This window comes from uncultured Merdimonas sp., assembly GCF_963929015.1.
In the GTDB taxonomy this organism is placed as follows: Bacteria; Bacillota; Clostridia; order Lachnospirales; family Lachnospiraceae; genus Merdimonas.
This window is the reverse complement of the sequence record NZ_CAWVHE010000001.1, coordinates 1-57,671: the sequence shown is the minus strand read 5'-3', so window position 1 is coordinate 57,671 and position 57,671 is coordinate 1. Positions and strand designations below refer to the sequence as shown.

At 49.7% G+C, this 57,671-nt stretch carries 42 protein-coding genes, 6 pseudogenes and 2 riboswitches (1 of these 50 running past the window's edge); of the genes and pseudogenes, 41 read left to right on the top strand and 7 right to left on the bottom strand.

Translation table 11 applies throughout. The features are described 5' to 3' along the window. Positions 1-73 carry the 3' portion of an anaerobic ribonucleoside-triphosphate reductase activating protein gene (locus tag ABGT54_RS00240; RefSeq protein ID WP_346662312.1) on the top strand. It extends 620 nt beyond the left edge of the window, so only the last 73 of its 693 coding nucleotides appear in the window; its start codon lies beyond the left edge, outside the window; the stop codon is at positions 71-73. Positions 74-276: 203 nt separating this feature from the next. Next, the gene (locus ABGT54_RS00235) at positions 277-2,658 is read left to right on the top strand and encodes a ribonucleoside triphosphate reductase (RefSeq protein WP_346662311.1); all 2,382 of its coding nucleotides are present in this window, start codon (positions 277-279) and stop codon (positions 2,656-2,658) included. Between the two features lie 79 nt (positions 2,659-2,737). On the opposite strand, the gene ABGT54_RS00230 is transcribed toward ABGT54_RS00235, so the two are convergent. Continuing rightward, complete coding sequence (locus ABGT54_RS00230; RefSeq protein WP_346662310.1) at positions 2,738-3,406, bottom strand: GntR family transcriptional regulator; 669 nt, start codon at positions 3,404-3,406, stop codon at positions 2,738-2,740. Between the two features lie 211 nt (positions 3,407-3,617). Here ABGT54_RS00230 and proC point away from each other — a divergent pair, with 211 nt between their 5' ends. The 19 genes and pseudogenes from proC (at position 3,618) to ABGT54_RS00135 (ending at position 28,887) form a co-directional block, all read left to right on the top strand. Next, positions 3,618-4,412 carry a pyrroline-5-carboxylate reductase gene (gene proC, locus ABGT54_RS00225; protein WP_346662309.1) on the top strand — a complete coding sequence of 265 codons (795 nt, stop codon included), beginning with the start codon at positions 3,618-3,620 and terminating at the stop codon, positions 4,410-4,412. A 180-nt stretch (positions 4,413-4,592) separates the two neighbouring features. Continuing rightward, on the top strand, positions 4,593-6,266 hold the full coding sequence (locus tag ABGT54_RS00220; protein ID WP_346662308.1) for an aryl-sulfate sulfotransferase: 1,674 nt from the start codon (positions 4,593-4,595) through the stop codon (positions 6,264-6,266). A 78-nt stretch (positions 6,267-6,344) separates the two neighbouring features. After that, on the top strand, positions 6,345-6,863 hold the full coding sequence (locus ABGT54_RS00215; protein ID WP_346662307.1) for a peptidylprolyl isomerase: 519 nt from the start codon (positions 6,345-6,347) through the stop codon (positions 6,861-6,863). Then, positions 6,863-7,715, top strand: a pseudogene (locus tag ABGT54_RS00210) (energy-coupling factor transporter ATPase). Before ABGT54_RS00215 ends, ABGT54_RS00210 begins: the two are co-directional and overlap by 1 nt. Continuing rightward, positions 7,706-8,560: an energy-coupling factor transporter ATPase gene (locus ABGT54_RS00205; protein ID WP_346662306.1), complete on the top strand. Its 855-nt coding sequence runs from the start codon at positions 7,706-7,708 to the stop codon at positions 8,558-8,560. Before ABGT54_RS00210 ends, ABGT54_RS00205 begins: the two are co-directional and overlap by 10 nt. Beyond that, the gene (locus tag ABGT54_RS00200) at positions 8,557-9,381 is read left to right on the top strand and encodes an energy-coupling factor transporter transmembrane component T (protein WP_346662305.1); all 825 of its coding nucleotides are present in this window, start codon (positions 8,557-8,559) and stop codon (positions 9,379-9,381) included. Before ABGT54_RS00205 ends, ABGT54_RS00200 begins: the two co-directional genes overlap by 4 nt. 12 nt (positions 9,382-9,393) lie before the next feature. Next, positions 9,394-10,136 (top strand): annotated as a pseudogene (gene truA, locus ABGT54_RS00195) (tRNA pseudouridine(38-40) synthase TruA). Between the two features lie 102 nt (positions 10,137-10,238). Beyond that, positions 10,239-12,225: pseudogene (locus ABGT54_RS00190) on the top strand (sodium-translocating pyrophosphatase). Positions 12,226-12,425: 200 nt separating this feature from the next. Next, the gene (locus tag ABGT54_RS00185; RefSeq protein ID WP_346662304.1) at positions 12,426-13,448 is read left to right on the top strand and encodes a CobW family GTP-binding protein; all 1,023 of its coding nucleotides are present in this window, start codon (positions 12,426-12,428) and stop codon (positions 13,446-13,448) included. Positions 13,449-13,481: 33 nt separating this feature from the next. Beyond that, positions 13,482-14,423: a GTP-binding protein gene (locus ABGT54_RS00180; protein WP_346662303.1), complete on the top strand. Its 942-nt coding sequence runs from the start codon at positions 13,482-13,484 to the stop codon at positions 14,421-14,423. 126 nt (positions 14,424-14,549) lie between these two features. After that, on the top strand, positions 14,550-18,086 hold the full coding sequence (gene nifJ / locus ABGT54_RS00175; protein ID WP_346662302.1) for a pyruvate:ferredoxin (flavodoxin) oxidoreductase: 3,537 nt from the start codon (positions 14,550-14,552) through the stop codon (positions 18,084-18,086). A gap of 228 nt (positions 18,087-18,314) precedes the next feature. Further along, positions 18,315-19,190, top strand: a complete 876-nt coding sequence (locus ABGT54_RS00170) for a Uma2 family endonuclease (protein ID WP_346662301.1) — start codon at positions 18,315-18,317, stop codon at positions 19,188-19,190. An 84-nt stretch (positions 19,191-19,274) separates the two neighbouring features. Continuing rightward, the gene (glsA, locus tag ABGT54_RS00165; RefSeq protein ID WP_346662300.1) at positions 19,275-20,159 is read left to right on the top strand and encodes a glutaminase A; all 885 of its coding nucleotides are present in this window, start codon (positions 19,275-19,277) and stop codon (positions 20,157-20,159) included. A gap of 126 nt (positions 20,160-20,285) precedes the next feature. After that, positions 20,286-20,462: riboswitch (Lysine riboswitch) on the top strand. Positions 20,463-20,667: 205 nt separating this feature from the next. Continuing rightward, entirely contained in the window at positions 20,668-22,302 is a 1,635-nt protein-coding gene (locus ABGT54_RS00160; protein WP_346662299.1) for a Na+/H+ antiporter NhaC family protein, read from the top strand. A gap of 220 nt (positions 22,303-22,522) precedes the next feature. Further along, positions 22,523-25,444, top strand: a complete 2,922-nt coding sequence (locus ABGT54_RS00155; RefSeq protein ID WP_346662298.1) for an insulinase family protein — start codon at positions 22,523-22,525, stop codon at positions 25,442-25,444. A 73-nt stretch (positions 25,445-25,517) separates the two neighbouring features. After that, a complete protein-coding gene (gene era / locus ABGT54_RS00150; protein WP_346662297.1) occupies positions 25,518-26,414 on the top strand; it encodes a GTPase Era in 897 nt (298 codons plus the stop codon). A gap of 60 nt (positions 26,415-26,474) precedes the next feature. Beyond that, a complete protein-coding gene (locus tag ABGT54_RS00145; protein ID WP_346662296.1) occupies positions 26,475-26,693 on the top strand; it encodes a hypothetical protein in 219 nt (72 codons plus the stop codon). Beyond that, positions 26,635-27,378, top strand: a complete 744-nt coding sequence (gene recO / locus ABGT54_RS00140) for a DNA repair protein RecO (protein WP_346662295.1) — start codon at positions 26,635-26,637, stop codon at positions 27,376-27,378. The genes ABGT54_RS00145 and recO overlap by 59 nt, the downstream gene beginning before the upstream one ends. 117 nt (positions 27,379-27,495) lie before the next feature. Next, a complete protein-coding gene (locus ABGT54_RS00135; RefSeq protein WP_346662294.1) occupies positions 27,496-28,887 on the top strand; it encodes a glycine--tRNA ligase in 1,392 nt (463 codons plus the stop codon). 119 nt (positions 28,888-29,006) lie between these two features. Here the strand turns inward: ABGT54_RS00135 and sstT (ABGT54_RS00130) are convergent, their stop codons facing one another. Both sstT (ABGT54_RS00130) and sstT (ABGT54_RS00125) read right to left on the bottom strand, forming a co-directional pair. Next, positions 29,007-30,275, bottom strand: coding sequence for a serine/threonine transporter SstT (sstT, locus tag ABGT54_RS00130; protein WP_346662293.1), 1,269 nt, complete (start codon positions 30,273-30,275; stop codon positions 29,007-29,009). 350 nt (positions 30,276-30,625) lie between these two features. Continuing rightward, a complete protein-coding gene (sstT, locus tag ABGT54_RS00125; RefSeq protein ID WP_346662292.1) occupies positions 30,626-31,894 on the bottom strand; it encodes a serine/threonine transporter SstT in 1,269 nt (422 codons plus the stop codon). Positions 31,895-32,194: 300 nt separating this feature from the next. On the opposite strand from sstT (ABGT54_RS00125), the gene tdh reads away from it, so the two are divergent. The 7 genes from tdh to ABGT54_RS00090 all read left to right on the top strand — a co-directional run bounded on the left by tdh (position 32,195) and on the right by ABGT54_RS00090 (position 41,095). Further along, entirely contained in the window at positions 32,195-33,232 is a 1,038-nt protein-coding gene (gene tdh / locus ABGT54_RS00120) for an L-threonine 3-dehydrogenase (RefSeq protein WP_346662394.1), read from the top strand. 147 nt (positions 33,233-33,379) lie between these two features. Continuing rightward, on the top strand, positions 33,380-34,579 hold the full coding sequence (locus ABGT54_RS00115) for a glycine C-acetyltransferase (RefSeq protein ID WP_346662291.1): 1,200 nt from the start codon (positions 33,380-33,382) through the stop codon (positions 34,577-34,579). A 124-nt stretch (positions 34,580-34,703) separates the two neighbouring features. Further along, positions 34,704-35,471 carry a transposase gene (locus ABGT54_RS00110; protein WP_346662290.1) on the top strand — a complete coding sequence of 256 codons (768 nt, stop codon included), beginning with the start codon at positions 34,704-34,706 and terminating at the stop codon, positions 35,469-35,471. Positions 35,472-35,595: 124 nt separating this feature from the next. Continuing rightward, positions 35,596-36,984, top strand: a complete 1,389-nt coding sequence (locus ABGT54_RS00105; RefSeq protein ID WP_346662289.1) for an aminopeptidase — start codon at positions 35,596-35,598, stop codon at positions 36,982-36,984. Between the two features lie 100 nt (positions 36,985-37,084). After that, complete coding sequence (gene ppdK / locus ABGT54_RS00100; RefSeq protein WP_204907727.1) at positions 37,085-39,709, top strand: pyruvate, phosphate dikinase; 2,625 nt, start codon at positions 37,085-37,087, stop codon at positions 39,707-39,709. Between the two features lie 97 nt (positions 39,710-39,806). After that, positions 39,807-39,996: riboswitch (cobalamin riboswitch) on the top strand. 154 nt (positions 39,997-40,150) lie between these two features. Continuing rightward, complete coding sequence (locus tag ABGT54_RS00095; protein WP_204907728.1) at positions 40,151-40,573, top strand: DUF4430 domain-containing protein; 423 nt, start codon at positions 40,151-40,153, stop codon at positions 40,571-40,573. A 6-nt stretch (positions 40,574-40,579) separates the two neighbouring features. Beyond that, positions 40,580-41,095: a hypothetical protein gene (locus ABGT54_RS00090; protein WP_346662288.1), complete on the top strand. Its 516-nt coding sequence runs from the start codon at positions 40,580-40,582 to the stop codon at positions 41,093-41,095. A gap of 61 nt (positions 41,096-41,156) precedes the next feature. On the opposite strand, the gene ABGT54_RS00085 is transcribed toward ABGT54_RS00090, so the two are convergent. Together ABGT54_RS00085 and ABGT54_RS00080 are read right to left on the bottom strand one after the other, a co-directional pair. Beyond that, positions 41,157-42,317: a flavodoxin domain-containing protein gene (locus tag ABGT54_RS00085; protein ID WP_346662287.1), complete on the bottom strand. Its 1,161-nt coding sequence runs from the start codon at positions 42,315-42,317 to the stop codon at positions 41,157-41,159. Positions 42,318-42,453: 136 nt separating this feature from the next. Continuing rightward, positions 42,454-42,774 (bottom strand): multidrug efflux SMR transporter, encoded by a 321-nt coding sequence (locus ABGT54_RS00080; protein WP_346662286.1) that lies wholly within the window; start codon positions 42,772-42,774, stop codon positions 42,454-42,456. 255 nt (positions 42,775-43,029) lie between these two features. Here ABGT54_RS00080 and cysK point away from each other — a divergent pair, with 255 nt between their 5' ends. The 9 genes from cysK to ABGT54_RS00035 all read left to right on the top strand — a co-directional run bounded on the left by cysK (position 43,030) and on the right by ABGT54_RS00035 (position 51,319). Further along, positions 43,030-43,959 (top strand): cysteine synthase A, encoded by a 930-nt coding sequence (cysK, locus tag ABGT54_RS00075; RefSeq protein WP_204907733.1) that lies wholly within the window; start codon positions 43,030-43,032, stop codon positions 43,957-43,959. Between the two features lie 20 nt (positions 43,960-43,979). Continuing rightward, on the top strand, positions 43,980-44,369 hold the full coding sequence (locus ABGT54_RS00070; protein ID WP_346662285.1) for a diacylglycerol kinase family protein: 390 nt from the start codon (positions 43,980-43,982) through the stop codon (positions 44,367-44,369). 64 nt (positions 44,370-44,433) lie between these two features. Continuing rightward, positions 44,434-44,760: a phasin family protein gene (locus tag ABGT54_RS00065; protein WP_346662284.1), complete on the top strand. Its 327-nt coding sequence runs from the start codon at positions 44,434-44,436 to the stop codon at positions 44,758-44,760. Continuing rightward, positions 44,753-46,336 (top strand): AarF/UbiB family protein, encoded by a 1,584-nt coding sequence (locus tag ABGT54_RS00060; protein ID WP_346662283.1) that lies wholly within the window; start codon positions 44,753-44,755, stop codon positions 46,334-46,336. Before ABGT54_RS00065 ends, ABGT54_RS00060 begins: the two co-directional genes overlap by 8 nt. A gap of 57 nt (positions 46,337-46,393) precedes the next feature. After that, positions 46,394-47,245, top strand: a complete 852-nt coding sequence (locus ABGT54_RS00055) for a putative manganese transporter (RefSeq protein ID WP_346662282.1) — start codon at positions 46,394-46,396, stop codon at positions 47,243-47,245. Positions 47,246-47,326: 81 nt separating this feature from the next. Further along, positions 47,327-47,791 carry a DUF6465 family protein gene (locus tag ABGT54_RS00050; RefSeq protein WP_346662281.1) on the top strand — a complete coding sequence of 155 codons (465 nt, stop codon included), beginning with the start codon at positions 47,327-47,329 and terminating at the stop codon, positions 47,789-47,791. Between the two features lie 164 nt (positions 47,792-47,955). Then, positions 47,956-48,690 carry a hypothetical protein gene (locus ABGT54_RS00045; protein WP_346662280.1) on the top strand — a complete coding sequence of 245 codons (735 nt, stop codon included), beginning with the start codon at positions 47,956-47,958 and terminating at the stop codon, positions 48,688-48,690. 103 nt (positions 48,691-48,793) lie between these two features. Next, on the top strand, positions 48,794-50,398 hold the full coding sequence (gene pckA, locus ABGT54_RS00040) for a phosphoenolpyruvate carboxykinase (ATP) (RefSeq protein WP_346662279.1): 1,605 nt from the start codon (positions 48,794-48,796) through the stop codon (positions 50,396-50,398). A 90-nt stretch (positions 50,399-50,488) separates the two neighbouring features. After that, positions 50,489-51,319 (top strand): PHP domain-containing protein, encoded by an 831-nt coding sequence (locus ABGT54_RS00035; protein ID WP_346662278.1) that lies wholly within the window; start codon positions 50,489-50,491, stop codon positions 51,317-51,319. Positions 51,320-51,406: 87 nt separating this feature from the next. Here the strand turns inward: ABGT54_RS00035 and feoB are convergent, their stop codons facing one another. Then, positions 51,407-53,449 carry a ferrous iron transport protein B gene (feoB, locus tag ABGT54_RS00030; RefSeq protein ID WP_346662277.1) on the bottom strand — a complete coding sequence of 681 codons (2,043 nt, stop codon included), beginning with the start codon at positions 53,447-53,449 and terminating at the stop codon, positions 51,407-51,409. After that, complete coding sequence (locus tag ABGT54_RS00025) at positions 53,442-53,675, bottom strand: FeoA family protein (RefSeq protein WP_346662276.1); 234 nt, start codon at positions 53,673-53,675, stop codon at positions 53,442-53,444. The genes feoB and ABGT54_RS00025 overlap by 8 nt, the downstream gene beginning before the upstream one ends. Before the next feature lie 134 nt (positions 53,676-53,809). Between ABGT54_RS00025 and ABGT54_RS00020 the strand changes: the two genes are divergently transcribed. From ABGT54_RS00020 to ABGT54_RS00005, 4 genes and pseudogenes are all read left to right on the top strand, one after another. After that, positions 53,810-54,652 carry a hypothetical protein gene (locus tag ABGT54_RS00020; RefSeq protein ID WP_346662275.1) on the top strand — a complete coding sequence of 281 codons (843 nt, stop codon included), beginning with the start codon at positions 53,810-53,812 and terminating at the stop codon, positions 54,650-54,652. Positions 54,653-54,767: 115 nt separating this feature from the next. Further along, a pseudogene (gene leuC / locus ABGT54_RS00015) lies at positions 54,768-56,052 on the top strand (3-isopropylmalate dehydratase large subunit). Beyond that, positions 56,049-56,542 (top strand): annotated as a pseudogene (locus tag ABGT54_RS00010) (3-isopropylmalate dehydratase small subunit). The pseudogenes leuC and ABGT54_RS00010 overlap by 4 nt, the downstream one beginning before the upstream one ends. A gap of 31 nt (positions 56,543-56,573) precedes the next feature. Continuing rightward, positions 56,574-57,671, top strand: a pseudogene (locus ABGT54_RS00005) (Na+/H+ antiporter NhaC family protein); the annotation flags it as partial.

The window sequence follows — 57,671 nt, the reverse complement described above, 5'->3', positions numbered from 1 at the left end:
CGATACGATCATGCGGCAGGCGCTGGAGGTGGTTCAAAAATACATCCCTGCAGCGCAGGTGCGCGGACTGTAAGGATACGAAAAAAAGATAACAATATATTGTGAAACTGACAAAAAGAAAACACAATATATTGTTATTTTTTATTGACGAATGAATAAAAGCAGTGCTATGATATAAGAACCGACGAAGTTCCCGCAGAAACAGCCTCTTCGGGAAAGCGAACAGATAGAACAGAAGACGAATGATAACGGCAAATGGAAATGGGGGTAAAGGAAATGTACCAGGTAATGAAGCGAGACGGGCAGGTGGCAAAGTTTGATCTCTCCAAGATCAGCGTGGCGATAGAAAAAGCGTTCCGCGCCCAGGAAAAAGAATACAATCAGGACATTATCGATCTGCTGGCGCTGAAGGTGACGGCAGATTTTGAACCGAAGATCAAAGAAGGGCTGATCCAGGTGGAAGACATTCAGGACAGTGTGGAAGCTATCCTGATCAAGGCGGGCTATGCAGACGTGGCAAAGGGATATATTTTATATCGGAAGCAGAGAGAAAAGATCCGGAATCTGAAGTCCACCATGCTGGATTATAAGGAGATTGTAGACAGTTATGTAAAGGTAATGGACTGGCGGGTAAAAGAAAACTCTACCGTTACCTATTCTGTGGGAGGACTGATCTTAAGCAACTCTGGAGCGATCACAGCCAACTACTGGCTTTCCGAGATCTATGACGAGGAGATCGGGCAGGCGCACCGGAATGCGGACATTCATATCCACGATCTGTCCATGCTGACCGGATATTGTGCCGGATGGTCTTTAAAGCAGCTGATCCAGGAGGGCCTGGGAGGGATTCCGGGTAAGATATCTTCTTCCCCGGCAAAGCATTTAAGCGTGCTTTGCAATCAGATGGTAAACTTCCTTGGCATCATGCAGAATGAATGGGCCGGTGCACAGGCGTTTTCTTCTTTTGACACCTATCTTGCACCCTTTGTAAAAACAGACGGACTGACCTATCCGGAAGTCAAGAAGTGTATCGAATCCTTTATCTATGGGGTAAACACCCCGTCCAGATGGGGAACTCAGGCGCCGTTTTCCAATATCACTCTGGACTGGACTGTGCCGGATGATCTGGCAAACCTGCCGGCTATCGTAGGCGGTAAAGAGATGGATTTTACCTACGGTGACTGCAAAAAAGAAATGGATATGGTAAATAAGGCTTTTATCGAGATTATGATCGAAGGAGACGCTCATGGAAGAGGATTCCAGTATCCGATCCCGACCTATTCCATTACAAAGGATTTTGACTGGTCTGATACAGAGAATAACCGTCTGCTCTTTGAGATGACTGCAAAATATGGTACGCCTTATTTTTCAAATTATATCAACAGCGACATGGAGCCCAGCGATGTCCGCAGCATGTGCTGCCGTCTGCGGCTGGATCTGCGGGAACTTAGGAAGAAATCCGGCGGTTTCTTTGGAAGCGGCGAGAGCACAGGATCTGTAGGCGTGGTTACGATCAATATGCCAAGAATCGCCTACCAGGCAGAGAATGAGGAAGCCTTCTTTGCAAGACTGGACCGTCTGATGGATATTGCGGCCAGATCCCTGCATGTGAAACGGACAGTGATCACCAAGCTGATGGAGGAAGGATTATATCCTTATACGAAACGGTATCTGGGAACGTTTGAGAATCATTTCTCTACCATCGGTCTTGTGGGGATGAACGAGGCCGGGCTCAACGCAAAATGGATCCGAAAAGATATGACGCACAAAGAGACTCAGGAGTTCTCTAAGAAAGTGCTCAATCATATGCGGGAACGTCTGTCTTCCTATCAGGAAGAATATGGCGATCTCTATAATCTGGAGGCAACACCTGCGGAATCTACTGCGTATCGTTTTGCAAAACATGATAAAGAGCAGTTCCCGGATATTATTACCGCAGCTGAGGGAAATGGAACGCCTTACTACACCAACAGTTCACATCTGCCGGTTGGCTATACAGAGGACATCTTCGATGCCCTGGATATTCAGGACGAGCTGCAGACCCTGTATACCTCTGGTACGGTATTTCACGCATTTCTGGGAGAAAAACTGCCCAGCTGGAAGTCGGCGGCTGCCCTGGTGCGGAAAATCGCGGAGAATTACCGTCTGCCTTACTATACCATGTCGCCGACGTATTCAATCTGCAGAAATCACGGCTACTTAAGCGGAGAGCAGTATGTGTGTCCGGAATGTGGAGAAAAGACCGAAGTATACAGCCGGATCACCGGGTACTATCGACCGGTGCAGAACTGGAACGATGGAAAAGCGCAGGAGTTTAAAGACCGGAAAGTATATGATGTGGTACATTCCACGTTTCATGGAAGTCATGTAATAACGGCGGAAGAGGAACAGGGAACTGTTCCCGCGGGTGGAGAAGACAGAACTCTGTTGTTTACCACAAAAACCTGTCCCAACTGCGTGATCGCCAGAAAAGCGCTGGAAGAGGCAGGGATCGCCTGTGAAATTGTGGATGCCGGAGAACAGAAGGATCTGGTGAAGCAGTATGGCGTGATGCAGGCGCCGACCCTGGTGGTAACGGGAAACGGAAAAGTTGAGAAAGTCGCAAATGCGTCCAATATTGCAAAATACGCGAAAGAACATAGCATGCAGATGTCTTAAAATCAGAAAAAGGAGAACGGTTGCCATACCGTTCTCCTTTTTTATGACGATGGATCAGAGCCTGACCGGAAAAAGCCGGTTATTTACAGTCTTCCGGGTCTTTGGAGTACTGGCCTCGCAGAGCGGAATCCCGTCCCAGCATAAAATGATCCTCCCTTAGGATCGCATAGGCGTTTTCGCAGTCTCCTTTCCGCATGAAGCGGATCATTTTTTTCAGGCGCTCATTGGTCTGAGGGATCCGCATGCCGTGCCGGACAGAGTACTGGCCGATACGGATCTGCTCGGAGAGATTGTTTTCGTAGATCCGGTTGATCCTTTCGTTGTCCAGGATGCCCAGGATCTCCATGTGCATGTCTGTGTCCGCTACTTCCCAGGCATAGGGATCCGAGGCGCAGGCACACATCCGGACCACCTTTTCTTCAATCCGGAAGGAGTATTCTTCGTACCGGCCGGAAGTAAAGATCAGCTGAAAGGCCGCGCCCTCCAGAAGCTCTCTGAGCTGGTAGATGTCGTGGATGTCTTTGTCTGTGATCTCTTTTACCCGGATGGAACGGTAATAATCCGATATAAGCAGGCCCTCCGCCTGCAGCATCTGGATCGCAGAGCGGACGGGACTGCGGCTCATGCCAAGCTCTTCTGTCAGCATCGCTTCCGTCAGCGCCATGCCCGGCGCATAGGTCAGATCCAGAATTTTGTTTTTGATGGTCTGGTAGGCCTGGTCGGCCAGGGAGGCTGTCTTTTTTGCCATTGCTATCACCTGCACAATTCTTAATTAGAAACAAAACGTATACATAAAATGATTTTGTATACAAATTATAACGATTTTTTGCCATTTCCGCAAGATAAATTTAAAAAAAGAATTGACTTTTCCTTTGGAGAGTGTTATAGTCGCATTAAAGAAAATTGTATACAAATTATAAAAACGTATACAGAAATAAGAAAAAAGGATGGGGAAGACAATGAAATTAGGATTTATCGGAACAGGCAACATGGCATCTGCGATCATGGGCGGAATTATCAACAACCAGGTGATCCCGGCAGAGGAGATCATCGGGGCTGATCTGTTCGCTCCGGGAAGAGAGCGGGTGCAGAAACAGTTTGGCATCCAGGTAACGGACAGCAACAAAGAAGTTGCACAGAAGGCAGAAGTGATCATCCTCTCTGTAAAACCGCAGTTCTATGCAGATGTGATCCGGGAGATTAAAGATGAGATCAAAGATTCACAGATCATCATCACCATTGCTCCGGGTAAGACCCTTGCCTGGCTGGAAGAGCAGTTTGGCAAGCAGGTGAAAATTGTCCGCACTATGCCCAACACACCGGCCATGGTAGGCGCAGGCATGACGGCTGCATGCCCCAACCCCTATCTTAGTGAGGAAGAGATTGCTTATGTAAAGACCCTTCTCCAGAGCTTCAGCCGTGTAGAGATCATTCCGGAGCGTCTGATGGATGTAGTGGTATCTACCAGCGGAAGTTCACCGGCTTATGTATTTATGATGATCGAGGCGATGGCAGACGCTGCCGTTTCCGGAGGAATGCCAAGACCGCAGGCATATCAGTTCGCGGCACAGGCTGTTCTGGGAAGCGCCAAGATGGTGCTGGATACCGGCAAGCACCCGGGAGAGCTCAAAGACATGGTATGCTCACCGGCAGGAACTACCATTGAGGCAGTACGCGTGCTGGAAGAAAGAGGATTTAGAAGCGCGATCATTGAAGCAATGAAAGTGTGTGAAGAAATTTCAAAAAATATGTAAGAAGACATTGCCTGAAACATTTTGACAGTTATGGTTTGCGGGAAAAGGCGGGGCCGGAAGGCTCCGCTTTTTTCTGCGAAGATGTCCGGGATCGGCCGGAGAGAAAAGTGAAAATATTCATGAAATGAACACAGAACTTTGTTATAATGAAAAGAAAATGAAAAGAGGAAGGATATAGCAGTGACGAGAAAAGTAATTGTGATCATCTGTGCAGTCCTTGCCCTGGTCATTGGAGGATTCGCGGTGGCAGATGAACTGCGGGGAACAGGACAGGGCAAACAGCAGGAGGAAGAGACGGACTCCGAAGAAGCAGAAACGGTCAGTCCGGACGCAGAGGTGAAAAGTGGTCTTAGTAAAGCACAGCAGAAGGTGCAAAAACAGATCGAGGCTTCCTATGATGTGCAAAAACAGCAGGAGATCGCGGAAGAACTGGATGCGAAAAAGGCCGCAAAGGAGTATACATTTGGTGATATGTTGATGGAATATAACCCGTTCGGGACCAATACACAGTCTCTTTATGTATATTTCGAGACAGAGGAACCGGTTAATATTTCTTATAATATTCATGTGAGCGATCCGGACATCGGGGATTTCCGAAGAGATGTCTTCCAGGAGGAAATGTACGCTACCGAGCATGAATTTCAGGTGATCGGTCTGATCCCGGATATGGACAATACCATTACCTTCTACATGACGGGAGAAGACGGAGCGACGGACACCAGAGAAGTGGTTTACAGCATGGGCAGCCTTCTGGGGACAGAGAAGGTGGTGCTGGACCGGGAACTGAAAGGCACGGAAGAAGAACTTGCAGACGGGCTGTATGTAGTGATGGGAAATGACAGTGAGACCCTGGATTTTATGTATTATTATGATAATCAGGGCGTGCTGCGGGGAGAGATCCCTATCATCGGTTACCGCAGCCACCGCCTTTTGTTTGCAGATGACTCCATGTATTACAGCATTTCGGAAACGAAGATGGCAAAGATGAATTCGCTGGGACAGATTACGGCAGTCTATGATCTGGGAGATTATAAACTGCATCATGACTATGTGTTTGATGATAACGGCAATATGCTGATCCTGGCCACAGATACGACCCAGGACAGTGTGGAAGATATTGTGCTGCGTCTGGACGTAAACAGCGGCGCAGTGAGCGAAGTGCTGGATCTGGGCGATCTTTTTGGCAGTTTAAAAAAAGACAGAGTGAAAAATTCCAGCGATGAACTGGACTGGATCCATATCAATACCATTCAGTGGATGGGGAACGGGTCTGTGCTTTTGAGCTCCAGGGAGACGTCGACGATCATTAAGATCGATCATATATATGACGATCCGTCTGTGGCTTATCTGATCGGAGATAAAGCAGTGTGGGAAGGCACGGAATATGAGAATCTTGTCTTTACCCCAAAAGGAGATTTTACGATCCAGGGCGGACAGCATTCGATTACATATGTAAAAGATTCCCGGCTTGCGGACGGACAGTATTATCTGTATATGTTCGATAATAATATCGGAGTCAGTGAAACCAGGCCGGACTTTGACTGGAGTGGGATCGGTCTGACAGAAGATTCCGGGGCAGACGGGGATACCTCCTATTATTATGAATATCTTGTGGATGAAAATGCAGGGACCTTTGAGCTGACAGATTCCTTTAAAGTGCCTTACTCCGGCTATGTGAGCAGTGTGCAGAATCTGGATGGAAATACCATTGTAGACTCCGGTATGCCTGGAATCTTCGGAGAATATGACGCGGATCATGAGCTGATCGCGCAGTATACGGTAGAAAAAGAAAAGTTTGTATACCGGGTTTACAAATATGATTTCAAAGGGTTCTACTTCCGGGCAGGGGAGTAAAATAGAATCTTTCCCTTTACGAAAGCAAGCGGATTCGTTACAATAGAGAAACAATTACAAAAAAAGGAGCAAACGAAAATGGAAAATCCGATTCTTACAATTGAAATGGAAAATGGCGATGTGATCAAGGCAGAACTTTATCCGGAGATTGCGCCCAATACAGTCAATAATTTTATCTCACTGGCAAATAAGGGGTTCTATGACGGACTGATCTTCCACCGCGTGATCCGTGGTTTTATGATCCAGGGCGGATGCCCGCAGGGGATTGGCGTTGGCGGCCCGGGCTATCAGATCAAAGGGGAGTTTCTGCAGAATGGCTTTCCCAATTCCCTGGCGCACACAAAGGGCGTGCTCTCTATGGCAAGAGCCATGCATCCGGATTCGGCAGGTTCTCAGTTCTTTATCATGCATGAAAATGCGCCTCATCTGGACGGCGCTTATGCAGCATTTGGAAAGGTAATCGAGGGGCTTGATGTGGTAGATAAGATTGCCTGCGTGGATACGGACTATAATGACAAGCCGCTGGAAGAGCAGAAAATGAAGAAGGTTACGGTGGATACAAAAGGAACCGACTATCCGGAGCCGGAAAAAGTATAATGGAACGGAATATTATAAAGACAGAACATCTGGTATATGAATATGAAAAAAGAGACGAAGAGGGGAATGTGATCGGCGTATCCAGGGCCATAGACGGCGTGGATGTGGACGTGATGCCCGGACAGTTCGTGGCGGTTCTCGGCCACAACGGATCCGGGAAATCTACATTTGCCAAACATCTGAATGCGATCCTGGTGCCGACCGAAGGGACGGTCTGGGTGGACGGGAAAAATACCAGCGATCCCGGAGAACTCTGGAACGTGAGGCAGACGGCCGGCATGGTCTTCCAGAATCCGGACAATCAGATCATCGGAACCGTGGTGGAAGAAGATGTAGGGTTTGGCCCGGAAAATCTGGGCGTGCCTACAGAGGATATCTGGAAACGCGTGGAAGAAAGCCTGAAAGCCGTGGGAATGCTGGAGTACCGGCATCATTCCCCCAACAAGCTTTCCGGCGGACAGAAACAGCGGGTGGCGATCGCAGGCGTGGTGGCCATGGAACCCAAGTGTATCGTGCTGGACGAGCCGACAGCCATGCTGGATCCTTCCGGCAGAAAAGAAGTGTTAAAAACGCTAAAAGAGCTGCGGGAAAAAAAGAAGGTCACCGTCATCCTGATCACTCACTATATGGAAGAAGTCATTGACGCGGACAGGATCTATGTGATGGATCATGGACATGTGGTCATGACGGGGGACGCCCCGGGAGATTTTCTCGCAGGTAGACACTCTGAAAAAGTACCGGCTGGATGTGCCGCAGGTTACCATCCTGGCAGATGAACTTAGGAAGAGGGGGCTTGAGATCCCGGAGGGGATCTTAAGGAAAGAGGAGTTGGTGGAAGCGCTATGTCGATGAAATTAGACCATATCAATTATGTATACAGTCAGGGCACAGCCTATGAAAAACATGCCTTAAAAGACGTCTGCCTGGAGATCCCTCATGGAGAGTTCGTGGGGATCATTGGGCACACCGGCTCAGGAAAATCTACGCTGATCCAGCATCTGAACGGGCTTTTGAAAGCCAGCAGCGGAGCTCTTTACTATAATGGGAGAAATATTTACGAAGAGGGCTATCCCATGAAGGAGCTGCGGACGCAGGTGGGACTGGTGTTCCAGTATCCGGAGTATCAGCTTTTTGAGGTGGATGTGCTGACTGATGTGTGCTTCGGGCCGAAAAACCAGGGACTTTCACCGGAAGAATGTAAGGAGCGTGCCCTGGAAGCGCTGAAGCTGGTAGGATTAAAAGAGAAATATTATCAAATGTCACCGTTTGAACTCTCCGGCGGGCAGAAGCGAAGAGCCGCCATTGCCGGAGTTCTGGCCATGCGGCCAAAAGTGCTGGTGTTAGACGAGCCGACGGCGGGCCTGGATCCCAGGGGACGGGACGATATCCTGGATCAGATCGCCTACCTTCACAAAGTCAGTGATATGACGGTGATCCTGGTATCTCACAGTATGGAAGATATCGCGAAATATGCGGACCGGATCATAGTGATGGAGCACGGCCAGGTAAAATATAATGATACTCCGAAGGCGGTATTTGCCCATTATCTGGAACTGGAAAAAATCGGCCTTGCGGCGCCGCAGGTAACTTATATCATGCACGATCTGAAGGAACACGGACTGGCTGTAGATCCTCTGGTAACCACGGTGAAAGAAGCGGCAGATGAGATCATGAGAGCATTGGAGAAGAGGAAATGATTCGAGACATTACGATTGGACAATATTATCCTGCAAAGAGTCTTCTGCACAGGGTGGACCCAAGAGTGAAACTGGTGTCCACCCTCCTGTACCTGATCTCTTTATTTTTGTTTAAAAGCATTTCCGGGTACCTGGTCGCCACCATCTTTCTGGTCAGCATCATCCGGCTGTCCAAAGTGCCTTTATCGTATATCGTAAAAGGGCTGAAACCGATCGTGATGCTTCTGATGATCACGGTGCTTTTCAACCTGTTTCTGACAAGAGAGGGCGAGGTGCTGGTCCATGTCTGGATCTTCACGGTAACGGAAGGCGGCCTTCGGACGGCGGTGTTTATGGCGATTCGGCTGATCTACCTGATCATCGGTTCCTCGCTTATGACCTTTACCACCACGCCCAATGAACTGACAGACGGACTGGAGGATCTTCTGAAGCCGTTGTCAAAACTGCGGGTGCCGGTGCATGAGGTGGCTATGATGATGTCGATCGCGCTTCGTTTTATTCCCATTCTTCTGGAAGAGACGGATAAGATCATGAAAGCGCAGATTGCAAGGGGAGCAGATCTGGAAAGCGGCAACATGATCCAGAGGGCAAAAAGTATGATCCCGATTCTGGTGCCTTTGTTTGTATCCGCGTTTCGCCGGGCAAATGACCTTGCCATGGCCATGGAGGCGAGGTGCTATCACGGAGGAGAGGGACGGACCAAAATGAAGCCGCTTCATTACCGCAGCCGGGATTATATTACTTATGCGGTTGTGGTCTTATATGTGGCAGCTGTATTTGTGATCGGGCGGTATCTGCCCCTTCATGTGTGGATCTTTTAGTGTGGAGATATTATGAAAAGAATCAGACTGACGGTGGCCTATGACGGCACCGGTTACTGCGGCTGGCAGGTCCAGCCAAACGGCATTACGATTGAAGAGATGTTAAACCGGGCAATCCGGAAGCTGACTGGGGAGGAGATCCGGGTGATCGGAGCAAGCCGCACAGATTCCGGCGTTCACGCGTTGGGGAATGTGGCGGTGTTTGATACCAGGTCTGCCATTCCGCCGGAGCGGATGAGTTATGCGTTAAACCAGAGGCTGCCGGAAGATATTGTGGTGGTACGCTCGGAAGAAGTGGCGCCGGACTGGCATCCGAGATACCAGGACCGTATCCGGAAGACGTATGAATATCATATTTATAACAGCCCTGTGCCGAATCCTCTGCGAAGAAGGTATTCGGCATATGTGTCTTTTCCCCTGGATATCAGGAAGATGCAGGAGGGGGCCGCTTATCTTAAGGGGAAGCATGATTTTGCCAGTTTCTGCTGCGTGAGAAGTCAGGTGGAACATACCGTCCGTACTATAGAAGAGATTACAGTCGCCAGAGAAGGGGAAGAAGTGGTGATCCGGGTCAGCGGGAACGGGTTCCTCTATAATATGGTGCGTATCATTGCCGGAAACACTGATCCGGGTAGGCCGGGGATTTTATGAACCGGAAATGGTAAAGCAGATTCTGGAAGAAAAAAAAACGTACCAATGCGGGGGTGACTGCACCGCCGGAGGGGCTGGTATTAACGGAGATTTTGTATTTCTGACAAGAAAGACTATACAATTTCTGTCAAATAGGCTAAGATAGAAGAAAAGATGGCAATTAAGAGAGGAATTGTCAGTAATTAACGAGTAGGAGGAAAAAGAAAATGCAGCAAATGTTTATGAACATCGTTCCGGCCTTGGGGGTGCTTGGACTTCTGTTTGCCGCATACCTGGCGGCAAAGGTCTCCAGACAGGAACCCGGAACAGACAGGATGAAAGAGATTTCATCCGCCATCAGTGAAGGCGCAAGAGCATTTCTGTTTTCAGAGTACAAGATCCTGGTGATCTTTGTGGCCGTGCTCTTTGTGCTGATCGGTATCGGCATCGGGAACTGGGTAACAGCCGTCTGCTTTGTGGTGGGAGCTTTATTTTCCACACTGGCAGGGATACTGCGGAATGACCGTTGCCACCAAAGCAAATGTGCGGACTGCCAATGCGGCAAGACTGCAGGGTATGAATAAGGCGTTGTCCATCGCATTCTCCGGTGGAGCCGTTATGGGAATGTGCGTGGCCGGCTTTGGCGTGCTTGGCGTCAGCGGCGTTTATCTGTTGACAGGAAACGTGGATGTATTGTCCGGTTTCAGTCTGGGCGCCTCATCCATCGCTCTGTTTGCCCGTGTGGGAGGCGGAATCTATACAAAAGCCGCCGATGTGGGCGCCGACCTTGTCGGAAAGGTCGAGGCAGGTATTCCGGAGGACGATCCGAGAAACCCGGCTGTTATTGCTGATAACGTAGGAGATAATGTGGGCGATGTTGCCGGTATGGGTGCCGACCTGTTTGAATCCTATGTAGGGGCCCTGGTTTCCGCTCTGACTCTTGGAATCGCATATTATGAAGTGGCGGGAGCGGCTTATCCGCTGATCGTGGCAGGGCTTGGTCTGGTGGCATCCATCCTGGCAACTTTCTTCGTGCGCGGAGATGAAAATTCCAATCCTCATAAAGCATTGAAGATGGGATCTTATGTGTCCGCAGTCATTGTACTGGTAGTATCCGTACTTTTCAGCAAAATGTGCTTTGGAGATTACAATGCAGCCATCGCCGTGATCGCCGGCCTGGTAGTAGGTCTGATCATTGGTATTGTTACAGAAGTATATACATCCGGAGACTATAAGTCTGTGAAAGAGATTGCAGAACAGTCCGAGACCGGAGCTGCAACCACTATCATCAGCGGTATCGCGGTAGGTATGAAGTCTACGGCAGTGCCGATCATCCTGATCTGTCTGGGCATCTTCGCAGCTTTCCAGTTCTGCGGCCTTTACGGAATCGCCCTGGCAGCGGTGGGAATGCTTTCCACCACAGCCATTACCGTGGCGGTAGACGCATACGGACCGGTAGCCGATAATGCAGGCGGTATCGCCGAGATGTCCGGTCTGGAGCCGGAAGTGCGTAAGATCACAGATAAGCTGGATGCCGTAGGAAATACCACGGCGGCTATGGGAAAAGGTTTTGCCATCGGTTCTGCGGCGCTGACCGCGCTGGCGCTGTTTGTGTCCTATGCAGAGGCAGTAAAACTGGAGAAGATCGACCTTCTGGACAGCCGTGTCATCATCGGCATCCTGCTGGGAGGCATGCTTCCGTTCCTGTTCTCTGCCATGACCATGCAATCCGTGTCCAAGGCGGCTTATCAGATGATCGAGGAAGTAAGAAGACAGTTTAAGACCATGCCCGGCATCATGAAAGGGACAGAGAAGCCGGATTACAAGTCCTGTGTTGCTATTTCCACGACAGCGGCCTTAAAGGAAATGCTGGTACCCGGAATTATGGCAGTCGCAGCGCCGGTACTGGTAGGTGTACTGCTTGGTACTGCGGCCCTTGGAGGACTGCAGGCAGGGGCTCTGACCACCGGTGTTATGATGGCGATCTTTATGGCTAACTCCGGAGGCGCGTGGGACAATGCGAAAAAATACATCGAAGACGGCAACCACGGCGGAAAAGGAAGCGAAGCCCACAAGGCGTCGGTTGTAGGCGATACCGTAGGAGATCCCTTCAAGGATACTTCCGGACCGTCCATCAACATCCTGATCAAACTGATGACCATCGTGTCACTGGTATTCGCACCGCTCTTCCTTTCCGTAGGAGGAATCTTATAATAGAAGACGGACAAAAGGCGCACACAGAAGTGTGCGCCTTTTTTATATGCAATTGGGGACGGGGGATTTCTGAAAATCCCCCGTCCCCAATTGATTAAAAGGGGAAAAACTGGAATCAGCTGATATTTTGTGTTAAGATAGACTGCGGGATAACTGGAGTTTGATTTATAAAATTGATAGAAGAAAAGAGGCTGAACAACATGACAAAAGTAGACATTATTTCAGGTTTCCTTGGAGCCGGGAAGACTACCTTCATCAAGCAGATGATCGATCAGGTGTTTCACGGCCAGAAGCTGGTGCTGATCGAGAATGAATTTGGCGAGATCGGGATTGACGGCGGGTTTCTAAAAGATGCCGGGATCGAGATCACGGAAATGAATTCGGGCTGCATCTGCTGTACACTGGTGGGAGATTTCAGTATCGCTCTGAAAAAAGTCCTGGACGAGTACGCACCGGACCGGGTGCTGATCGAACCCTCCGGAGTCGGGAAACTCTCCGATATCGTGCGCGCGGTGGAAGCGGTGAAAAAGGAGACGCCAATCGAGATTGAAGGCCGGATTGCAGTGGTGGACGGGAAAAAGGCGAAAATGTACCTGAAAAATTTCGGGGAATTTTATAAAGACCAGGTGGCAAGCGCTTCTACGATCGTCATCAGCCGGACGCAGATGATGAAGCCGGAAGCCGTGGAAGAGTGCGTTTCTCTTCTGCGCGGGGAGAACGACCAGGCGGCGATTATCACCACGCCATGGGAGCAGCTTGGCGCAGACGCCATCCGCCGCGCTCTGGAACATAAGACCGGCATGGAAGATCTGCTGGAAGATGTACACGATCATGAGCACTGCCACCATGATCATGAGCATCATGACCATGAGCACTGCCATCACGATCATGAGCACCACGATCATGAACATTGCTGCCATGACCATCACCACCATCATCATGCAGACGAGATCTTTACCAGCTGGGGCAAAGAAACCGCCCATCAGTACACAGAAGAAGAGCTGGAGAAGATCCTGCAGACATTGTCCGGAGAAACCGGCTGCGGTACGGTGCTTCGGGCCAAAGGAATTCTCTGCATGGCGGATGGTACCTGGAAGCAGTTTGATCTGGTGCCGGGAGAGTATGAGGTGCGAGAAGGCCGGGCAGACTACACCGGACGCCTGTGCGTAATCGGAACCGATCTGGCACAAAATCAGCTGGCAGAGCTGTTTCATCTTGTCTGATCGGACAAAAAGGAATCGGGAGGAGAATGAACGATGAGAGTCATACCGGTATTTGTTGTAACCGGATTTCTGGACAGCGGCAAGACTACGCTGGTTCAGGAGACGCTGATGGAGCAGGAGTGGATTGAGCCGGGACGCACGCTTCTGATCTGCTGCGAGGAAGGGGAAATTTCGTACACTGAAGAATATTTACAGGAAAAGGATATGGTCCTGGAACAGGTGACAGAAATGGAAACTCTTACGCCGGCTTATTTTAAGGAATTGACGAAAAAATACCGTCCGGTGCAGGTGGTGATCGAGTACAACGGCATGTGGAAGCTTTCAGATCTTTTAAGCATCCAGTATCCGCGAAGTTGGGAACTGCAGGGCGTTTACTCTACGGTCAACGGCCTGACCCTGGATATGTACCTGAAAAACATGCGTAACATGCTGATGGAACAGCTGACAGAATCTGAGTTGATCGTGATCAACCGGTGCGCGCCGGGAGTAGACCGCTCAGGGTTCCGTCGGGCTCTAAAGGTACAAAATCCCATGGCGCAGCTGATCTTTGAGGATACAGAAGGAAAGATCATACAGCCATCGCAGGAGGATCTTCCTTATGACGTGGAAAAAGACGTTATTGAAGTGGCGGATGAGGACTTTGGGATCTGGTATGTGGATGCCTATGACCATCCGGATCGTTATCTGAATAAGGAAATTTTATTTAAAGCGCAGATCTTCCGACCGAAGGGAATGGAGGACCATATGTTTGTGCCGGTCCGAAAGATCATGACCTGCTGCGCGGCTGACATGCGGTTTTACGGGTATCCCTGTAAATCTGCAGAAAAGATTGAAGGAGACAGAAAAAAATATTATATGGTCAGGGCCAGATTTGCGTATGAACCGGTTGGATTTGGAAATGATCAGCCGGTGCTGTACCTGAAGGAACTGCGTGAGGCCGGGAAGCCGGCGGAAGACGTGGTATATCTGGGGTAAAATGTACCGAAAAAGGAACAAAATAAGGCCAAGATGCACTAGACTTTTAAATTGCCTGGGGCTATAATAATTATATATGCCAAATTATTTCTAATTTGTACAATTTTTGAAGGAGGAACAACGAAAATGGCGAGAAAAATGAAGACCATGGATGGTAATCAGGCTGCGGCTCATGTAGCATATGCCTACACAGAAGTTGCTACTATTTACCCGATTACTCCATCATCTGTTATGCCAGAACATGTAGATGAGTGGGCAACTGAGGGAAGAAAGAATATCTTTGGACAGACGGTCCAGGTTACTGAGATGCAGTCAGAGGCCGGAGCGGCAGGCGCTGTACACGGATCCCTGGCAGCAGGCGCCCTGACCACTACATTTACAGCTTCACAGGGTCTGCTCCTGATGATCCCGAATCTGTATAAGGTGGCAGGCGAGCAGCTTCCGGGAGTGTTCCATGTGTCTGCCCGTGCGCTGGCAAGCCATGCCCTTTCAATCTTTGGCGATCACTCTGATGTGTATGCCTGTCGCCAGACCGGAGCTGCCATGCTCTGTGAGTCCAGCGTTCAGGAAGTTATGGACTTAAGCCCGGTTGCACACTGTGCAGCGCTCAAAGGCAAGCTTCCGTTCATCAACTTCTTTGACGGATTCCGTACTTCTCATGAGATCCAGAAGATTGAGACCTGGGATTATGAAGATCTGAAAGATCTGGTAGACATGGACGCTATCGATGCATTCAGAAATCATGCACTGAACCCGAATCATCCGTGCCAGAGAGGATCCGCGCAGAACCCGGATATCTTCTTCCAGGCAAGAGAGGCATGCAATCCTTACTATGATGCTATGCCGGCAATTGTTCAGGAATACATGGACAAGGTAAATGCAAAGATCGGAACCAACTATAAGCTGTTTAACTACTATGGAGCAGAGGATGCCGAGAAGGTAATCGTAGCAATGGGATCTGCCTGTGATACCATCGAGGAGACTATCGACTATCTGCTGGCAGCAGGCGAGAAGGTGGGCGTTGTAAAAGTACGTCTGTATCGTCCGTTCTGCGCGCAGGCTCTGATCGACGCAATTCCGGATACTGTAAAATACATCAATGTTCTTGACAGAACCAAAGAGCCGGGAGCACAGGGCGAGCCTCTGTACCTGGATGTTGTATCCGCACTGAAAGGATCCAAATTTGACAGCGTTCCGGTATTCAGCGGACGTTACGGACTGGGATCCAAGGACACCACACCTGCACAGATCGTTGCAGTATTTAACAACACAGAGAAAGAAAGATACACCATCGGTATCGAGGATGATGTAACCCACCTGTCTCTGGAAGTAGGACCGGCTCTGGTTACCACACCGGAAGGAACCATCAACTGTAAATTCTGGGGTCTTGGCGCTGACGGTACTGTCGGAGCAAACAAGAACTCCATTAAGATCATCGGCGACAACACAGACATGTATGCACAGGCTTACTTTGATTATGACTCCAAGAAGTCCGGCGGTGTTACCATGTCTCACCTGCGTTTCGGTAAGTCACCGATCAAGTCCACATACCTGATCCACCAGGCAAACTTTGTTGCCTGCCACAATCCGTCCTATGTGAACAAATACAACATGGTTCAGGAACTGGTAGACGGAGGAACCTTCCTTCTGAACTGCCCGTGGGATATGGAAGGCCTTGAGAAGCATCTGCCGGGACAGGTAAAAGCTTACATCGCTGACCACAACATCAAGTTCTACACCATCGACGGTATCAAGATCGGTAAGGAGATCGGACTTGGCGGACGTATCAACACCGTTCTTCAGTCTGCATTCTTCAAACTGGCAGCTATCATTCCGGAAGAGGAAGCGATCGACCTGATGAAGAAGGCTGCAAAGGCCACCTACGGAAGAAAGGGCGACAAGATCGTTCAGATGAACTATGACGCCATCGACGCAGGAGCAAAACAGGTACACGAAGTAGAAGTTCCGGAGTCCTGGAAGTCCTGTCCGGATGAAGGCCTCTTCGCACCGGAAGTAAAGGGCGGAAGAGACGATGTTGTAAGCTTCGTAAAGAACATCCAGACCAAGGTAAATTCCCAGGAAGGAAACAGCCTGCCTGTATCTGCATTTAATGATTATGTAGACGGCTCCACACCGTCCGGATCTTCTGCATATGAGAAACGTGGTATCGCAGTAGATATCCCGGTATGGAAGGCAGAGAACTGTATCCAGTGTAACCGCTGTGCATATGTATGTCCGCACGCTGTTATCCGTCCGGTAGCTCTGACAGAGGAAGAGCTTGCAAAAGCTCCGGAAGGAACACAGGCTATCGATATGATCGGTATGCCGGGAATGAAGTTCACCATGACAGTATCCGCTTACGATTGTACCGGATGCGGTTCCTGTGCAAATGTCTGCCCGGGCAAGAAGGGCGAGAAGGCTCTCGTTATGGAGAACATGGAAGCAAACGTAGCTTCTCAGGAAGTATTTGATTTCGGAAGAGAGATCGAAGTAAAACCGGAAGTTGTTGCCAAGTTCAAACCTGAGACTGTAAAGGGCAGCCAGTTCAAACAGCCGCTCCTTGAGTTCTCCGGCGCATGTGCAGGCTGCGGCGAGACACCGTACGCAAAACTGGTAACACAGCTGTTCGGCGACAGAATGTATATTGCAAATGCAACAGGATGCTCCTCTATCTGGGGCAACTCCTCACCGTCCACACCTTACACTGTAAACTCCAAGGGACAGGGTCCGGCATGGTCCAACTCTCTGTTTGAGGACAACGCAGAGTTTGGTTACGGTATGCTGCTTGCCCAGAAGGCAATCCGCAAGAGATTAAAAGCAGAAGTAGAAGAGATCGCTGCATCTGACAAGGCTTCCTCAGAAGTAAAAGAAGCATGCCAGGCATACCTGGATACCTTCAACTGCGGCGCAAGCAACGGAGATGCAACAGACAAGCTGGTATCCGTTCTGGATGGATGCGACTGCGACCTTTGCAAGGATGTTGTAAAGAACAAAGACTTCCTGGCTAAGAAGTCCCAGTGGATCTTCGGTGGTGACGGATGGGCTTATGATATCGGATTCGGCGGCGTTGACCATGTACTCGCAAGCGGCGAGGATATCAACATTATGGTATTTGATACCGAAGTTTACTCCAACACAGGCGGACAGTCCTCCAAGGCTACCAAGACAGGTGCAACTGCACAGTTCGCTGCAAACGGTAAAGAGACCAAGAAGAAAGACCTGGCAGGCATTGCTATGAGCTACGGCTATGTATATGTAGCACAGATCGCCATGGGCGCTGACTTCAACCAGACCGTAAAAGCCATCGCAGAGGCAGAGGCATATCCGGGACCGTCCCTGATCATCGCATACGCTCCGTGTATCAACCACGGTATCAAGAAAGGTATGAGCAAAGCTCAGACCGAAGAGCAGCTTGCAGTAGAATGCGGTTACTGGAACAACTTCCGCTTCAACCCGGCAGCAGAAGGCGCGAAATTCACGCTGGACAGCAAAGAGCCGAAGGAAGAAGGATATCAGGAATTCCTGAACGGCGAAGTTCGTTACAACGCTCTGAAGAGATCCAATCCGGAAAGAGCAGAAAAACTCTTCGCAAAGAACGAGCAGGAAGCAATGGAAAGATATTCCTATCTGAAGAAACTGGTAACTCTGTACGGAGAAGAATAAACGGAAAAAATGGAAAAGGGGACGTAGACCTTTGCAAAAGGTCTACGTCCCCTTTTCCATTTTCGGCAATGCGGGAAGTGATCTGGCGGCTAATGGAAATCGAGACGTAGCCCTTTTGCAAAGGGCTACGTCTCGATTTCCATTGCTTGCCATATTATTGCCAAATATGGCATAAATATGGTATGCTATATACAGAACAAATGGTAATGAACGGAAAGGAGGCCGGCTATGACGCTTGAGGAGATGCGGGAGAAGAAGAGGGAGTATGGGCTTACGAATGAGCAGATTTCTACTTATACCGGAGTTCCGCTTGCGACGGTGCAGAAGATCTTTGCGGGGGTGACGGAGTCGCCCAGATATACTACGATGCAGGCGCTGGAGACAGTGTTCCGTTCAGTGGAAAGAGAAGGGGAGGAGAGAAGTCCGCGACCGGACCGGACGGCGGAAAGCCTGGCGTATATGGCGAATGATCCGAAGGTTCAGGGGGAATATACGCTGGCAGACTATTATGCTCTGCCGGATGACAGGCGGGTGGAGCTGATCGACGGTGTGATCTATGATATGTCATCGCCGGAGTCCATCCATCAGATCTTGATTACAGAAATCTGGAGTCAGCTGCGAAGCTATATTGACCGGAAGAAAGGGGCCTGTCTGCCCATGACCGCTCCGCTGGATGTGCAGCTTGACAGGGATGACCGGACGATGGTGCAGCCGGATGTGCTGGTGGTATGCGACCGCAGTAAGGTGGTGCGGCGGTGCGTTTACGGGGCGCCGGATTTTGTGGTGGAGATCCTTTCCCCATCCACATGGGAAAAGGATATGTACGTGAAGCTTGGTAAATATGAGTCGGCCGGAGTCCGGGAATACTGGATCGTTGATCCGAAGAAGAAACGGGTGCTGGTTTATGATTTTGAGCACACGGATTTTCCGGCGCTGTATACATTTACGGATCAGATACCGGTGGGGATTTTTGACGGAGAGTGCAGGGTGGACTTTGCATCGATCTATGAATATGTCCGCTTCCTTTATGAGAGAGAGGACTCTGAAAGAGAGGGCTCTGAAAGAGAGGATGATGAAAGGGAGAAAAGAGAGGACGAGGATTGAGAAGCTGCGGGTCCGTATATGATAGAAAGAATGAGGAGTTTGGTATGAAAGTGACAGAGGATTTATTAAAAGATGCGTTGCGATATGGAAAGGCATTTACAAAATTTGGGGAAAACGGCGCAGTATATTCCGGAGCTGCGGGCGGTGAACCAGTATTATCTGGGCGTGTGTACCATCGATCTGGAGGGAAATGTGCTGGAGGCGGGGGATACCCGCATTCCCTTTACGATACAGAGTATTTCGAAGCTGGCGTCCCTGATCCTGGCAATCCGGGACTGCGGGGCGGACCATCTGTTTCATGAAAAGGTGGGGGTGGAGCCGACAGGTGATCCCTTTAATTCCATTATCAAACTGGAAACGAAGACAAGGCCCTTCAATCCCTTTATCAATGCGGGGGCGATCGCGGTGGCCAGCTGTATTAAGGGGGCGGATGCGGACGAGAAGTTTGAACGCTTCCTGACATTTACCAGAAAACTTTGCGACAACGATGAGATTGCGTTAAATCAGGCGGTATATGAGTCGGAACGGGACACCGGAGACCGGAACCGGGCGCTGGCCTATTACCTGAAGGCGTCCGGGATCCTGGAGGGAGACGTGGAAGAGTGCCTGGACTTTTATTTCCGCATGTGTTCTGTCAATGTGACAGCCCACGATATCGCCTACATGAGCCTGGTGCTGGCGAATCACGGGATCGATCCCAGGGACGGGGAAGAATTGATCGAACCCCAGAACGCCAAGGCCATCCGGGCGCTGATGCTGACCTGCGGGATGTATGACGGCTCCGGTGAATTTGCCATGACCGTTGGATTTCCGGCAAAGAGCGGCGTGGGCGGCGGGATTGCGGCGTCTCTGGTAGACCGGATGGGCATCGGGGTCTTTGGCCCTGCCCTGGATGAAAAAGGAAACAGCGCCGGCGGGATCAAGATCCTGGAGTATCTTTCCGAGAAGATGGGTGTTTCTCTCTTCTAGGCACGCTCCCGGACTTTGCCTGGAACGCTCCCGGACTTTGTCGGGCTTTTGCCGGCTTTCTCCGGACCGGAGTATTTCTGGTTGACATTTCAGGGGATTAATGCAAAAATATAAGAAATGAATCATGAACCGGATAGAGGCGCAGGCTTCATCAGTATTTTTCAGACATAAGCACCGGAATGGCTGTCTGAGGAAGAAAGGGGAGGCTGCCGAAGAGAAAGGGAGGGTTTCCGGACCCTTTTCTCTGGGACGTATGCAGAAGATGCTGCGGACTGTCACTTTTTGTGGAGCGCTATCAGGGATAAGGATCAGGAGAAATGATAATTATGCCAGGAACGTGCGCCGCGGGACGTAAGTTCATGGCATTTTTTTATGAAGGCGCCTGGGCGGAGCCCGGACGTAAGTTTTACAGGCCCGGGGCGAGATGACGGCAGGTTGCCACAGCCTATATGCGGCGTGAAAGGAAAAAGAAAAAAGGAAAAATAAAAGAGAAAAGAGGAAAAGAAGGATGAGAAAGAAGAAAAAAATAGTCTGGGGGGCGACCGTGGTTCTGCTTATTCTGGTCTGCAGTGCAGGAACTGTGTTTGCAGCGGACGGGACGAAGGAGTATGTGCCGGATCTGTATGCCACATTCTGGTCCCTGATCCCGCCGGTGGTGGCGATCGTACTGGCGCTGATCACAAAAGAGGTATACAGTTCTCTGTTTATCGGAATATTAATCGGCGGTGTGTTTTATTCGGGATTTACTTTTGAACGGACGGTGACACATGTATTCCAGGACGGAATTGTAGGAGTACTTTCCGACAGCTATAATGTGGGGATCCTGGTGTTCCTGGTCATCCTTGGAATTATGGTCTGCATGATGAATAAGGCCGGAGGATCGGCCGCCTTCGGACGCTGGGCCAGCGAGCATATCAAGAGCCGGGCAGGCGCGCAGCTTGCCACCATCCTGCTGGGGGTGCTGATCTTTATTGACGATTATTTCAACTGTCTGACTGTGGGAAGCGTGATGCGGCCTGTGACAGACAAACACAACGTATCCAGAGCGAAGCTTGCGTATCTGATCGACGCCACAGCTGCTCCGGTCTGCATCATTGCGCCGATTTCTTCCTGGGCAGCTGCGGTTACCGGATTTGTAGAGGGGGAGGACGGATTTTCCATCTTTATCCGGGCCATCCCTTACAACTATTATGCACTTCTGACGATCACCATGATGCTGGCGCTGGTGCTTCTGAAGGTGGATTACGGCCCGATGAAGCTTCATGAGGATAATGCGAAAAAAGGAGATCTCTATACTACGCCTGACAGGCCCTATGCAGGCATGGAGGAAGAGACAGGCGAGATAAAAGGAAAGGTCATTGACCTGGTATTCCCGGTTCTGGTACTGATTGTCTGCTGTGTGACTGGCATGATCTATACCGGCGGATTTTTCTCGGGCGCAGGCATTGTAGAGGCATTTTCCGGAAGCGACGCTTCGGTAGGACTGATGTTTGGAAGCTTTTTTGCATTTGTGATCGTGACCGTATTTTATGCGCTGCGAAAGGTGTTAAGCTTTAGTGAGACAATGGTTTGCGTACCGGAAGGTTTCAAGGCTATGGTGCCGGCGATCCTGATCCTGACTTTTGCATGGACGCTGAAAGCCATGACAGACAGTCTGGGTGCGGCAGATTATGTGGCTGGAATTGTAGAGTCTGCGGCAGGAGGATTTCTTCACCTTCTTCCGGCCATTATCTTTCTGGTGGGGTGTCTGTTGGCTTTTGCAACCGGAACCTCCTGGGGAACCTTTGGCATCCTGATCCCTATTGTGGTGGCAGTGTTCCAGGGAACCAACGAGACCATGATGATCATTTCCATTTCTGCCTGCATGGCAGGGGCGGTCTGCGGTGATCACTGTTCCCCGATTTCGGATACGACCATTATGTCTTCGGCAGGAGCACAGTGCAACCATGTGAATCATGTCACCACACAGCTGCCCTATGCGGTAACCTGTGCGGCGGTGTCTTTTGTGACGTATATCATTGCAGGATTCGTAAGAAATCCCTTTATTTGTCTGCCGGTTGGAGTGATATTGATGGTCGGGACCCTCTGTGTGATTAAAATTTCCGTGCATAAGACGGAGCAGATAGCAGACAATAAGAGGTAGAAAGCTGTGAGAAATCTAAGATAAAAGAAAAGGACGGCGTGAATAAAACAGCGCCGTTCTTTTCATGTGCCGGAATCTGCTTTTTGGCGCTTCTTTGATTGCAGTGGCTGTAGAAAAGCGTTATAATATGTGGAAATGAGTGAAAAGCGGTAAGTGAAAAGATAAGAAGAACCAGCGAGAAACAGGAAAAGGACAGGAAAGGAGTCGTAAAGACAGGCATATGAATCAGGCAAATATCAAAGGATATGAAATTTTACAGACAGAGGATCTGAAAGGGATCCGTGCAAAGGGATGGCTGCTTTGCCATAAAAAAAGCGGAGCGAGGGTGCTTCTGATAGAAAATGATGATGAGAATAAGGTGTTCAGCATCGGATTTCGTACGCCGCCAAAGGACAGTACCGGTGTACCCCATATTATGGAGCATTCAGTCCTCTGCGGTTCCAGAAACTTTCCGGCGAAAGATCCTTTTGTGGAGCTGGTAAAAGGATCGCTGAACACATTCCTGAATGCTATGACCTACCCGGATAAAACGGTATATCCGGTAGCCAGCTGCAATGATAAAGATTTTCAGAATCTGATGCATGTATATATGGATGCAGTACTTTATCCCAATATTTATCGTCATGATGAGATTTTCCGGCAGGAAGGATGGAGCTATCAGCTGAACGAGCCGGACGGCGAGCTTAGCTACAATGGCGTGGTCTATAATGAAATGAAGGGAGCGTTTTCTTCTCCGGAAAGCGTACTGGACAGAGTAGTTTTAAATACACTCTTCCCGGACACACCTTACGCCAATGAATCCGGCGGCGACCCGGAACACATTCCGGAACTGACGTATGAGCAGTTCCTGGAATTTCACAGAACCTACTATCATCCCTCCAACAGTTACATTTACCTGTATGGGAATATGGACATGGAGGAGAAGCTGAACTGGCTGGATCAGGAGTATCTGTGCCATTTTGATAAAATCACTGTAGAATCTGAAATTCCGCTGCAGCAGCCGTTTGCCGGGGTGATAGAAAAAGAACTGCCTTATTCAGTCGCAAGTGATGAGCCGGAAGAAGATAACACCTATCTGTCTTACAACAAAGTGATCGGAACCAGCCTGGACAGAGAGCTGTATCTGGCATTTCAGATTCTGGATTACGCGCTTTTGTCTGCGCCTGGGGCGCCGCTTAAGAAGGCGCTGACAGAGGCAGGCATTGGCAAAGATATTATGGGTTCCTATGATAATGGAATTTATCAGCCGGTGTTTTCTGTGGTTTCCAAAAATGCAAATGCAGATCAGAAAGATGCGTTTGTACGGAAGATTGAAGAAGTGCTGGGCGAGATTGTGGAAAAAGGCATGGACAGCAAGGCACTGGAAGCAGGGATCAATTACCATGAATTCCGATATCGGGAGGCGGATTTTGGCAGCTATCCCAAGGGGTTGATGTATGGACTGCAGATTCTGGACAGCTGGCTTTATGACGATGAAAAGCCCTTTATCCATATCGAGGCGCTGGATACTTTTGAATTTTTGAAAAAGCAGATCGGCACCGGCTACTATGAAGATCTGATCCGTCGTTATATTCTTGAAAATCCGCACGGAGCCATTGTGGTGGTGAAACCGGAAAAAGGCAGGACTGCCCGACTTGATCGGGAATTAAAGGAAAAGCTTGCGGCCCGGAAAGAACAGTTAAGCAGGGAAGAAAGGGAAGAACTGGTGAGAAAAACCCGTGGGCTGGAGGAGTACCAGACCCGCGAGGACAGCCCGGAAGACCTGGAGAAGATCCCGGTGCTGAAAAGAGAAGACATTTCCCGGGAGATCGCGCCTGTTTTTAACGAAGAAAGGACAGTGGCGGGGATCCCGGTGGTATTCCATGAGATTGAGACCAACGGTATCGGATATCTGGATCTTCTGTTCGATATGTCCGGCGTTTCGGAAGAACTTCTGCCCTATGTGGGAATCCTGCAGGCGTCGCTTGGTATTATAGACACCACACATTATGGATACGGCGAACTGTTTAACGAGATCAATGTGCACACCGGCGGTATCGGCACTTCACTGGAACTGTATCCGGATGTGACGAAAGTAAAAGAAAAAGCATTTAAGGCGACATTTGAGATCAAAACCAAGGCCCTCTATGAGAAGCTGCCTGTGGCATTCGCTATGATGGCAGAGATCCTGACGGAATCAAAGCTTACAGATGAGAAGCGGCTTCTGGAAATCCTGGAAATGTTAAAATCCAGGCTGCTGATGCGCTTCCAGTCTGCCGGCCACACCACAGCGGCTTTAAGAGCTATGGCCTATGCGTCTCCGTCGGCCAGGTTAAAAGATCTGACAGGCGGCGTAGAATTTTACCGGGTGGTTTCCCGGATCGCCGGTCATTATGAGGAAGAAAAAGGCGATATGATCCAAAAACTCTGCAGTCTGGCAAAACAGCTGTTCCGCGCGGACAACATGATGATCAGCTACACTGCCGCAAAGGAGGGTCTGGAGAGGATGGAAGAACAGGTGAAAGGGCTGAATGAAAAGCTCTTTAAAGATCCGGTAAAAACCGGCGCCTGTGTCCTGCGTTGTGAGAAAAAGAACGAAGGCTTCAAGACAGCTTCCAAAGTGCAGTATGTGGCAAGAGCCGGTAACTTTATTGACCAGGGTGCGTCCTATACCGGGGCACTGCAGATCCTGAAAGTGATCATGAGCTATGAATACCTGTGGCAGAATATCCGTGTCAAAGGTGGAGCCTACGGCTGCATGAGCAACTTCAACAGGATCGGGGAGGGATATTTCGTCTCCTACCGGGATCCACACCTGAAACGCACTATGGAAGTCTACAAAGGCGTTCCGGAATATCTCCGGAACTTCACCGTCAGCGAACGGGACATGACCAAATACATCATCGGCACTATCAGCAATATAGACCAGCCCATGACGCCGGCCGCCAAAGGCGACCGCTCCATGAACCTCTACATGAATCATGTCAGCGAAGAGATGATCCGTAAAGAGAGGGAAGAGATCCTGGAAGCAGGACAGGAAGATATCCGGGCGCTGGCAGACGTAGCAGAAGCTGTGCTGGCCGCCGAGCAGGTATGCGTCATCGGCAGCGAAGAAAAGATTGAAGAAGAAAAAGAAATGTTTGGCGAAGTGACAAGTTTTTAACAGGGGACGTAGACGATTTGCACTTTACCCTGTCCCCTTTTGAAAATGACTACGTCCCCATTGGGAGGAAAATATGAACAATAACTACAAATCTGGCTTTGTGACGTTGATCGGCCGGCCGAATGTGGGAAAATCTACGCTGATGAATCAGCTGATCGGCCAGAAGATTGCGATTACGTCGAATAAGCCGCAGACGACGAGGAACCGGATCCAGACGATCCTGACTACCGAAGAGGGGCAGATCGTGTTTGTGGATACGCCGGGGATCCACAAGGCGAAGAATAAGCTGGGCGAGTATATGGTAAATGTGGCGGAACGGACGCTGAAGGAAGTGGATGTGATCCTCTGGCTGGTGGAGCCGGCCACGTTTATCGGCGCCGGCGAGCAGCATATCGCAAATCAGCTTCGTCGGGTGAACACACCGGTGATCCTGGTGATCAATAAGATTGACAGTGTGAAGAAGGAGGAGATCCTTCCGGTGATCGCGGCGTACAAGGATGTCTGCGATTTAGCGGAGATCGTGCCGGTTTCCGCGAGAAACGGGGATAATACAGATGAGCTGGTGCGGGAGATTTTCAAATATCTGCCCTATGGCCCGCAGTTTTATGATGAGGACACGGTGACCGACCAGCCGGAGCGCCAGATCGTGGCGGAACTGATCCGCGAAAAGGCCCTCCACAGCCTGCAGGAAGAAATCCCTCACGGTATTGCTGTGGCCATTGACCGGATGCAGAAAAAGAATAAGATCATGCACATTGATGCGACGATCATCTGCGAGCGGGATTCTCACAAGGGGATTATTATTGGTAAACAAGGAAATATGTTGAAAAAAATTGGAAGCACGGCCCGGTATGAGATTGAAAAAATGCTGGATTGCCAGGTAAATCTCAAGCTTTGGGTGAAAGTGAAAAAGGACTGGCGCGACAGCGAGTTCCTGATGAAAAATTTTGGATACCGGGAAGAAGAATAAAGAAATGGTTTTCCGGGAGAACCTATCCTTATAAGAGAACAGAGGATGAGGTGATCAGAGATGGAAGAAAAGTACTGGAAACAATTTCTTAAGACCGGCAGTGTAAGAGATTATCTTACCTACAGAAACACGGACGCCGAAAATCTGCGGCAGCAGAATGGAGCGGCGGACAGAGTTGCCTGCAGGCAAGGCGGTATGCCTGGTGAAGGAGAGGCAAAAGTTGAATCAGATCACGGTAACTGGCATGGTGCTGACAGCGGCGCCAATGGGGGAATATGATAAGCGGATCGTGATCCTGACAAGGGAGAGAGGCAAGATCTCTGCCTTTGCCAGGGGAGCCAGAAGAGCGGGAAATGCGCTGATGGGCGTAACGGAACCCTTTGCTTTCGGCACATTTGCGATCTACGAGGGGCGGACATCCTACACATTGATGTCGGCCTCTATTTCCAATTACTTTTCTGAGCTCCGCCAGGATATGGAAGGAGCGTACTATGGCTTCTACTTCATGGATCTGGCCGGCTACTACGCCAGAGAAGGAAATGATGAGACGCAGCTTCTGGGGCTTCTTTACCAGACTCTGCGGGCGCTTTTGAATCCCCATATCCCCAACCGGCTGGTGCGCTGTATCTACGAACTCAAGACCGTGACGGTAAATGGAGAAGGCCCCCAGGTATTTTCCTGCATGGCCTGCGGGAGGCAGGAAGGACCCTGGCGCTTCAGCGTCCGGCGGGGAGGCTTTCTCTGCGAAAACTGCGGCCGCCTGGAAAATGGAGCCAGGACGCTTCTCCCTTCTACGGCCTACACCCTGCAGTACATTGTATCCTCCCCGGTGGAAAAACTGTACACCTTTGTGGTAAAAGAAGAGGTGCAAGGCGAGCTGGAAAAGATCGTTGCGGATTATCTGGAAAAGTATGTGGACAGACATTTTAAATCTCTGGAAATCCTGAAAATGATCGTAGAATAAATCCTGAAAACAAATGTGGAATAAGGCTTGAAAACACAGGCTGCAAACTGTATAATTATTAACAATCATTGTATTTATAGAAAATACAGATAAACATATGGAAGAGAGGAATAGGGCATGGTAGAAAAGACAATGGACAAAATCGTTGCGCTGGCGAAATCAAGAGGATTCGTTTATCCGGGATCCGAGATCTACGGCGGGCTGGCAAATACATGGGACTATGGAAATCTGGGAGTTGAGCTGAAGAATAACGTAAAAAGAGCCTGGTGGCAGAAATTCGTACAGGAGTCTCCCTACAACGTAGGCGTGGACTGCGCGATCCTGATGAACCCGCAGACCTGGGTGGCCAGCGGACATCTGGGCGGATTCAGCGATCCTCTGATGGACTGTAAGGAGTGCCATGAGCGTTTTCGTGCTGACAAGATGATCGAGGATTATGCAAAAGAAAACGGCCTGGAGCTTCCGGACAGCATCGACGGCTGGAGCCACGAGCAGATGGAGCAGTATATCGAGGAGCATCAGATTCCCTGCCCTACCTGCGGCAAACACAATTTCACCGAGATCCGTGAATTTAACCTGATGTTCAAGACCTTTCAGGGTGTAACAGAAGACGCCAAGAGCGTGGTTTACCTTCGCCCGGAGACGGCACAGGGTATTTTCGTAAACTTTAAAAATGTACAGCGTACCTCCAGAAAGAAGATTCCCTTTGGAATCTGCCAGATCGGAAAATCTTTCCGAAATGAGATCACACCCGGAAACTTTACATTCCGTACCAGAGAGTTTGAACAGATGGAGTTGGAGTTCTTCTGCGAGCCGGATACGGATCTGGAGTGGCACGCATACTGGAAAAAATTCTGTCTGGACTGGCTGAAGACCCTGGGCATTAAGGATGAGGAAATGCGGTACCGCGATCACTCTCCGGAGGAGCTGAGTCATTACAGCAAGGCAACCACAGACGTGGAATTCCTCTTCCCCTTTGGATGGGGCGAACTGTGGGGAATCGCAGACCGTACAGACTTTGACCTGACCCAGCATCAGAACGTGTCCAAACAGGATCTGTCTTATTTTGATGATGAGAAGAAGATCAAATACATTCCTTATGTGATCGAGCCGTCACTGGGAGCGGACCGTATGGTCCTTGCCTTCCTGTGCAGCGCTTATGATGAAGAAGAGCTGGAAGGCGGAGACATGCGTACGGTTCTCCATTTCCATCCGGCGCTGGCTCCGGTCAAGATCGGTGTGCTGCCGCTGTCCAAGAAGCTGAGCGAGGGCGCGGAGAAGATCTATGCGAAACTGTCCAAAAAGTACAACTGTGAGTTCGATGAGCGCGGCAATATCGGAAAACGCTACCGCCGCCAGGACGAGATCGGAACACCGTTCTGCATTACCTATGACTTCGAGTCTGAGGAAGACGGCGCGGTGACCGTTCGTGACAGAGATACCATGGAGCAGGAGAGAGTAAAGATCGAAGATCTGGAAAGCTATTTCGAGAAGAAATTCGAGTGGTAAAAAGTGCTGAAAATATTCAGAAAGTAAAACAGAGAAGGCGTCCGCCGGTTGGCGGGCGCCTTCTTTCGTGAAAGTATGACAACCAAAATGGGTAGTTTGTTGTACTTCAAAAAAAGATTCTATAAAATCTTGATCTCCGGATCAAACGGCTTGTCCGCATAGCGTTCCGGATGGATCCGGCGGTCGCGGAAATCTGCGATGGCGGTGTAAAGTACGTCCGTAGAGGAGTTGATGCCGGTCTCACAGGAATCCTGGATAACGCCGATGATAAATCCGACACCTACCACCTGCATGGAGATATCGTTGGGGATACCAAACAGGCTGCAGGCCAGAGGGATCAGAAGCAGGGATCCGCCTGCCACGCCGGAGGCGCCTGCCGCACTGGCGGCTGCCAGTACACACATGATCAGAGCGCTGGGGATGGATACTTCAATATCCAGAGTATTCGCCGCTGCCAGCGCCATCGTAGAAATAGTGATGGCTGCGCCGGCCATATTTACGGTTGCTCCAAGCGGAATGGAGATGGAGTAAGTGTCTTCGTCCAGTCCCAGCCGCTCGCACAGCCCCATATTTACCGGGATATTTGCCGCAGAACTTCTGGTGAAGAATGCGGTGATAAAGCTTTCCTTCAGGCAGGTAAATACCAGCTTGTAAGGATTTTTGCGGATGAACAAGAATACGATGATCGGATTGATGATCAGCGCTACGGCCGCCATGGTTCCGACCAGCACCAGGATCAGACGTCCGTATCCAAGAAGGACAGACAGACCCTGTTCAGAAATGGTAGTAAAGATCAGGCCCATGATACCAAAGGGAGCGCAGTTGATGACCCATCTGACAGCGGTAGAAACTGCGTCAGAGATATTGTCCAGCGCATTTTTGGTTCCTTCGCTGGCGCCCTTGAGCGCGATACCAAAGATAATGGCCCATGCAAGGATGCCGATGAAGTTGGCGTTGATCAGGGCGTTGACCGGATTGTCCACCAGGTTCATCAGAAGATTGGTGATGACCTCTGTAACTCCGCTGGGCGGGGTAACATCGCTGGTGTCCGTGCTCTCAGAAAAGGTAAGAACGATCGGAAACAGCCGGCTTGCCACTACGGCACAGGCTGCAGCCACCACGTTGCCCGCCATATAAAGGATGACGATTACTTTTAAGTTGGTTTTCTGTCCTTCGCCCATACGGCACAGAGAACTCATGATCAGGAAAAATACCAGAATCGGTGCAACTCCGCGCAGAGCTCCGACAAATAAATCCCCCAGAATAGAGATCGCGCTTGCCTGCGGTACGACCAGACCGAGAATGATACCGATGATCAGTCCGCAGATGATCCGTTTTACCAAACTGATGCTGTTCCATTTTTGAATGATGCCTTTGAGTTTTTCCATATTTTCCCTCTCTTTCTTCTTGACACGTTACCTGTAGCGTGTTAAGATAACGCTAAAATAATGATGCTTTTAATATACTAGATTTTGGATGATTTGTAAATGATGACGATGGAAAATATTGAAAAAACATGTTTTTCGTCGAAATGCACAAAGAGTGCTAATGGCACGCTAAGGAACTGTCTGCGCGCCTGTATGTGTTTTTTGCATCTTCCGCATACAGGAGGCGCAGGTAAAGATGACGTGTTACTGGCAGGACTGACAGGTATAGGGACAAAAAAGACAGGCAGAAGATCTGCCTGTCTTGAATCCGTATGTAATTGTAAGTCTTTTGTCTGCGTGTAATCTGAAAATTACAGGATCTTGATCTCCGGATCAAACGGTTTGTCTGCGTAGTGCTCCGGATGGATCCGGCGGTCGCGGAAGTCTGCGATCGCTGTGTACAGAACGTCTGTAGAAGAGTTAACGCCTGTTTCACAGGAATCCTGGATTACACCGATGATGAATCCGACACCGACTACCTGCATGGAGATGTCATTCGGGATACCGAACAGACTACATGCCAGCGGGATCAGAAGCAGGGAACCGCCTGCAACACCGGAAGCTCCGGCTGCACTGGCTGCTGCCAGTACGCACATGATCAGTGCACTGCCGACGGAAACGTGGATATCCAGGGTGTTGGCTGCTGCCAGTGCCATGGTAGAAATGGTGATTGCCGCACCAGCCATGTTTACGGTAGCGCCAAGAGGAATGGAGATAGAGTAAGTATCTTCATCCAGGCCCAGTCTTTCGCAAAGCTTCATGTTAACAGGAATGTTCGCAGCGGAGCTTCTGGTGAAGAACGCAGTGATAAAGCTTTCCTTCAGACAGGTAAAGATCAGTTTGAACGGGTTCTTGCGGATAAACAGGAACACGATGATCGGGTTTACAATGAATACAACAGCGGCCATGGTTCCAACCAGTACCAGGATCAGACGTCCGTATCCAAGGAGAACGGAAAGTCCCTGCTCGGAAATGGTGGTGAAGATCAGGCCCATGATACCGAACGGTGCACAGCTGATCACCCACTGTACGGCGATGGATACTGCATCAGAGATATGCTCCAGTGCATTTTTGGTTCCTTCGCCTGCCCCTTTCAGAGCAACACCAAAGATGATAGCCCAGAACAGGATACCGATGTAGTTTGCCTGTACGATGGCATTTACCGGGTTGTCAACCAGGTTCATCAGAAGGTTGGTTAAGACTTCGGTCACGCCGCTCGGAGGAGCAACATCACTGGTGTCTGTATTCTCAGTAAAGGTCAGGGTGATCGGGAATACATAGCTTGCTGCTACGGCACAGGCTGCTGCAAGAATATTGCCGGCCATGTACAGGATCACGATCACTTTCATGTTGGTCTTCTGTCCCTTCCCCATGTGGCAGAGCGAGCTCATAACCAGGAAGAATACCAGTACGGGAGCGATGCCTCGAAGGGCGCCTACGAACAGGTCTCCGAGAATCGAAATTCCGGATGCCTGCGGAACAACAAGTCCAAGGATGATACCGACGATCAATCCACAAATGATACGTTTGACCAGACTGATGCTGTTCCATTTGCTAATGATGTTTTTAACTGTTTGCATCTTTTCTCGCAGATATTTCGCATCACAATATCTGCATCCTCTCTTTCTTCTAGATTTCGGATTATGGTCCCCCAATAATAATGCTAACTACAATTATAAAAGAAATGTGAAGATTTGTAAATATTAACTTATGAAACAGGGGTTATGTACAAAAAAATGAACAAATTGTACACATGAAACTCATGAATATCCATTGTGTGTCGTGAAAATGAATGATATAATAGTAGCGAAAATACAAGAATCGTCTGGGGAGACGAAGATATGGGAGGTATCAACATGAGTGAAAAAAATGATGGAATGATGTGGGCGCTCGTCAAAGAGAAGCCGGAAGAAGGCTTGTGGATGAAACGGGTTCCGATCCCGGAAGTTGGACCGAACGATGTCAAGATCAAGATCCACAAGACCGCGATCTGTGGAACAGACGTACATATCTGGCAGTGGAATGACTGGGCACAGCACACCATTCCGATCGGCCTGACAGCAGGACATGAGTATGTTGGTGAGGTTGTTGAGGTTGGATCCGGTGTCAAGGGCTTCAATATCGGCGACCTGGTATCCGGTGAAGGACACATCACCTGCGGAAAATGCCGCAACTGTCTGGAAGGACACAAAGAAAACTGTAAGGATGCCAAAGGTGTGGGCGTAAACCGCAACGGCGCATTTGCGGAATACCTGGTAATCCCCTCCTCCAACGTATGGCCCTGCAACCCGAACATCCCGGAAGAGATGTACGCGATCTTTGATCCGTTTGGGAACGCAACTCACACCGCACTTTCCTACGATGTATTAGGCGAGGACGTGCTGGTGGCAGGTGCAGGCCCCATCGGTATCATGGCAGCGGCTATCGTTAAATTTGCAGGCGCAAGACACGTTGTAGTGACAGACTTTAACGAATATCGTCTGGAGCTGGCTAAGAAGCTGGGCGCCACCAGAGTTGTGAACCTTGCAAAAGAGAAGCTGCCGGATGTTATGAACGAGATCGGCATGACCGAAGGATTCGACGTAGGTCTTGAGATGTCCGGTTCCCAGGCTGCGCTTCATGACATGATCCACAACATGAAGCACGGCGGAAAGATCGCTCTTCTGGGGCTGCAGAGAACAGACGCTACCGTAGACCTTGAGACAGTGATCTTCAACGGACTGAACCTGCGCGGTATCTATGGAAGAAAGGTATGGGATACCTGGTACAAGATGTCAACCATGCTGCAGGCAGGACTGGACATTTCAGAGATTATCACACATCACTTTGACATCAAAGACTTTGCGAAGGGATTTGAGGCTATGATCTCCGGAGAGTCCGGAAAAGTTATCCTTGACTGGTCTCACATCAACGACTAAAGTCAGGACAGGCCGCGCTTAAACGACGCGGCGGACAGCTGTACAAAAGCTGTATCATAAGTTCCCGCAGCCGGTTGGATTTTATCCGGAACGGAAGACGCGGCGAACAGTTACTACCTATTTATAAGAAAGAAGGATTTGAACGAAATGGCTCGTAAAAACGATATTTTGGACATTTACGCAAAAGAAGTAGAGGGAATTAAAGAAGCCGGACTTTTTAAAGGTGAGGCTCCATTTGTATCTCCCCAGGGTGCAAGAGTAAAGATGGAAGACGGAAGAGAACTCCTCTGCATGTGTGCAAACAACTATCTGGGTCTGGGTGACAGCCCCCGTCTGATCGAGGCTGCAAAGAAAACCTATGACCAGAAAGGATTTGGCGTTGCTTCTGTACGTTTCATCTGCGGAACCCAGGATATCCACAAACAGCTGGAGAAGAAGATCTCCAACTTCCTGGGAACAGACGACACGATTCTGTATTCCTCCTGCTTCGATGCGAACGGCGGTCTGTTTGAGACGATCCTGACAGCAGAAGACGCAGTTATCAGTGATGAGCTGAACCACGCATCCATCATCGATGGTGTTCGTCTTTGCAAGGCAAAGAGATTCCGTTACAAAAACAATGATATGGAAGATCTGGAAGCGAAATTAAAAGAGGCTGATGAAGCCGGCGCAAGGATCAAACTGATCGCAACAGACGGTGTATTCTCCATGGATGGTATCATCTGTAATCTGCAGGGCGTATGTGACCTGGCAGATAAATATAATGCACTGGTAATGGTAGACGACAGCCATGCAGTTGGATTCGTAGGAAAGACAGGACGCGGGACTCCGGAGTACTGTGGCGTGCAGGGACGTGTTGACATCATCACAGGAACCCTGGGCAAGGCGCTTGGCGGAGCTTCCGGCGGATATACATCCGGACGTAAAGAGATCATTGATCTTCTTCGTCAGAGAAGCCGTCCGTACCTCTTTTCCAACTCTCTGGCACCGGCGATCGTCGGCGCAAGTCTGGAGCTCTTTGACATGCTGGACGAGAGCACAGAGCTTCGCGATCACCTGGAGGAAGTAACCGCATACTATCGTCAGAAACTGGTAGACAACGGATTCGACATCATTCCGGGAACACATCCCTGCGTACCGGTTATGCTGTATGATGAGAAGACAGCAGCAGAGTTCGCAAGCCGCATGATGGACAAGGGTGTGTATGTCGTAGCATTCTCCTATCCGGTAGTACCGAAGGGAAAAGCAAGAATCCGTACACAGGTATGTGCAAGTCATACCAAAGAAGATATCGATTTCATCGTAAAATGCTTCATCGAAGTAAGAGAAGAGATGGGATTGAAATAACAACAAACAATTTGGGACGTAGACCTTTTGCAAAGGTCTACGTCCCAAATTGAAAATCAGGGTGTACCCAATTGACATTTACCCTGTACCCGAACGGAGTTCAGCATCCGAAAGGAGGAGCTGAATGCCAACAACAAGAAGACAAAAAAGTCTCACAGATTTTTACCATATTATTGTTAAGGGAATCAACAAAGAGAAAATCTATAATCAGCAAAGAGAAAAGATTTATTTCAAAAAAATTATTCTAAAATATCTAAAGAAATATGACGTAGAAATTTACGCATATTGTATCATGTCAAATCACGCACATCTGATTATCAAAGCTGAACTCCAGGTTTTATCATTATTTATGGCAGTCGTTTTGGCCGAGTATGCGAATTATTACAATTACAAGCATCACAGGAATGGCCATGTATTTCAAAACAGATTTATTAGTGAATGTATTGAAACAGATGCATATTATTGGAATTGTATGCGGTATATCCATCTGAATCCAGTAAAGGCGGGGATGGTAAGGCATCCGGAGCGCTATAAATACAGCAGTATGGCTGAATACATGCTGGAAACGCCCGGGATCATCCATTCCAATGCAATAAAAAAATATACAAGTACTTTTGCAGAATACGAAGAGTTCGAAAAATTTCACGGATCCAGAGACGTACAGGTTTTTGCAGATATAAAAGAAGAAATGTTGGCGAAGCAGAAAGACGCGGCATTACTAATCGCTGAAGAAATTTGTGAGGAGCGGAATCTTATGACGCTCCTCCAGGTATTTGAGGAAAGCGAACTTCAGGACTCGTATATCTCGTGCTTAGTAAAAACACTAAAAATCTCAAAAAAGATTGCAAAGAAACACTGCAATACATTGATGAATGAGCTGCAGAACAAGTAGGAAAATGAGTCGGGTACACCCTGATTTACAAAAAGGTACAGGGTAAAATGCAAATTGGGACGTAGACCTTTTGCAAAAGTCTACGTCTCCTGTTATACTGTTGTCAAAGAAAGGAGTGGAAAACATGGACAGAAAAAATGTTTGGAAAAGCTACACATCTGCCCGGAAAATGGAGCTTGAGCAGATCAATGAGCGTTATAAGGGGTGTCTGGATGCCGGTAAGACCGAGCGGGAGTGTGTTGCTCTTGCCGTGGCGGAAGCCAGGAAGGCCGGGTATGTCAGTCTTGAGGAAGTAAAGGCTCCGCTGAAAGCGGGCGACAAGATCTATGCGGTGTGCATGGATAAGAGTATCGCGCTGTTCCAGATCGGCAGGCAGCCGCTGGAGAAGGGAATGAATATTCTGGGCGCGCATATTGATTCTCCGAGGATTGACGTGAAGCAGAATCCTCTCTATGAAAGCGACGAGTTCGCGTACCTGGATACTCATTATTATGGGGGCATTAAGAAGTATCAGTGGCTTACGATCCCGCTGGCGCTGCATGGTGTTGTGGTGAAAAAGGACGGGACTGTGATTAATGTAAGTATCGGTGAGAAAGAAGAAGATCCGGTATTTGTGATTTCTGATCTTCTGGTGCACCTGGCCGCCAAGCAGATGGAGCAGAAGGCAAGCGCAGTGATCGAAGGAGAGAAACTGGATCTGATCATTGCAAGCTGCCCGCTTGAAGAAACAGAGGGACTGGACAACGAGGAAAAGGACGCAGTTAAGGCAAATGTAGCGAAGATCCTCAAAGAATCCTATAATATTGAAGAAGAAGATTTTGTTTCTGCAGAGCTGGAGATTGTGCCGGCAGGCAAAGCAAGAGACTGCGGGATCGATCGCAGCATGATCCTGGCTTACGGGCAGGATGACAGAGTATGTGCTTTTACGTCTCTTTTTGCAATGCTGGATGCAAAGGTGACGGACCGTACCGCGTGCTGTATCCTGGTGGACAAAGAAGAAATCGGAAGCGTCGGAGCCACCGGAATGCACTCCCGTTTCTTTGAAAATGTGGTGGCAGAGTTGATCGCTATGGAGTCCGGCGAGTCCGAACTGAAGGTAAGAAGAGCCCTGCAGAATTCTAAAATGCTGTCTTCCGATGTCAGTGCAGCCTACGATCCCATGTTTGCGGACGCATTTGAGAAGAGAAGCTCCGCATTTTTCGGCAAAGGACTGGTGTTTAATAAATTTACCGGAAGCCGTGGAAAGAACGGATCCAATGATGCGAATGCCGAGTATCTGGCACAGATCCGCCGTGCTATGGACGAAGAGCAGGTGGCGTACCAGTTTGCGGAACTTGGGAAAGTAGATGTGGGCGGCGGCGGAACCATTGCCTATATCATGGCCAATTACGGCATGGAAGTGATCGACAGCGGCGTGCCGGTACTGTCCATGCACGCACCCTGGGAGACCACCAGCAAGGCAGATGTATACGAGGCATACAGAGGATACCTTGCCTTCCTTAAAAATATGTAGAGACAGTGTTTCAACATTGTTAAAACCCTTGACGAATATTGGTAAAACCAGTAAAATAGATGTGCGACTTAGAAAAAATTAGTTTAGGAGGTCATGACAAATGGCAAAATGGGTGTATATGTTCACCGAAGGTAATGCAAATATGAGAAACCTTCTCGGTGGCAAGGGTGCCAACCTGGCTGAGATGACAAGCCTGGGCCTGCCGGTTCCGCAGGGATTTACTGTAACGACAGAAGCTTGTACTCAGTATTATGAGGACGGCAGACAGATCAACGATGAGATCATGGGACAGATCATGGAGGCTATGACAAAGCTGGAAGAGATTACAGGAAAGAAGTTCGGAGATAAAGAGAATCCGCTGCTTGTTTCTGTTCGTTCCGGTGCAAGAGCTTCTATGCCTGGTATGATGGATACCATCCTGAACCTTGGTCTGAATGAAGAAGTAGTAGAGACACTTGCTGCAGCATCCGGAAACCCGCGCTGGGCATGGGACTGCTACAGAAGATTTATCCAGATGTATTCCGACGTTGTTATGGAAGTCGGCAAGAAATATTTTGAAGAGCTCATCGACAAGATGAAAGAAGAAAAAGGAGTAAAACAGGACGTTGAGCTTACAGCAGAAGATCTGAAGACTCTGGCAGGACAGTTCAAGGCAGAGTACAAAGAGAAGATCGGAACAGATTTCCCGGCTGACGCAAAAGAGCAGCTGATGGGCGCTGTAAAGGCTGTATTCCGTTCCTGGGACAACCCGAGAGCCAATGTATACCGTCGTGACAACGATATTCCGTACTCCTGGGGAACTGCTGTCAACGTACAGATGATGGCATTTGGTAACATGGGAGACGACTGTGGTACAGGTGTTGCATTTACCCGTGACCCTGCTACAGGAGAAAACGGTCTGTTCGGAGAATTCCTTACCAATGCACAGGGCGAGGACGTTGTTGCCGGAGTTCGTACTCCGATGCACATTTCCGAAATGGAAGAAAAATTCCCGGAGGCATTTGCACAGTTCAAAGATGTATGCAAGACTCTGGAGACTCACTACAGAGACATGCAGGACATGGAGTTTACCGTAGAGCACGGCAAACTGTACATGCTGCAGACACGTAACGGTAAGAGAACTGCAAAAGCTGCTCTGAAGATCGCATGCGACCTGGTTGACGAGGGCATGAGAACGGAAGAAGAAGCTGTAGCAATGATCGATCCGAGAAACTTAGACTCTCTGCTTCATCCGCAGTTCGACGCCGACGCACTGAAGAAAGCTACCCCGATGGGCAAGGCTCTTGGCGCTTCTCCTGGAGCTGCATGTGGTAAGATCGTATTTACCGCTGACGATGCTGTAGAGTGGGCAGAAAGAGGAGAGAAGGTTGTTCTGGTTCGTCTGGAGACCTCTCCGGAAGATATCACCGGTATGAAGAGCGCTCAGGGTATCCTGACAGTTCGTGGCGGTATGACTTCTCACGCAGCCGTTGTTGCACGTGGTATGGGTACCTGCTGTGTATCCGGATGCGGCGACATCGTTATGGACGAGGCAAATAAGAAATTTACACTGGGCGGAAAAGAATTCCACGAAGGAGATCCGATCTCCCTGGATGGATCCACAGGATGCATTTATGATGGAATCATCCCGACCGTAGACGCTACAATCGCAGGCGAGTTCGGACGTATCATGGGATGGGCTGACAAGTACAGAAGACTGAAAGTCCGCACCAATGCAGATACACCGGCAGACGCTAAGAAGGCAGTAGAGCTTGGCGCAGAGGGTATCGGCCTTTGCCGTACCGAGCACATGTTCTTCGGAGAAGGCAGAATTGACGCATTCCGCGAGATGATCTGCTCTGAGACCGAGGAAGAAAGAGAAAAGGCTCTGGAGAAAGTCCTGCCGTATCAGCAGGGAGACTTCGAAGAGCTGTACGAGGCTCTGGAAGGAAATCCGGTAACCATCCGTTTCCTGGATCCGCCGCTTCATGAGTTCGTTCCAACTGAGGAAGAGGATATCAAGAAACTGGCTGAGGCTCAGGGCAAGACCGTTGAGCAGATCAAAGCCGTTATCGACAGCCTGCACGAGTTCAACCCGATGATGGGTCACCGTGGATGCCGTCTGGCAGTTACTTATCCGGAGATCGCAAAGATGCAGACAAGAGCTGTCATCCGCGCAGCCATCAAAGTACAGAAGGCTCATCCGGACTGGACCATCAAGCCGGAGATCATGATCCCGCTGGTTGGAGAGATCAAAGAGCTGAAATATGTGAAGAAATTCGTAGTTGAGACTGCTGACGCAGAGATCGCTGCAGCAGGCATCGACCTGAAGTACGAAGTAGGTACCATGATCGAGATTCCGAGAGCTGCTCTGACAGCCGATGAGATCGCAAAAGAAGCTGACTTCTTCTGCTTCGGTACCAACGACCTGACACAGATGACCTTCGGATTCTCCCGTGATGACGCAGGAAAATTCCTGAATGCATACTATGATGCTAAGATTTACGAGAACGATCCGTTTGCAAAACTGGATCAGGTAGGTGTTGGCAAGCTGATGAAGATGGCGATCGAGCTTGGAAAATCCAGCAACCCGAACATGCACCTTGGTATCTGCGGCGAGCACGGCGGAGATCCGTCCTCTGTTGAATTCTGCGACAGCCTTGGACTGGATTATGTATCCTGCTCACCGTTCCGTGTACCGATCGCAAGACTGGCAGCAGCTCAGGCAGCGATCGCTCACAAATAAGCGGAAGCGATATCGAATCACAAATGATCCGCAGCGCCCTGTTCTTTTGAACAGGGCGTTGTTTTTTCTGGAAAAATATGTTATAACTGAACATAGTTGAATGAAAGAAGCGACAGGTGTCAATTCAGGAAGCTGATTTGGTGAAAAGGGAAACAGGTGCAAATCCTGTGCGAACTCGTCACTGTAATCAGGGAGTGCGTAACCGGCGATGCCACTGAGAGATCGGGAAGGCGGATATGCATGATGATCTGTGAGCCAGGAGACCTGCCTGTTGCTGTACAGGATCTTTTCCAAACCACGAGTAACTGGTTGTACATCCGCCGCAAACTGCGGTAATCATGCGTGAAGTACGCCCGTTTCCCTGTGGAAGCGGGCGTTTTTGCTAAATGGAAATGGATTAGTACCTTTCAACTTCATCAAAGAAGAAAAGGAGAAAAGAAGATGCAGAAAAGCAAAAAGAAAATCTGGATTGCCCTGGCGGCAGTGATCGTGATCGCGGTTATTTTCGCAGTCGTTTATTTCGTTGCAGGGCCAAAGACAAAAGAAGGCTCCAAAACCTGTACCCTGGAGGTCATGGATGACGCCGGAGAGGTAACGTCTTATGAACTTTCCACCGATGTGGAGACGCTGCGTGAGCTTATGGATGAAGCGGCGGAAAGCGAAGACTTTTCTTACGAGGGCGACGAAGATGATTACGGGCTGTACATCAATACCGTAAATGGCCTGACCGCGGATTATGATACGGACGGCGCATACTGGGCGATCTATGTCGACGGCGAGTACGGCCAGTACAGCGCGGACACCCAGCCGGTAGAGGACGGCGGAACATACCGTCTGGCTTACGAGGTTGCTGCCGGAGAGTAATGTCTTATGAATAGCAGGACGAACTGGAAAGCAAAAGATATTGTTCTGATCGGAATGATGACGGCCACAGTGGAAGCGGCAAAAACTGCGCTGGCATTTTTGCCAAATATCGAACTGGTGAGTTTTCTGTTTATTGTTTACACCATTGTGTTCGGTAAAAAGACGCTCCCTGCCGTATTTGCATTCGTAGGCGTGGAATGCCTGGTGTGGGGGATGAACCTGTGGGTCATCAACTATCTGTATGTGTGGCCCCTGCTGGTGGTGATCACGCTGATCATGCAAAAAAGCGGATGCCGGCAGGCCCTTGTCTACGCAGTAATGAGCGGGGCCTTCGGCCTGGGATTCGGCGCGCTGTGTGCGATCCCCTACCTGTTTATCGGAGGGCCGGGGATGATGGTGTCCTGGTGGGTGGCGGGGATCCCGTATGACCTGATCCACGGAGCCGGGAACTTTGTCCTGTGCCTGGTCCTGTTCCATCCGATCCTGCGTGTTCTGGAAAAATGCAGCCGGATGCTGGACTAAAAAAGAGAAGAAAGCCTCATGGATGGCAGATGTATACTGGTGTCCATGAGGCTTTTTTGGATTATCCCCGGCACAGTTCGTCTGCCATGGCTTCGATCTGTCCGCTGCTTTCAGCGTTCAGAGCGGATTTGATGGTGACTTCTGTCTCCAGCCAGGTGATGTTTTTGCTCTTTTCGAATTTCCCTTTCATGATCTTGTTAGCCAGAGGCGCCCAGGAGCCGTTCTCGATCAGGCCGATGGTGCGGTTCTGGTAGTTGCGTTCGGTCAGGTGATCGATAAAGTGCTTCATGAACGGGAAGATGTCGGCATTGTAGGTGGTGGTGGCAAGCACCAGTTTGCCGTAGCGGAAAGCGTCTTCTACCGCTTCGGTCATCTCGTCTCTTGCCAGGTCGCATACCACAACCTTGGGGCAGCCCTTTTCCTTCAGCTTGTCCGCCAGAAGTTCTACAGCAGCTTTGGTGTGGCCGTATACGGAGGTATAGGCGATCATGACGCCTTCGGACTCTGCCCGGTAGGAGGACCAGATGTCGTATTTCTCCAGATAATGAGTGAGATTTTCCTTTAATACCGGTCCGTGGAGCGGGCAGATAATCTGGATGTCCAGGTCTGCGGCTTTCTTTAATACGTTCTGTACCTGCGCGCCGTATTTGCCTACGATACCGATATAGTAGCGTCTGGCTTCGCAGTCCCAGTCTTCTTCTGTGTCCAGGGCACCGAATTTACCGAATCCGTCTGCAGAGAAGAGGACTTTGTCAGTGCTTTCATAGGTCATCATAACCTCTGGCCAGTGTACCATGGGTGCAAAGACGAAGTGGAGTTCATGGGAACCCAGAGACAGGGAAGCGCCGTTTTCTGCCACCAGTTTTCTGCCTTCCAGATCCAGGTCAAAGAACTGGCCGATCATGGCAAATGCTTTGGCGGTTGCCACTACGGTGGTATCCGGATAAACCTTTAAGAAGGCCTCGATGCTGGCGGAGTGGTCCGGCTCCATGTGCTGGATCACCAGATAGTCGGGTTTGCGTCCGCCGAGTGCTTCGGCTATATTTTTCAGCCATTCTTCTGTAAAGTGGATATCTACGGTGTCCATGACTGCGGTCTTTTCATCCAGGATCACATAGGAGTTGTAGGCCATTCCATTGGGAACGGGATACTGTCCTTCAAAGAGGTCTATCTGGTGGTCGTTGACTCCTGCATAGCGGATGGCGTCTGTGATTGAAATCATATCGTAAGATCTCCCTTCATTATATTTATAAAAATAACATTCAGAATAGTTTCTGCTAACATTATAGGCGATAAATGCCGGAAAACCAAGTATATTATTTGAAACAATTTATTACAGAAGTCGGTTTTATTCCGGTTTAACTGCTGGATGTGGCTTTGAGCCCAATGATGCCGATGAGCAAAAGAGCCACGAAGAAGAGCCGGATCGGGGAAACGGATTCTTTAAACAGCAGGATTCCTACGATCACAGCGCCCAGGGCTCCGATGCCGGTCCAGATGGCATAAGAGGTGCCCAGGGGCAGGACTTTGGTGGCCTGGGAGAGAAACACAAAGCTGAAGATCATGCCGATCACGGTGAGGATCGTGAATTTCAGGACAGTAAATCCCTCGGAAAATTTCAGACAGGTGGACCAGAAGACCTCCAGTCCTCCGGCGATGACAAGATAAAACCATTCCATATTTTTTTCTCCTTTCAGATGGCAGAAAAGCCTGCCGGGAGCATGTATTTTGCAAAAAGAAAAAGCGTCTGGACTGTATCTTCTATGGCCTAACGATACAGAGCAAGCGCTTGGATTACCCGGCGGCAAATAACCATTTGTGAACTTTTCGAATATAATTTAACAAATGGAATTGCCTTTGTCAATGATTTGGTCTATTATTTTAGGAAGAAGCAACGTGTTAAAAAGTATTTTTTCAGTAAGGAAGGTAAGACTATGATATATCACGACGTTTTGGAAGCTGTAGGAAATACACCCCTGATCCGGCTGAACCGGATGACAGATCCTGAGGATGCGGAAGTGCTGGTGAAGTTTGAGGCGGTGAATATCGGCGGTTCTGTGAAGACCCGTACGGCCCTGAATATGATCCAGGCGGCCGAGAAGGACGGCAGGATCGGGCCGGATACGATCATCGTGGAGCCGACAAGCGGTAACCAGGGGATCGGCCTTGCGCTGATCGGCGCGGTGAAAGGATATAAGACCCGGATCATTATGCCGGATTCTGTCAGTGAGGAACGGCGGAAGCTGGTGAAGAATTATGGGGCGGAAGTGGTGCTGATCCATGACGAGGGAAATATCGGCGCGTGCATTGAGAAGTGTATGCAGACGGCCCTTCAGATGGCGAAAGACGATCCGAATGTCTTTGTGCCGCAGCAGTTTGAAAATGAGGCCAACAGCCAGGCGCACAGGGAACAGACCGGACAGGAAATTTTAAAGCAGGCAGGAAAGCCGATCCACGGATTCTGCTCCGGTATTGGCACCGGCGGCACCATCACCGGCGTGGGCGAGGCTTTGCGGGAGCAAAATCCGGATATCCTGATCTGGGCGATCGAACCGGAGCATGCGGCGATCCTCTCAGGTAAGGAAGTGGGAAGCCATATCCAGATGGGGATCGGAGACGGCGTGATCCCAAAGATCCTGCATCAGGATGTGTACCAGGACATCGTGATCGTGACCGATGAGGAGGCGCTTGCAACGGCAAGAGAGCTGGCGGCAAAGGAAGGTCTGATGTGCGGCATCACCGGCGGCACCAATGTGGCGGCGGCCCTTCGGATGGCAAAGAAGCTGGGGAAGGGCAAGACGGTGGTTACCATCCTGCCGGATACGGCAGAACGCTATTTTTCTACCGAGCTGTTTGACGCGTAGGGAAAGTTAAGGTGACGGATATGAAACGAGAGAAAAAACCGCCGCTTCGCAGGACCTTTGGCTATGCCTTTGAAGGAATCCTGACCGGGATCCGCAAGGAACGCAACATGCAGATCCACACGGCGGCCATGATCCTGGTGGTGTTTTTCGGCACGGTTCTGGGGCTTTCTGCCACAGAGTGGTGTATCTGCCTGGTCCTTTTCGGACTGGTGATGGCGCTGGAGCTGGTGAATACGGCGGTGGAAGCGGTGGTGGATCTGGTAACGGAGGAGCGAAAGCCTCTGGCCAAGATCGCCAAAGATACGGCGGCAGGGGCGGTGCTGATCGCGGCCATTATGGCGGCGGTCATTGGCTGCATCATTTTTCTGCCGAAAGTGGCCGCGTTTGCAGAAGTCCTGTGGATAAAATAATCGGTTTTTGGAAATGATGTAAAGGATAAGGTCCATACAGGAACATCAGAAAGGAGAAGATGAGATGGAAAACTTTGGAGATAACATTAAGAAAGTGCTTCTTGCCGGAATCGGGGCAGTTGCCGTGACAGGGGAAAAGTCAAAGGAACTGCTGGATGAAATGGTAAAAAAAGGAGAGCTTACGGTCGAGCAGGGCAAAGCACTCAATGAAGAACTGAAGCATAATATCAAAAAGACCATGAAGGAGAAGGTCAATGTTTCGGTAAAAGCGTCTTCACCGGAAGATCTGGATACGCTGCTGGATGAGATGACACCGGAACAGATTGCCCGCTTAAAAGAACGGATCCTGGCAAAAGAAGAAGGAAGCAGGGAAGAAAATACGGATGAGTAGAGAGCCGTCTGCAGAGCAGACAGGGAGACTAAGAGAGATTACTGCAGTTCTCCGGAAGCATAATATCACCAAAGGCGTGACGCCTGAGAAACTGCGGATGATCCTGGAAGATCTGGGCCCTACTTTTATTAAGATCGGCCAGATCATGTCCATGCACTCAGATGTTCTCCCGAAACGATATTGCGATGAACTGATGCATTTATGTTATGATGTGGCTCCCATGCCTTTTACAGAGGTGGCGGAAGTGATCGCGTCCGCTTACGGGCAGCCGTTTACAGAGGTGTTTCTGGAGATTGATGAGACACCTCTTGGTTCTGCGTCCATTGCACAGGTGCACCGGGCGGTTCTGCTGGACGGAAGTCCTGTGGTGGTGAAGGTGCAAAGAAAAGGTATCTATGCCACTATGGCCAGAGACATTGCTCTTCTTCACAAGGCGGTAAAGCTGGTGCCGCCGGTGAGCATTAAGGGGATGGTGGATCTGAACATGGTCCTGGATGAGCTGTGGAGTGTGACCAGGGAGGAGATGAACTTCCTGACGGAAGCGGCCAATATGGAAGAGTTCCGGAAAAATAACCAGGATGTGGCTTATGTGGATACTCCGAAAGTTTATCACGAATACACCACCATGCAGGTGCTGGTGATGGAATATGTGGAGGGTTGCGGGATCAATGACAAAGAATATCTGACAGAGAACGGCTATGACCTGAAAGAGATCGGCAGCAAACTTGTGGATAATTATATCAAGCAGGTGATGGAGGACGGGTTCTTTCACGCAGATCCACACCCGGGAAATGTAAAGGTTAAAGAAGGTAAGATCGTCTGGATGGACATGGGCATGATGGGCAGGCTTACGGACCGGGACCGGGAGCTGATCGGAAAAGCGGTGGAAGGGATTGCTCTTAATGATATCGGTGTGATCCAGGACGTAGTCATGGAGCTTGGAGAATTCAAAGAGAGACCGGATCCCAGTGTATTGTACGAAGGGATCAGCGGCCTGATGAGCAGATATGGCGCGCTGGATCTGGGACAGATTGACATCGCTGAAGTGATGATGGATCTGATGGAGGTCATGAAGGAAAATAAGATTATCATGCCTCACGGGCTGACTATGCTGGCCAGGGGGCTGACTCATATGGAAGGCGTGCTGGCAGACATTGCTCCGGATATTAATATGATCGAGATTGCTTCGCGCAGGATGGCAGGCCGGTATCTGATGAACAGAGACTGGAAGAAGGAACTTAAGAATACCGGGAAAACCCTGTTTCGTTCCGTACATAAGGCGCTGGATATCCCTGCGCTTCTGTCTGATATGCTGCATGGTTATATGAAGGGACAGACCAAGATCAATCTGGATCTGCACGCATCAATTGAACTGGAGAGGCTGCTTCGCAGACTGGTCCGCAATATCGTGATGGGACTGTGGGTGATGGCCCTTCTGATCAGTTCGAGCATCATCTGTACCACAGATATGAAGCCAAAGATCATGGGTATTCCGGCGCTTGGAGCCTTTGGCTATGTGATTGCATTCTGTATTGTCATGTATGTGTTTTTAAAACATATTTTTTCCCGGAAGTAAAAGGCTTTTGTCTTCCGGAAAAAAGGAGCCTGTAAATGTAGACTGGAAAGGATTTGGATGGAAATTATTGTTCACACGTTAGCGCATGCATTCGCAGATTGTCTGCGAATGCTGCCGTTTTTATTTGCTGCTTTTTTGCTGATAGAAGGACTGGAACATTATTCGGGGAAGCACACGGCGAAGATCATGGAAAAAGTAGGAAAAGCAGGACCGGTGGCAGGCGCGGCGGCAGGATGTGTGCCCCAGTGCGGCTTTTCTGTGATGGCGGCGAATCTGTACGCAGGAGGCGTAATCTCTGCAGGAACTCTGCTGGCGGTGTTTCTTGCCACTTCCGACGAGGCGGTCCTTATCATTCTGGGAAATCCGGATTCGGCCGCTGTGGTGGGAAAACTTCTGGCGGCTAAGGTGGTGATCGCCATCGCAGGAGGATATGCGGCGGATCTGTTTTTTCTGAAGGAGAGGCCGGAGGAAAAGAAAAAAGCAGGGATCCTGTGTGAACACTGCGGATGTCATGACGGCCATGGCAGGATCCTTCTTCCAGCCTTAAGACATACCTTCCGGTTGTTTATGTATTTGTTTTTGTTCACCTGGATCCTGGACTTTTGTGTGGAAATCTTTGGCATCCAGGGGCTTTCCCGATTCCTGCTTGGAGACACGGTTTTTCAGCCTCTGATCGCGGCGCTGATCGGGCTGATCCCCAACTGCGCGGCATCTGTGATCCTGACGGAACTGTATCTGGAACAGGCCATTTCGTTTGCGTCTGTGGTGGCAGGACTTTGCACCGGGGCAGGAGCGGGTCTTCTTGTCCTCTTTAAGGTGAACCAGAATCGGAAAGAAAATGGAAAAATCATGATTATGCTGTATTTGACCGCAGTTGTTGCAGGATTGTTGTTGCAGTTTGTCAATTGATTCACAATTGCTTTTTTATTAGAATGTGTTATAATATTTCATGGTCAGGTGAAAAGGCCTGGCAAATGAGGAGGAATTATCATGGCTACAAAGAAAGCAAGTGTAAGTACAGAAACCAAGAAAACACAGACTGTAACAAAGGCTGCAGTAAAGGCAGAGCCAGCTAAGACTCCCGCGGCAAAGGCAGCGCCGGTAAAGGCAGAGCCGGCAAAGACAACCGAAGTAAAGACAGCAGAAGTAAAACCGGTGAAGACAACCGAAGCAAAGCCAGCGGCAGAAAAGAAAGCACCGGCAAAAACTGCGGAAAAGAAAACGGCAGCAAAGAAGACGGCGGCCAAAAAAGAAATTAAAGTAAATGCGATTGTAGAGTACTATGGACAGCAGATGGACGAAAAGACCATTGTTGCAAATGTGAAGAAAGCATGGACAAAATCCGGAAGAAAAGTCGGAGATATCAAGACCATGGATCTGTACATCAAGCCGGAAGAAAGTGCGGTATATTATGTGATCAACGGGATTGACACAGGAGCCGTCGCTTTATTCTAATGGCACAAAGAACTGGGCGCCTTTTTGGAAGGCGCCCTTTTTTCATGGGAAACTCTGCGGCCGTATCTTTACTGATCCGTGTTTTATTGGTATAATAGTAAAGTAATAAAGGCTGGGGTATAGAAAAGCAATGTAAGAATAAGGGACAAAGGAGAACATGAAAAATGGAACAATTCAAACATATTCAGGAACAGGTGAACCAGCTGGTGGACAGCCGTCAGCTTGATTTCCTTACTGGAGGCGATGCGGCCGTAAGTCTTGGGGCGGCAGCTGCAGCGATTGTTGTAGGGATTCTGATCTGCTTTTTTGGACTGAAGCTGGTGAAGTTTCTGGGGGCGCTGATCGGATTCTTCCTTGGAGCGGCGATCGGAGGCGTGATTGCCCTTGTGGCCGGACTGGAGGGTCTTGTTTTTGCAGGCGTAGTGATCGTCGGCGGGTTTATCCTGGGAATCCTTTCCTGGTTTATCTACCGGATCGGTGTGTTTTTTCTGGTGCTGGCGCAAGTGTTTAGCATCGGGATAGCCTTCCTTCAGCCGTCGTCTTCCATCCTTCTGGTGGTAGTTCTGGCAGTGGCGTTGGTGCTTGCGATCCTTGCGGTGATTTTTGTGGAGCCATTTGTGATGGTGGTGTCCGGACTGGCAGGCGGCCTGGCGGCAGGAACCAATATCGGCCTCCTGGCAGGTTTTGCCGATAACGGATGGATCGGCGTTGGAATTGGCGCAGTTATTGCGGTGGCAGGAATAATTGTTCAATTTATGATGCATTCCAGGAAGGTCGGGAAGAAGGAAAAGAATTACTCAAAAAAGGTCAAAGAGCTTGATTCTATGGAGTCTGAAGTGGAAAAAGCGCGTCACATGTTAGATGATGACGAAGATGATGATTTGCAGGATGAAGATTAAAAACTTGCAAAATGAGAGTTTGCTTGTTGATTTTTTGTCAATTATCCTGTATAATGTGAACGGATTAAAACTATAATAAAGAAAGAAAGAGGTAGAGCGAATCATGTCAAAGATCGATTTAACAAAGTACGGTATCACCGGAACAACAGAAATTGTTCACAATCCTTCTTACGAAATGCTGTTTGCGGAGGAGACCAGCCCGGAGCTGGAAGGTTTTGACAAGGGACAGGTCAGCGAGCTGGGCGCAGTCAATGTTATGACCGGAATTTATACAGGCCGTTCCCCCAAAGACAAGTATATTGTCATGGACGAGAATTCCAGAGACACGGTATGGTGGCCGACGGAAGAGTATCCCAATGATAATCATCCGGCGACCCTGGAAGCCTGGGATGCGGTAAAAAAGATCGCCCTGGAAGAACTTTCAGGCAAGCGTCTGTTTGTTGTCGACGCGTTCTGCGGCGCAAACAAAGATACTCGTATGGCGATCCGTTTTATTATGGAAGTGGCATGGCAGGCTCACTTCGTAAAAAATATGTTTATCCGTCCGACCGAAGAAGAACTGGAGAACTTTGAACCGGATTTTGTGGTTTATAATGCCTCCAAGGCAAAGGTGGAAAATTACAAAGAACTGGGACTGCGTTCCGAGACAGCCGCAATGTTTAATATTACCAGCCGCGAGCAGGTGATCGTAAACACATGGTACGGCGGTGAGATGAAGAAAGGTATGTTCTCTATGATGAACTACTATCTGCCGCTGAAGGGCATCGCTTCTATGCACTGCTCTGCCAATACTGATATGAATGGTGAGAACACCGCTATTTTCTTCGGACTTTCCGGAACTGGCAAGACTACGCTTTCCACAGATCCGAAGAGACTGCTGATCGGCGACGACGAACACGGATGGGATGATAACGGTGTATTTAACTTTGAGGGAGGCTGCTATGCCAAGGTGATTGACCTTGACAAGGATTCAGAGCCGGATATTTATAACGCGATTAAGAGAAATGCGCTTCTTGAGAATGTAACGCTTGACGCAGAAGGACATATTGACTTTCATGATAAGAGCGTGACAGAGAATACCCGTGTTTCTTATCCGATCGATCATATTGAAAAAATCGTGCGTCCGGTATCCGCAGCTCCGGCAGCGAAGAATGTGATCTTCCTGTCCGCAGATGCGTTTGGCGTACTTCCTCCGGTATCTGTACTGACTCCGGAGCAGACAGAGTATTATTTCCTGTCCGGATTTACTGCAAAACTGGCAGGAACAGAGCGCGGCATCACAGAGCCTACTCCCACGTTTTCTGCTTGTTTCGGACAGGCCTTCCTGGAACTGCATCCGACCAAATATGCGGAGGAACTGGTAAAGAGAATGAAAGCAAGCGGAGCGAAAGCATATCTGGTGAATACCGGATGGAATGGAAGCGGCAAGCGTATTTCCATTAAAGATACCAGAGGCATTATTGATGCGATCCTCAATGGCGCGATCCTGACCGCACCGACCAAGAAGATCCCATATTTCAATTTTGAAGTGCCGACAGAGCTTCCGGGCGTTGATCCTGCCATCCTTGATCCCCGCGATACCTATGCTGATGCGGCAGAGTGGGAGACAAAGGCGAAGGATCTTGCGGCAAGATTCCGGAAGAACTTCAAGAAATATGAGACCAATGAGCTTGGTAAAGCGCTGGTTGCCGCAGGCCCGCAGGAATAAAAATATTTCCCCGGCTTTATGCCGGGGATTTTTGCCCCGCTTATGATTTATCAGATCGGTTTCTATCTTGATCGAAAAGGAGGCATACCTATGAAGCTGGATATGCATTGTCACATTAAGGAAGGCTCACCCGACAGCAAAGTATCACTGGATGAATACATTACAAAGCTGAAAGAGCATGGATTTGACGGGATGCTGATCACGGATCACGACACTTATAAAGGATACCGTCACTGGAAGTATAATATGAAAGGGAAGGTACATGAAGATTTTGTGGTGCTTAAAGGGATCGAATACGATACCTGTGACGGCGGCCATATTATCTGCATCATGCCTGAAGGGGTGAAAATGCGTCTCCTGGAGCTTCGGGGACTGCCGGTGACGGCGCTCATAGATTTCGTTCACCGGCATGGAGGGATCCTGGGTCCGGCCCATCCCTGCGGAGAAAAATACTTAAGCTTTACCAATACCAAAAAGTATTATCAGTCTCCGGAAATTATAAAACGTTTTGATTTTATAGAAGTATTTAACGCCTGCGAGCAGGAAGATTCTAATGCCTGCGCCATGAAAGTGGCGCAGAAGTATAAAAAGCCGGGGATTGGCGGAAGCGACGCGCACAAAATCGAATGTGTGTCCAAGGGGTACACCATCCTTCCGGAATACGTTACTTGCGAAACAGAACTGATCTCGCTGATTCGCAGGAAAGCGCCCATTGAGGCAGGCGGCGTCTATTATGGAAAGACCACCAGAGAAAAAATGGGAAAGGCAGGAAAGCTTTTGACCTATTCCTTCTGGTTCTACAATAAAGGCGGAGAACTGTTGCGGAGAAGAAAGCGAAAAGTAAAAGGAGAGGTAGAAAATCCGCCGTCGCCGATTGATCCGATCGAGATTCCGTATCTGCAGAAACATCTGCACGAATAAATTTGGGACGTAGACCTTTTGCAAAGGTCTACGTCCCAAATTGCGTTTCAGGGTGTCCCAAAATGAATTTCAGGGTGTACCCGACTGCTAAAACAGCAGAATGATATGATAGATGAGTGCGCTCATAACCCAGGCTATGCCCAACTGAAAGAGGATGATGCCAAGGGTTGTTTTCCAGCTTTTCAGCTCCCGGTGCATGGTGCCGATGGTGGCAGTGCATGGGATGTACAGCAGGCAGAAGACCATGAGTGCGTAAGCGTTGGCTGCGCCAAAGCCCATGGCTGTTAATGTGGCGGACATGGCCGACATTCCGTGGGCGGTAGTGAGGTTCTGGATGCCGAAGAGGACGCTGCAGCTGGATACGACTACCTCCTTTGCGGCAATGCCGGAAATCAGTGCCACGATGATCTGCCAGTAGCCAAGACCGGTCGGACGGAATAAAGGCACGGCCGCTTTTCCGATCATAGCGCCGAAGCTCTGGGTAATGTCTGTTACATATCCGGACGGACCAAAGTTCAGGATCGCCCACAGGATCACAGACGCTACAAAGATGACGGTGCCGGCCTTGGTCAGGTAATCTTTTACCTTCTGCCATACATAAATGGCGATGGTACGGGCATTGGGCGATTTATACTCCGGAAGTTCGATCAAAAGAGCGTGAGAGGCTTTGCTGCCGTCAAGCTTTGACAGAACAAAGGCGGTTGCGATCGCCACAAGGATTCCCAGCAAATAGAGGGAATAACAGACCAGCATGGCCTGTTTCCCGAAAAACAGGGAAGAAAACAGTACATAGATCGGAAGTCTTGCGCTGCAGGACATAAAGGGCGTAACAAGAACTGTTTTAAACCGGTCTTTGGGATCCTCCAGGGTGCGGGAAGCCATAACTGCTGGCACAGAGCATCCAAATCCAAGTAAAAGGGGCAGGAAGGCCCGGCCGGAAAGACCAAGTTTACTCATAATATCGTCCATGACAAAGGCAACCCGGGACATGTATCCGCTGTCTTCCAGGATGGCAAGGGCCAGAAAGAGGATAAATATGTTGGGGAGGAAAGTAAGGATACCGCCTACGCCCGAGATAATACCGTCCAGGATCAGGGACTGGAGCATGTCGTTTACATGGAAGGCTGTGAGGAAATTTCCCACTGTTGCGGAGAACATTTCCAGAAGAAGTTCAAAATATCCTTTCAGCCAGTCTCCAATGGCAAAGGTCAGAAAGAAGACCAGAGCCATGATTGCCAGAAAAATAGGAAGGCCCAGGAAGCGGTGAGTCAAAAAATGATCCACCTGATCGGTAACTGCGGCTTTCCGGGATTTATTTACCAGGATTTCGCCGATCACTTCTTCGATAAAATCATATTTTTCATTGATGATCTCTTTCTCGTAGCTTCGATCTGCAATCCCCGTAAGATCAATCGGGTATTGCTTCATCACTGCTTCGTCCGCTTCCAGATATTTGATGGCATGCCAGCGCTTGTTATGAAGATCCGGATATGATTCTTTCAGCCGGACGATAATCGCGTCAATCTTGTCCTCGATTTCGTCTGAATAGACCATGGCGTATTCCGCATGGTGGTCATGGCGGTGGGAGGAGTGCATGCCCGGATGGTGGTGGATCAGAGGTCCCTGGGTCTGGAGCTCGCTGTGGTGCGCCACGGCGTGCATCAGGATGGAAAGACCTGTTTTCTTTCTGGCAGATACCGGAATAGCCGGAACCCCCAGCATTTCCGGAAGACGGTGCAGGTCGATCTCCATCCCCCGTTCTTCCACAATATCCATCATATTCAGCGCCAGAACCACCGGTTTTCCAAGTTCCAGAAGCTGCAGCGTCAGATAGAGGTTGCGCTCCAGGCTGGAAGCGTCGATGACGTCGACGATCACATCCACCTCGTCGCTTAGGATGCACTCTCTGGAAACCGTTTCTTCCATAGAATAGGAGGTCAGGCTGTAGATGCCGGGAAGATCAATAAGCCGGAATTCCTGACCGTTATAGTGAGCGGTTCCTTCCTTTTTTTCGACTGTGACGCCCGGCCAGTTGGCGACCTTTAAGTTGGCGCCGGTAAATGCGTTGAAAAGAGTGGTTTTCCCGCAGTTTGGATTGCCGATGAAGCCTACATGGATGATCTTATTCATGGCTATCCACCTCCGAGACCAGGATGTTTTCTGCAATATTGCGTCCCAGTGCAAATCGTGTACCCCGGAACCGGGCGGTCAGAGCGCCTTTTTTATCATTGTTAAGAATGGTGATCAAAGATCCTTCGGTCAGCCCCAGTGCCTCCAGACGGCGTTCCAGGTCAAGGGAAGTGTGGATGGAGCTGACACGGTAGGTCTGATTGCTTTTTCCTTGTTTTAACGTCATATATCGTACATCTCCTGTGCATTATTGATAACATTTATCATTAGCAAAATGATTATAGCACTAATTGACGGGGATATCAATTGTGAAGTATACTCTAGTTTACAAACAGAAAATACAGACAGAGAGGAAGAAAAATGAGTATCTACGAGACCGGATTATATTTCTTTATCTATGCGATACTTGGATGGTGTGCGGAAGTTGCGTTTGCCGCGGTAAAGGAGCGAAAGTTTGTAAACCGGGGATTCTTAAACGGCCCGCTTTGTCCGATCTACGGGGCGGGCGTGGTGACGGTGGCGGTGCTTCTGGAGCCGTTTCACGACCGTCTGCTTTTGCTTTATCTGGCATCGGCAGTTCTGACTACAGTCATGGAGGGGCTGACCGGATGGGCGCTGGACCGGCTGTTTCATCATAAGTGGTGGGATTATACGGGGATGCCGCTGAATATCGGAGGGTATGTATGTCTGCCTTTTTCGCTGGTGTGGGGCGCGGCCTGCGTGGCGATCGTAAAGGTTATCCATCCGGCGGTGGAAGATCTGGTGGCGTTTTTGCCGAAACTGCCGGGAATGATCCTGCTTCTTCTGATGTGCTGCGGACTTGGAGCTGATCTTGCGGTAACTGTGAACGGGATCCTTAAGTGGAACCGGCAGCTGGATGCGCTGGATAAGATTGCCGCTGATCTTCGGAAGCTGTCCGGATACATGGGAGAAAATATCTATGAAAATGTGATGGATACTATAGAGTTGCACGAGAAACTGGATGCTGCGGTAGAAGAGCGAAAAGATCAGGCGGAAGAGCATTTCCGTCAGGCGCAGGAGCGGATCCTTCAGGCAGAAGAACTTAAGGCAAGATACCGGGCTCTTGCAGAGCGGACGCTGCGGGATGGCAGACGTCTGGTGCGGGCATTCCCGGGGATACAGTCCAGGCGTCACAAAGAGCTTCTGGAGCGGATAAGGGAAAGAATCCGTCAGGAGCGATAGACAAAGGGATGCGTCAGACAGGCACGGCGATTTTATTGGACGAACTTTCTTGCGCCGGCTTATTTGAATGTGTTAAAATATCCAGTAAGACTAAGAAAAAGAGGAGGTTGTCGAAATGGGAATGACAATGACGCAGAAGATTCTGGCGGCTCATGCAGGTCTTGACCATGTGGAGGCGGGCCAGCTGATCGAAGCGAAGTTAGATATTGTGATGGCAAATGATATTACCGGGCCTATGGCCCTGCCCATCATCCGCCAGATGTCGGATCATGTATTTGATAAAGATAAAGTGGTGTTTGTGCCGGATCATTTTACGCCCAACAAGGATATCAAATCTGCGGAGAATTCAAAGGCGATCCGGGAATATGCAAAGGAACAGGGGCTTTCCTGGTATTTTGAGCATGGGGAAAATCCGGCGTGGAACATGCGATCCTTCCGGAGGCCGGCGTGGTGACAGCAGGCGAGTGCATCATCGGCGCGGATTCTCACACCCTGTACCTATGGAGCGCTGGGAGCGTTTTCCACAGGTATGGGAACAACGGACGTGGCTACCGGCATGGCCACCGGAGAGATCTGGTTTAAGGTGCCAAGCGCCATCAAATTTGTCCTGACCGGAAAGCCGGGGAAATATGTCAGCGGAAAAGACATTATCATCCATATTATCGGAAAGATCGGCGTGGATGGAGCCCTGTACCGTTCCATGGAATTTACGGGGGACGGCATCGCACACCTGTCTATGGACGACCGGTTTACCATGGCAAATATGGCGATCGAAGCCGGGGCAAAGAACGGGATCTTCCCGGTGGATGAAACGGCCCTTGCCTATATCAAAGAGCATTCCAGGAAGCCGTATACCATTTACGAGGCGGATGCAGACGCTCCTTACGATGAAGTGATCACCGTGGATCTTTCCGAAGTCCGTCCGACCGTGGCATTCCCGCATCTTCCGGGCAATGCAAAGACCATCGACGAGGTGGAGGCAATGGAACCCATCAAGATCGACCAGGTGGTGATCGGTTCCTGTACCAACCGGAAGAATGGAAGACATGCGTAAGGCAGCGGCCATCCTGAAAGGCCATACAGTGCACAGGGATGTACGCGTTATGGTTGTTCCCGCAACCCAGAAGATTTATAAGCAGTGTGTGGACGAAGGTCTGGTAGACATTTTTGTGGACGCAGGTTGTGCGGTGACTACGCCAAGCTGCGGGCCCTGTATGGGAGGCCATATGGGAGTCATGGGCCGCAGGAGAGAAATGCGTGTCTACCACCAACCGTAACTTTGTCGGCCGTATGGGCCATGTGGATTCCCTGATCTATCTTGCGTCACCGGAAGTGGCGGCTGCAGAGCGCGATCGCAGGTTATATTTGCAAATCCGGAGAAAGTAGGTGACAGATCATGAGAGCGGCAGGACATGTATTTAAATATGGAGACAATGTAGATACAGATGTGATCATTCCGGCAAGATACTTAAATTCTTTTGATGCAAAAGAACTGGCAAGTCATGCCATGGTGGATATTGATCCGGATTTCGTAAAGAAGGTGCAGCCCGGAGATATCAATCGTGGCAAATAAAAATTTCGGCTGCGGCTCTTCCAGAGAGCATGCGCCTCTGTGCCTCAAAACGGCAGGGGTAAGCTGTATCATCGCAGAGACCTTTGCAAGAATCTTCTATCGCAATGCGATCAACATCGGCCTTCCTATCATTGAATGTCCGGAGGCGGCAAAAGGGATCGAGGCCGGCGATGAGGTGGAAGTAGATTTTGACAGCGGCAGGATCTATGACCGTACCAAAGGAACCGAGTATCAGGGACAGGCCTTCCCGGAATTTATGCAGAAGCCTGATCGCTGCAGGCGGTCTGGTAAATTATACGAACAGTAAGAAAAAGTAAGATAAAATAAGAGATAAAAGAGGGTAATGGTATGAGGGAGCAAAAAGGAAATGCGGCGGCGCTGCTGCCGATCGGTATATTTCTGGTGATTTTTCTGGGATCAGGGATCGTAACCGGAGACTTCTACGCCATGCCGGCCATCGTCGCATTTCTGATCGCTTTGCTGGCGGCATTTTTGCAGCACCGGGAACTGGGATTCCAGGAAAAGATCGCGATCATATCCAAAGGCGTAGGCGATGAAAATATCCATCACCATGAGCCTGATCTTTTTAAGCGCCGGGGCCTTCTCCGGGGCAGTAACTGCTGCCGGCGGCGTGGACAGCACCGTGAATCTGGGATTGTCTGTCCTGCCTGCCCACATCGCGGTGGTGGGGCTCTTTGTGATCGGCTGCTTTATATCGGTTTCCATGGGAACTTCGATGGGAACCATTGCGGCTCTTGCGCCGATTGCGGCAGGGATCAGCGAGAAGACCGGATTTGCCATGGCGATCTGCATCGGAGCGGTAGTCTGCGGCGCTATGTTTGGCGACAATCTGTCCCATGATCTCGGACACCACCATTGCGGCGGCGTGAAGACCCAGGGGGTGCGAGATGAATGGACAAGTTCCGGGAAAATTTTAAGATCGTGCTGCCGGCAGCGATCCTTACTATCGTCATTTTCTGGGCAGTAACCAGAAACGGAAGTTTTCAGATGACCGAGGAGCTGCCCTATCATGTGCTGCAGGTGATCCCCTATCTGGTGGTGCTGGTAGGGGCGCTGATCGGGATTAACGTGTTTGTGGTCCTGGTCACAGGAACAGTGCTTTCCCTGGTCATTGGCGTGGGCACGGGCAGTCTGGCCGCAGGGGAAATGTTTATCGCTGTGGGCGACGGTGTAACAGGGATTGTATGATATTACGGTCATCTCTATCGTTGTGGCGTGTATTGTGTCTCTGGTAAGAGAATATGGCGGGATCCAGTTTATCCTGGATCTGATCCGCAGACGTATCCGCGGCCGGAGAGGCGCGGAAGCCGGGATTGCCGGACTTGCCCTTCTCTGGTGGATCTGTGTACGGCCAATCAACACGGTGGCGATCGTGATGGCAGGGCCGATCGCAAAGGAGATCAGTGGGAACACGCGATCTAGTGT

What these genes read in the sequence shown, in the direction of transcription:
- ABGT54_RS00135 (WP_346662294.1), top strand. Translation starts at nt 27,496, where the DNA reads ATGGTAGAAAAGACAATGGACAAAATCGTTGCGCTGGCGAAATCAAGA.
- ABGT54_RS00020 (WP_346662275.1), top strand. Translation starts at nt 53,810, where the DNA reads ATGAGTATCTACGAGACCGGATTATATTTCTTTATCTATGCGATACTT.
- ABGT54_RS00090 (WP_346662288.1), top strand. Translation starts at nt 40,580, where the DNA reads ATGAATAGCAGGACGAACTGGAAAGCAAAAGATATTGTTCTGATCGGA.
- ABGT54_RS00080 (WP_346662286.1), bottom strand. Translation starts at nt 42,774, where the DNA reads ATGGAATGGTTTTATCTTGTCATCGCCGGAGGACTGGAGGTCTTCTGG.
- sstT (WP_346662293.1), bottom strand. Translation starts at nt 30,275, where the DNA reads ATGGAAAAACTCAAAGGCATCATTCAAAAATGGAACAGCATCAGTTTG.
- ABGT54_RS00145 (WP_346662296.1), top strand. Translation starts at nt 26,475, where the DNA reads ATGGAAGAAAAGTACTGGAAACAATTTCTTAAGACCGGCAGTGTAAGA.
- ABGT54_RS00060 (WP_346662283.1), top strand. Translation starts at nt 44,753, where the DNA reads ATGAGTAGAGAGCCGTCTGCAGAGCAGACAGGGAGACTAAGAGAGATT.
- ABGT54_RS00095 (WP_204907728.1), top strand. Translation starts at nt 40,151, where the DNA reads ATGCAGAAAAGCAAAAAGAAAATCTGGATTGCCCTGGCGGCAGTGATC.
- nifJ (WP_346662302.1), top strand. Translation starts at nt 14,550, where the DNA reads ATGGCGAGAAAAATGAAGACCATGGATGGTAATCAGGCTGCGGCTCAT.
- ABGT54_RS00085 (WP_346662287.1), bottom strand. Translation starts at nt 42,317, where the DNA reads ATGATTTCAATCACAGACGCCATCCGCTATGCAGGAGTCAACGACCAC.
- ABGT54_RS00110 (WP_346662290.1), top strand. Translation starts at nt 34,704, where the DNA reads ATGCCAACAACAAGAAGACAAAAAAGTCTCACAGATTTTTACCATATT.
- ABGT54_RS00070 (WP_346662285.1), top strand. Translation starts at nt 43,980, where the DNA reads ATGAAACGAGAGAAAAAACCGCCGCTTCGCAGGACCTTTGGCTATGCC.
- ABGT54_RS00215 (WP_346662307.1), top strand. Translation starts at nt 6,345, where the DNA reads ATGGAAAATCCGATTCTTACAATTGAAATGGAAAATGGCGATGTGATC.
- ppdK (WP_204907727.1), top strand. Translation starts at nt 37,085, where the DNA reads ATGGCAAAATGGGTGTATATGTTCACCGAAGGTAATGCAAATATGAGA.
- ABGT54_RS00205 (WP_346662306.1), top strand. Translation starts at nt 7,706, where the DNA reads ATGTCGATGAAATTAGACCATATCAATTATGTATACAGTCAGGGCACA.
- proC (WP_346662309.1), top strand. Translation starts at nt 3,618, where the DNA reads ATGAAATTAGGATTTATCGGAACAGGCAACATGGCATCTGCGATCATG.
- ABGT54_RS00065 (WP_346662284.1), top strand. Translation starts at nt 44,434, where the DNA reads ATGGAAAACTTTGGAGATAACATTAAGAAAGTGCTTCTTGCCGGAATC.
- ABGT54_RS00185 (WP_346662304.1), top strand. Translation starts at nt 12,426, where the DNA reads ATGACAAAAGTAGACATTATTTCAGGTTTCCTTGGAGCCGGGAAGACT.
- ABGT54_RS00050 (WP_346662281.1), top strand. Translation starts at nt 47,327, where the DNA reads ATGGCTACAAAGAAAGCAAGTGTAAGTACAGAAACCAAGAAAACACAG.
- era (WP_346662297.1), top strand. Translation starts at nt 25,518, where the DNA reads ATGAACAATAACTACAAATCTGGCTTTGTGACGTTGATCGGCCGGCCG.
- ABGT54_RS00155 (WP_346662298.1), top strand. Translation starts at nt 22,523, where the DNA reads ATGAATCAGGCAAATATCAAAGGATATGAAATTTTACAGACAGAGGAT.
- ABGT54_RS00115 (WP_346662291.1), top strand. Translation starts at nt 33,380, where the DNA reads ATGGCTCGTAAAAACGATATTTTGGACATTTACGCAAAAGAAGTAGAG.
- ABGT54_RS00055 (WP_346662282.1), top strand. Translation starts at nt 46,394, where the DNA reads ATGGAAATTATTGTTCACACGTTAGCGCATGCATTCGCAGATTGTCTG.
- feoB (WP_346662277.1), bottom strand. Translation starts at nt 53,449, where the DNA reads ATGAATAAGATCATCCATGTAGGCTTCATCGGCAATCCAAACTGCGGG.
- cysK (WP_204907733.1), top strand. Translation starts at nt 43,030, where the DNA reads ATGATATATCACGACGTTTTGGAAGCTGTAGGAAATACACCCCTGATC.
- ABGT54_RS00235 (WP_346662311.1), top strand. Translation starts at nt 277, where the DNA reads ATGTACCAGGTAATGAAGCGAGACGGGCAGGTGGCAAAGTTTGATCTC.
- ABGT54_RS00105 (WP_346662289.1), top strand. Translation starts at nt 35,596, where the DNA reads ATGGACAGAAAAAATGTTTGGAAAAGCTACACATCTGCCCGGAAAATG.
- ABGT54_RS00160 (WP_346662299.1), top strand. Translation starts at nt 20,668, where the DNA reads ATGAGAAAGAAGAAAAAAATAGTCTGGGGGGCGACCGTGGTTCTGCTT.
- glsA (WP_346662300.1), top strand. Translation starts at nt 19,275, where the DNA reads ATGGAAAGGCATTTACAAAATTTGGGGAAAACGGCGCAGTATATTCCG.
- ABGT54_RS00035 (WP_346662278.1), top strand. Translation starts at nt 50,489, where the DNA reads ATGAAGCTGGATATGCATTGTCACATTAAGGAAGGCTCACCCGACAGC.
- ABGT54_RS00045 (WP_346662280.1), top strand. Translation starts at nt 47,956, where the DNA reads ATGGAACAATTCAAACATATTCAGGAACAGGTGAACCAGCTGGTGGAC.
- ABGT54_RS00170 (WP_346662301.1), top strand. Translation starts at nt 18,315, where the DNA reads ATGACGCTTGAGGAGATGCGGGAGAAGAAGAGGGAGTATGGGCTTACG.
- ABGT54_RS00200 (WP_346662305.1), top strand. Translation starts at nt 8,557, where the DNA reads ATGATTCGAGACATTACGATTGGACAATATTATCCTGCAAAGAGTCTT.
- ABGT54_RS00025 (WP_346662276.1), bottom strand. Translation starts at nt 53,675, where the DNA reads ATGACGTTAAAACAAGGAAAAAGCAATCAGACCTACCGTGTCAGCTCC.
- tdh (WP_346662394.1), top strand. Translation starts at nt 32,195, where the DNA reads ATGTGGGCGCTCGTCAAAGAGAAGCCGGAAGAAGGCTTGTGGATGAAA.
- pckA (WP_346662279.1), top strand. Translation starts at nt 48,794, where the DNA reads ATGTCAAAGATCGATTTAACAAAGTACGGTATCACCGGAACAACAGAA.
- ABGT54_RS00180 (WP_346662303.1), top strand. Translation starts at nt 13,482, where the DNA reads ATGAGAGTCATACCGGTATTTGTTGTAACCGGATTTCTGGACAGCGGC.
- sstT (WP_346662292.1), bottom strand. Translation starts at nt 31,894, where the DNA reads ATGCAAACAGTTAAAAACATCATTAGCAAATGGAACAGCATCAGTCTG.
- ABGT54_RS00230 (WP_346662310.1), bottom strand. Translation starts at nt 3,406, where the DNA reads ATGGCAAAAAAGACAGCCTCCCTGGCCGACCAGGCCTACCAGACCATC.